Origin of the sequence: Fodinibacter luteus, assembly GCF_039541575.1 — a bacterium.
GTDB lineage: Bacteria > Actinomycetota > Actinomycetes > Actinomycetales > Dermatophilaceae > Fodinibacter > Fodinibacter luteus.
The window spans coordinates 1-57,671 of the sequence record NZ_BAABGM010000004.1 but is presented as its reverse complement, the minus strand read 5'-3'; the positions used below and the strand labels follow the sequence as shown (position 1 = coordinate 57,671).

Below are 57,671 nucleotides of genomic sequence, written 5' to 3'. Positions count from 1 at the left end.
CGAACCTAGCGGGCGCCACAGCCGGGGGCGGTGGCGTATGACCGCGCCCACACCGTGATCCGGCTCACGGGGGCCGGCGACGCGGCCCGGGGGCCGGCGACGCGGCCCGGGGGCCGGCGACGCGGCCCGGGGCCGGCGACGCGGCCCGGGGGCGCGGCATACAGTGCCGGGGTGGCCCCCATGACGCTCTCCCGCCGTCGGGTGGTGCTCGGCGGGGCGGGGGTGCTCGCGTACGGCGCGACGGCTCACTGGAGCATCACCCAGCGCATCATGCGTGCCGAGGTGCCGCTGTACAGCGAGACCGTCGTGCTCGCCGGCGGGGGCAGCCGGCTGCTCGTGCCGGTCGGGCAGCTCGACGTCGTCGTGCCGGGCACGCGGGTCGTCGCCGGCCGGCCGCAGACGGGCCGGCTCCTCGAGGACGAGCAGGAGTGGCTCGGCACGTGCGCCCCGTGGGTGCGCCGGGGGCTCGACGCACCGGACGGGCTGCTCCGCTCGGCACTGCTCGACCTGCGGGCGCTGTCGGTGGGGCTGCCGGTCTCCGTGGCGGGGTGGAGCGACCGCTGGCGCTACGCCTGGCCGCGCGACGTGTCGTTCGTCGCCTCCGCGCTCGCCCGGGCCGGCCACCCCGAGCACGCGGCCCGCCAGCTCGCGTTCCTCCAGGGGGTCCAGCGACCCGACGGCTGGTTCGAGGCGCGCTACGACATCACGAGCCGCCGCCCGCCGGACGACCGGGTGGCCCAGCTCGACGGCTCCGGGTGGGCCCTGTGGGCCGCGAGCCAGCTCGCCACCCACGCCCCCGACCGTGCGGTCGAGCTGCTCGCCCCGGTGCGTCGCCTGCTCGTGCGCTCGAGCCGGCGGCTGCTCGCCTCGCTCGACGCCCAGACCGCCCTGCCCCCCGCGTCCTCGGACTACTGGGAGCTCGTCGAGCGCACCCTCACCCTCGGGACCGCCGCCGCGGTGCTCGCCGGGCTGCGCAGTGCCGCGCAGGCGCTGCCGTTCGTCGGGGAGATGGCCCTGGCCGACCGCACCCGGGCCGCCTCCGACGTCCTCGCCCGGCAGGTCCGCCACCACTTCGGGCGGCACGGCTACCCCCGCCTGCTCGGGGGCTCGGCGGCGGACGCGGCCGTCACCTTCCTCGTGGCTCCGATCGGGCCGACCGAGCCCGACGTCGAGGTGCTCAGCGCGATCGACCGCGCCCAGACCTCGATGCTGCGCCCGGCCGGAGGCCTCGCCCCCGGGGCGTCGTGGAAGAACGACGGCGTGAGCTGGACCCCGGAGACGGCACTGTTCGCCGCGGCGTGGGCGGCGACCGGGCACCGGTCGCGGGCGCAAGCGCTCCTGGGTTGGCTCGGAGAGCACCGCACCGAGGCCGGGTCGTTCCCGGAGAAGGTGCTGCACGACGGCCGGCCGGCCGCGGTCGCACCGCTCGCGTGGACGGCCTCCCTCGTCGTCATCGCCCAGCACGAGCTGACGCGCGGGTGAGGGCTCGCGGCCGCGCCCACGTCCTCGCCCTGCTCGTGCTCGCCCTGGCGCTCGCGCTCGCCGGGGCCGTCGCAGCCCCGGTGCCCGGCGCGGTCGCGGCGTCGGCCGCCGCCTCGACCGCGGCCGACGAGTCGCCGCTCGTCGTCGTCGGCGCCCCCGGGCTCGCCTGGTCCGACCTCGACCGTGACGACCTTCCCGCCCTCGGGCGTCTGGCGGGCGAGGGTGCCGTCGGCTCGCTCACCGTCCGCGCCGTGCGCAGCCGGGCGTGCGCGGTCGACGGCTGGCTCACCCTGTCGGCGGGGCGCCGCGCGGCCGACCGCCCCGGGCCGTGCCGCGAGCCCGCACCCGTGGGCGCCGGCGCCGTGCCGCGGTGGGGGGAGTACCTCGCCGCGGCAACGACCGACTCCTACGACGCACGGCCGGGGACCCTCGGCGCGGCCGTGACGGCATCCGGGGGGTGCATCGAGACCGTCGGCCCCGGCGCCGCGATCGCCGGCGCCGACCGGGGCGGCACGGTGACGCAGCACCACGCGGATGCCGTGCCGCCCACCTTCTCCTGCCCCGTCGTGCTCGTCGACGCCGGCGTGCTCCCGGCCGAGGACGGGCCGCTGCGGCGGGCCGCCGTGGCGCGCCTCGACGGCATCGTCGACCGGGTGCTCTCGACCGCCCCGGGAGCCGACGTCGTCGTGGCCGGGGTGGGTGACGGGGACTCGCCCGTGCGTCCCCGCGCGGTGCTCGCCGGCGGTCCGTCGTTCGGCGCCGGCCTGCTCGGCTCGGCGTCGACGCGACAGCCCGGCGTCGCCCAGCTGCAGGACCTCACGGCCACCGCCCTCGCCCGGGTCGGCGCCGGCACCGAGGGGGTGACGGGGCGGGTGCTCACCGTCGATCCCGCCGGTGGGCGCGCCGCCGAGCGCGTCGCCCAGCGGGTCGCCGAGCGCGTCGGCTTCGAGACGCGCGCTGCCACCCTGCGGTCGGTGAGCCCGCAGGTCACCGGCTGGCTCGCTGCGGCGTACGTCCTGTGGGCCGGGGTCGTCGCGGGGCTGTGGTGGCGCCGCGGTGCCGGGACCGCGCTGCCCGGCCCGGTGCTCGCCGCGGGGGTCGCGGTGGCGGCGGTGCCCGTCGGCACCTTCGTCGCCAACCTCGTCCCGTGGTGGCGGAGTCCGGCTCCCGAGGCCGGCCTCGTCGTCGTCCTCGTGGCGGTGGTCGTCGCCCTCAGCACCGCTGCGATGTGGGCGGAGCGCCACCGTCCGCTCGGGGCGCTGCGGCTCGTTGCCGTCGTGACGCTCCTCGTGCTCGCCGGCGACGTGCTTCTCGGGTCGCGCCTGCAGCTCGGGTCGGTGTTCGGCCAGAACCCCGTCGTCGGCGGGCGGTTCTACGGGCTCGGCAACACGAGCTTCGCCCTCTACGGCCTCGCGGTGCTCGTCGTCGTCGGGTGGACCTGCGCCGCGGCGTCGCGGTCACGCTCGCGGTCGGCGTCGGCGGCGCTCGGGCTGGGTGTGCTCGCCACCTTCCTCGCGATCGAGGCCCTGCCGAGGTTCGGCGCCGACTTCGGGGGCCCTCCGGGGCTGCTGCTCGGTGGCCTCGTCGTCGTCGCGGCGGCGCTGGGGGTGCGGCTCACGCCCCGCCGGGTGCTCTCGGCCGTCGCCGGGGCGGCGTTGCTCGTCACGCTCGTCGCGTGGCTGGACTGGCGGCGCCCGGCCGACGCGCGCAGCCACCTCGGCGAGTTCGTCGAGACCGTCGCGTCGGGGGAGGTGGGGGCGGTGCTCGGGCGCAAGCTCGCCCAGAACGTCGCGAACCTCGGGTCGCCACCGTTGCTGGCCATCGCGCTCACCACGGTCGTGCTCGTCCTCGTGGCGTGGCGCACCGGGTGGCGCCCGGTGCCCCACGGGGCGGTCGTGCTCCGAGGCGCGGCCGTGCTCGCCCTCGTGGGTTTCGCCGTCAACGACTCGGGGCTCGTCATCCCGGCGTTCGTCGCCGTCGTGCTCGCACCCCTGCTCGTCGCCGCGGGGCCGACTGAGCGGGGTGGGCCTGAGTGAGCCCCGGCGGCGCCGGGGTGTCCGGTCCGCGGTGACTCGGCAGTGCTGCGCTGGGGTGCAGCAGTGCCGAGGGCGACGGCGAGGCACTTGGCCGGGGGGCGCCTGAGCCGCACTGGGCGGCAGTGGGCCTGAGTGGTCGCCGGTGGCGGCTGGGGGGTTCGTCCCGTGGTGAGTCGGCAGTGCCGCGCTGGGGTGCAGCAGTGCCGAGGGCGATGGTGAGACCTCTCCCCGGGGGCCGCCTGAGCCGCAGTGGGCCTCAGTGGGCGGCGGTGGTCGCCGGCTCGACGAGCTCGACGAGGATGCCCCCGGCGTCCTTGGGGTGGATGAAGTTGACCCGTGAGTCGCTCGTGCCGCGCCGGGGCGCGTCGTAGAGCAGGCGCATCCCTCGCTCACGCAGCGTCGCGCTCACGGCGTCGAGGTCGGCGACCCGGTAGGCGAGCTGCTGGATGCCGGGGCCGCTGCGGTCGAGGAACTTCGCGATCGTCGACTCGGGCGACAGCGGTGCGAGCAGCTGGATGCACGAACCGGAGTCACCGACGGCCATCATCGCCTCGCGCACGCCCTGCTCCTCGTTCGTCTCCTCGTGGAGCATCCGCATCCCGTACGTGCCCTCGTAGAAGGCGATGGCCGCGTCGAGGTCGGGCACGGCGACGCCGACGTGGTCGATCGCGGTGAACAGGTCGGTGGGCAGGGCAGTCATGCGCCCAGCCTAGGGAGCACCATCCGGGTGAGGAAGGAGCCGTTGATCACACCGACGACGGCCAGCGCCCCGGGTGGTGAGGGTCACCGCCGTGCGGGGGTGGCAGCGGCCCCCGCCCTCGCTAGAGTCGAGGACGATCCTCACGACCCCGACACCGGAGGCTTCCGCATGTCCACCGACCCGACCGTCATCGTCGCCGGCGCCCGCACCCCGATGGGGCGGATGAGCGGCTCCCTCAAGGGCTTCAGCGGCTCCGACCTCGGTGGCTTCGCCATCAAGGGCGCCCTCGAGAAGGCCGGCGTGGCCCCCGAGGACGTCGACTACGTCATCATGGGCCAGGTCCTCACGGCCGGCGAGGGCCAGATCCCCGCTCGCCAGGCCGCCGCGAAGGCCGGCATCCCGATGACCGTCCCGGCCCTCACGGTCAACAAGGTGTGCCTGTCCGGCATCGACGCCATCGCCCTCGCCGACCAGCTGATCCGCGCCGGCGAGTTCGACGTCGTCGTCGCCGGCGGCCAGGAGTCGATGACCAACGCGCCGCACCTGCTCGAGAAGAGCCGCGACGGGTTCAAGTACGGCGACGTCACGATGCACGACCACATGGCGCAGGACGGCCTGTGGGACGCCTTCACCGACCAGGCGATGGGCCTGCTCACCGAGGCGGCCAACACCGGGGACATCGCCTTCACCCGTGAGGAGCAGGACGAGTTCTCGGCCCGCAGCCACCAGCTCGCCGCCCGCGCCTCGAAGGACGGCCTCTTCGACGACGAGGTCGTCACCGTGACGATCCCCCAGCGCAAGGGCGACCCGATCGAGTTCCGCACCGACGAGGGCATCCGCGCCGACACGACGGCCGACTCGCTGGGCCGCCTGCGCCCGGCCTTCGCCAAGGACGGCACGATCACCGCCGGCTCCGCCTCGCAGATCTCCGACGGTGCCTGTGCGGTCGTCGTCATGAAGAAGTCGCGTGCGGAGGAGCTCGGCCTCGACTGGCTGGCCGAGATCGGCGCCCACGGCGTCGTCGCCGGCCCCGACTCCACGCTGCAGAGCCAGCCGGCGCGAGCCATCGCCAAGGCCTGCGAGCGCGAGGGCATCACCCCCGCCGACCTCGACCTCGTCGAGATCAACGAGGCCTTTGCGGCCGTCGGCCTCGCCTCCGCCAAGGAGCTCGGCATCGAGCACGACAAGGTCAACGTCAACGGCGGGGCCATCGCGCTGGGCCACCCCATCGGGATGTCCGGGGCCCGCATCACCCTGCACCTCGCCCACGAGCTCAAGCGGCGCGGCGGCGGCGTCGGCGCCGCGGCCCTGTGCGGCGGCGGCGGGCAGGGCGACGCGCTCGTCGTCAAGGTCCCGGCCCAGGGCTGATCCGGGCTCACCCGATCGGGCCGCGCACCGTCGACGTCCCCTCCCTTGTCGCCCAGGCGAGGGAGGGGCGTCCGCGTGCGGTCGCCCGGCTCATCTCGCTCGTCGAGGACGCCCACCCCGCCCTGCGCGAGGTGATGGCGGCGCTCGCCGCGGATGCCGGTCGCGCCCACGTCGTCGGCGTCACCGGCGCGCCGGGCGTCGGCAAGTCGACGACGACGAACGCCCTCGTCGCCGAGTACCGGCGGCAGGGCCGTCGGGTCGGGGTGCTCGCCGTCGACCCGTCGTCGCCGTTCTCCGGCGGGGCGCTGCTCGGCGACCGGATCCGGATGTCCGAGCACGCCGCCGACCCGGACGTGTTCATCCGCTCCATGGCGTCGAGGGGCCACCTCGGCGGTCTGTCGTGGGCCGCCCCGCAGGCGCTGCGGGTGCTGGACGCCGCCGGATGCGACGTCGTGCTCGTCGAGACCGTCGGGGTCGGGCAGTCCGAGGTCGAGGTCGCGGCGACCGCCGACACGACGCTCGTCCTCCTCGCACCCGGGATGGGGGACGGCATCCAGGCCGCGAAGGCCGGCATCCTCGAGGTGGCCGACGTCCTCGTCGTCAACAAGGCCGACCGCGACGGCGCCGACCGCACGGTGCGCGACCTGCGCCATGCGGTGCAGCTCGGCGACCGCTCCGAGCCCGGTGCCTGGCGGCCGCGGGTGGTGCGGACGGTCGCGACCGGCGGGGACGGCGTCGACGATGTCGTGTCGGCCGTCGAGGAGCACCGCCGCTGGCTGGGACCCGACGGGCTGCGGGCCCGGAGGGTGCACCGGGCCGCCCACGAGGTGGAGGGCCTCGCCCTCGCCACCCTGCGGGCGCGGGTCGGCGGGGTGGGTGGTGACGCCCGCCTCGAGGCGCTCGCCGCGGACGTCGTCGCAGGGCGCACCGACCCGTACGCCGCCGCCGACCGGCTCGTCGAGTCGCTCACCTGAGCCGTGACCGGCGGGGCCGTCGGGCACGATGTCCGGGTGCCCTCGACCGCCGACCTCGCGCCGACGTGGGCGGCGGTGCGCTACCGCCGCAGCCAGTCGGTCGCGCTCGTCCTCGTCGCCGCCCTCGTCACGACGTGTGCCGTCTTCGCCCCGCTCTTCGTCCGGGTCCTCGAGCAGGGGCTCCTCCAGGCCCGCCTCGTCGAGCGGGACGCCGCCGACACGACGGTGCTCGTCCGGGCCTCGCGCACGAGCGAGGAGCCGACGACCACCTCCGGTGAGCTGGCGTCCGTCCTGCCCGCCGCGGCGCGGCCGTGGTTCGGGGAGCCGGTGGGGATGACGACGGCCGACACCCGCGTGCAGCCGCGCGACGGGCTGCAGACCTCTCCGCTGCGGCTCGTCGCCCGCGACGCGGTGTGCGAGCACGTCGAGCTGACGAGTGGCCGCTGCCCGCAGGCCGCCGGCGAGGTGCTCGTGTCCGGTGCGGACTCACAGGCCTGGGGGTGGAGGGAAGGGCGCCGCTTCGACGTCGACGACCCGTCGGCCGGCGGCACCGCGGCCGGGCCCGACGCGCCGGCGCCCCCGGTGCCGCTCACCGTCGTCGGGGTCTACGAGACGCTCGACGACCCGGGGTACTGGCTGCGCACCCGGGTCGACGGCAAGTCCGGGTTCCCCCTCGCGCAGGGCGACTCCATCGTCCCGGCCGTCGACGACTTCCTCGTCGACGAGGACACCTTCGCCACCGGGTGGGCCGAGGCCACCGTGTCGGTGGAGTACCCCCTCGACCGGTCCCGCGTCACGCTCACGACCGTCCCGCGCATCAGCGAGTCCCTCGAGGGCCTCGACCGGGTCCGGGAGGGTGTCACCGTCACGACGCCGCTGCCCGACCTCGTCTCGTCGATCGCCTCCGGCCGCGAGGTCGTGCGCACCCTCGTCCCCCTCCTCCTCGCGCAGCTCGCCCTCCTCGCCGTGACCGTGCTGGCGCTCGTGGCCCACGCGGCCGTCGAGCAGCGCCGCCCCGAGATCGCGCTCGCGCGCCTGCGCGGTCGCAGCCGCGAGGGGGGCAGCCGGATCGTGCTCGCCGAGCTCGCCCTCACCGTGCTGCTCGGCGTGCCGGTCGGGGTCGCCCTCGCGCTGCTCGTCGCCGAGCTGCTGCGGCGCACGGTGCTGCCGGCCGGGGTGCCCCTCGAGCTGCGGTGGCCGGTGCTCGCCGCCGTCGCGGTCGCGGTCGTGGGTTCGCTGCTCGCCGTGCACCTCGCGGCCCGCCCGGTGCTGCGCGAACCGGTCGCCGCCCTCCTGCGTCGGGTGCCCCCGGCGACGGGCGGGGGCCTCGGCGTGCTCGACGTCGTCGTCGTCGTCCTCGCCGTGCTCGGCGTCGTCGGCCTCCTCACCGGCGACGTCGAGGGCCCGACCGCCCTGCTCACCCCGGTGCTGCTCGCGCTCGCGGTGGGCCTGCTCGGGGCGGCGGTCGTGCGGCGCCTCGCGGCCCGCTCGGGGCGGCGGTCGCTGTCCCGGGGGCGCCTGGCGGCCGGGCTCGCTGCGCTCTCCCTCGCCCGCCGGCCGTCGCTGCGGCACGTGCTCGTCGTCGTCACGACGGCCACGGCGCTCGCCACCTTCGCCGCGAACGCCGTCGTCGTCGGGGCCGAGAACCGGAGCGCCCGGGCCGAGCTCGAGACCGGCGCGCCCGCCGTGCTCGAGACCGACGCGCCGTCGCCGGCCGCGCTCGCCGCCGCCGTCGACGCGCTCCCGGACGCCCACCGCGAGGCCGCGACGCCGGTCGTCGTCATCCGCCCGCGTGACCCCTCGGCCGTGCCGAGCCTGCTCGCCCGCCCGGCCGAGCTGGCCGGGGTCGCGTACGCCGCCCCCACGGCCGGCCTGGACGCGCTGACTCCGGCGGTCGTGCCGAGCGTCCGGCTCGACGACGGCGAGCTGACCGGGACGCTCACGTGGGAGCTGACGCAGTTCCGTGACGGGACGGAGCCGGTCGGTCGGGCACCGAGGTCGCCGACCGGCATCCCGGGTGGCGACCTGTCGGTCGAGCCCACGCCGGTCGAGGTCGGGATCACCGTCACGACGCCCGACGGGACGGTGCTCGACCGCGACCTCGCGAGCATCGAGCAGACCGAGACCGGGACGGCGCGGGTGCGTGCCCCCGTGCTCTGCCCGGACGGATGCCGGCTCGCCGGGCTGTGGGTCAGGGGCACCGACCCGTGGGCCGAACGGGTCGCGGGTCGCGTCGTGCTCTCCGGGCTCGCGCTCGACGGCCGGCCGCTCGACCTCGGGGGCGCCGACCACTGGCTTCCCGCCGAGGCGGGCCCGGGGGAGGGGACCCAGGAGGTCTCCGGGTCCGGGTCCGAGCTCGTCGTCGACATCGACAACACCGGCCGGCGGGTGTTCTCGCCGCGGGCCGACGTGCCGAGCCCGGCGCCCGTCCTCCTCGCCGGTCGACCTCCGGCCGACGCGACGGGCGACGACTTCACCCTCGTCGGGCTCGGCGGCCGGCCGGTGCCCTCGCGCGCCGTCGCCCGGGTCGACGCGCTCCCCGCGGTGACCGGTCGCGGGGCGCTGTCCGACCTCGACGCCCAGCTTCGGGTCGGTGGCGGGGCCCCGCCCGGGTCGTCGGCGCAGGTCTGGCTCGGGACCGCCGACCCGGACGTCGTCGCGGCCGTCCACCGAGAGCTGGCCGCACGCGGCATCCCCGTGACGTCGACGACGACGGCGACCCGGGCGCAGGAGGCCTACGACCGCTCGGCGACCGGCTGGGGCCTGCTCCTCGGCGTCTTCACCGGGGTCCTCGCCCTCGTCGTCGCCGGCCTCGTCGTCGGCCTCGTCGCGGTGACGTCGTGGCGGGGCGTCGCCCGGGACCTCGCCGGGCTCCTCGTCGCGGGGACCCCGGTCGAGGTGCTGCGCGCGAGCGTGCGGCGCGAGCAGCTGCTCACCGTGCTCGCCGGGGTCGTGCTCGGCACGGCGTGCGGGGTGGCGGGAGCGGTGCTCGCGATGCCGCTCGTGCCGCTCTTCGACCGGCCCGCCGCCGTGCCGGTTCCCGACCTCGCCCCCGCATGGCCGGCCATCGCGGCGACCGCCCTCGGGGCGCTCGTCGTCGTCGGCGGGGCGGCCCTGTTCGCGGCGCGCGGCGTCGTCGCCCGGGCCGTTCCCGAGCGCCTGCGGGAGTCGCTGTGAGCGGCGGGGTCCGGGTCGTGACCCGCGGTCTCGTGCACATCTACCGCGCCGAGGGGCACGACGTCGCCGCCCTGTCCGGCATCGACCTCGTCGTCGCCCCTGGCGAGCGAGTCGCCCTCCTCGGTCCGTCGGGTGCGGGCAAGTCGACGCTCCTCGCGCTCTTCGGGGGCCTCATGCGACCGAGCGCCGGTCGCATCCTCGTCGGCGAGCACGAGATGAGCCGGCTCACCGAGGCCGAGCTCGACGCGGTCCGGGGCGCCGAGGTCGGCATGGTGCTGCAGGGCGCCGCCCGCAACCTGCTGCCCTACCTGTCGGCCCGGGGCAACGTCGAGTTCGCGCAGCGGGCGGCCCGGCGTCGCGGGCGCGAGGTGCCGGACGCCGACACGGTGCTCGACCTCGTCGGCTTCCCGCCCGAGGCCGCCGACGCCCCGCTCGCCGGGCTCACCCCCGGGCGGCTGCAGCTGCTCGCGGTCGCCGTGGCGGTGTCCTGCCGCCCCGGCCTGCTCCTCGGCGACGAGCCGACGAGCCAGCTCGACCACGGGGCCCGCGACGTCGTCCTCGACGCCCTCGCCCAGGTCAACGCCCGGTGGGGGACGACGGTCGTCGTCGTCACCCACGACCCCGACGTCGCCGCCGCCATGCCGCGCACCATCACGATCCGCGACGGGCGGGTCGGGGCGGAGGGCAGGGCCGGCGAGGAGTTCGCCGTCGTCTCCGCCGACGGGTCCGTCCCGCTGCCACCGCACGCGCTCGCGGCCCTGCCACCGGGCTCGTTGCTGCGGCTGCACGAGGACGGCGACCGGTGGGTGCTCGTGCTCGAGGAGGGTGACGGCGATGGGTGAGCCGGTCGTGCGGTGTACGGGGGTCGTCGTGCGCTTCGGGGCGACGACCGCACTCGACGGTGTCGACCTCGTCGTGTGGCCCGGGGAGCTCGTCGCGGTGACGGGCCACTCCGGCGCCGGCAAGACGACCCTGCTCGGTGTGCTCGCCGGCCTCGTCAGGCCCGCGGAGGGCGAGGTCGTCGTCGGTGGCGTCCGCGTCACCGGGCTCGCGGCCGCGGTCGGGGCCGGGGTGTCGCTCGTCCCGCAGGGCAACGGGCTCGCCGCCGTGCTCACGGCTCGCGAGAACGTCCTCGTGCCGCTGCTCGCCCGCGGCGTGGATGCCGGGGCCGCCCCGGCGCGCGCCACCGCCGCCCTCGACGCCGTCGGGCTCGGCGAGGTCCACGACCACCTCGTCGAGGAGCTGTCGGGCGGCCAGCAGCAGCGGGTCGCCGTGGCGCGCGGTCTGGCGCTCGCCGGTCCGGTGCTGCTCGCCGACGAGCCGACGTCCGAGCTCGACCACACGAACCGTGAGGTCGTCCTGCGCCTGCTCCGGGCCCGCGCCGACGGCGGAGCCGCGGTCGTCATGGCGACCCACGACCCCGAGGCGGCCGCCGCGGCCGACCGCGTCCTGCACCTCGACGACGGCGTCGCCGTCCCGGGCTGAGCGCCACCCGCCGTCCCGGGCTGAGCGCCGTCCGCCGTCGCCGCCGGGCGGTCGGCCCGGCCCGACGCAGGGCGGTCAGCCCGGCCCGACCGCCGTCGGCTCGGCGAGCGAGGGCTCGACCTCACCCGGGTCGGGCAGCTCCTCGCCCTCGAGCGGGATCGCCGAGGGGACGCCCGCGGTGATGCGGCTGCCGTCCGCCCGCGTGCCACCGGTGCGGGGCCGGTTCCCGAGCGTGCCCGGGATGCGGGGCCCGTGGCCGTCGAGGGCGATGACGACCGGGACGCGCTCGTCGAGGGTGTGCGTCGTGCCGCGGACGTCGACCGGCACGGGGAGCTCGCCGGTCTCGACCTGCAGCTCGAGCGAGGCGGCTGTGAGGGTCACCCGGAACCGGGTGTCGCGCCACGTGATCCGGAAGGTGAGGGAGGTCCAGCCGTCGGGCAGGCGCGGGTCGAAGGACAGCCGCCCGTCGTGGTCGCGCATGCCGCCGAACCCGTTGACGAGCGCCGACCACACCCCGCCGGTGGAGGCGATGTGCAGGCCGTCGACCGTGTTGTCGTGGTGGTTGGCGAGGTCGACGTACAGGGCGTCGAGGAAGTAGCCGTACGCCACCTCGTGGTAGCCGACCTCGGCCGCGACGACGGACTGCACGACAGCGGACAGGGTGGAGTCGCCCGTCGTGATCGGGTCGTAGTACTCGAAGTCCCGGCGCTTCTCCGCGGCCGTGAAGCGGTTGCCCTGGAGGAAGAGCGCGAGCACGACGTCGGCCTGCTTGAGCACCTGGAAGCGGTAGATGACGAGCGGGTGGTAGTGCAGGAGGAGGGGGCGCAGCTCCTCCGGGGTTCGGCTGAGGTCCCACACCTCCCGGTCGAGGAAGAAGTCGTCCTGCGGGTGGATCTCGAGGCCGTCGTCGTAGGGGATGTGCATCCCCTCCGCGCAGGCCGCCCACTCGCGCACCTCGGCGTCGGTGAGGCGCAGCCGCTCCGCCATCCGGGCGAACTCCTGCGGCTCCTGGCGGCGGGTCCACTCCACCCAGTGCACCGCCTGCTCGAGGTTGTAGCGGGCCATGACGTTCGTGAAGAGGTTGTTGTTGACGACCGTCGTGTACTCGTCCGGACCGGTGACCCCGTGGATGTGGAACGACCGCTCGCCGTTGCTGCGCCAGAAGCCGAGGTCGGCGTACAGGCGCGCTGTCTCGACGAGGATGGCGAGGCCGTCGCGCACGAGGAACCCGACGTCCCCGGTGGCGTTGACGTACTGGACGAGCGCGTGGACGACGTCGGCGTCGATGTGCACCTGGGCCGTGCCGGCGGCGTAGTAGGCCGAGGCCTCCTCGCCGTTGATCGTGCGCCAGGGGAACAAAGCCCCACGCTGGCTCAGCTCGCGGGCGCGGTCGCGGGCGGCGGGCAGCATCCGGCTGCGGAAGTGCATGAGGTTGCGGGCGAGCGTGGGCCGCGTGTACGTGAGGAACGGCGCGACGTAGACCTCGGTGTCCCAGAAGTAGTGGCCCTCGTACCCCGAGCCGGTCACCCCCTTCGCGGCGACGCCGTGCCCGTCGGCCCGCCCGCTCGCCTGGGCGAGGGTGAACAGGTTGAAGCGGATGGCCTGCTGGATGGCGTCGCGGGCCGGGTCGTCGGTCTCGACCTCGACGTCGCTCGCGGCCCAGAACGCGTCGTACCAGGCGCGCTGCTCGGCGAGCCAGTGGTCGAGGTCGTAGCGGGCGGCCCGGTCGAGCGTGCGGCGGCACCGGTCGGACAGCTCGCGGACCGGCAGGCCGCGCGAGGTGTGGTAGGCGACCGTCTTCTCGATCCGCAACGTGTGCCCCTCGCGGGCGTCGACGCGGAAGACCATCTTCGTCAGGTCGGGCTCGTCGCCCATGACGAGCTCGTAGGGGTCGGGGGTGCGCAGCACGTGGTCGGCCGCGACGACGACGGTCATCCGCGAGTTGGCGCACTGGTAGCCGAGCATCATCCGGTCGTCCTTGGCCATCTGGATGCGCGGCAGGAGCACCCGGCCCTCGAACGCCCCGGCCTTGCGCGGGTCGGCGTGCACGCCGCCGGCCTGCGCCTGCAGGTGGTACTCGTCCTCGCCGTCCTGGCGGTTGAGCAGCTGCGACGACACGACGAGGGGCGCGTCGCCGGAGAGCATCGTCACCTCGAGGGTGAGCACGACGAGGTGGCGCTGGGTCATCGAGACCATCCGCGTCGAGTCGATCCGCACCCGCTTGCCCGACGGGGTGCGCCACACGACCGAGCGCCGCAGGACCCCGTCGCGGAAGTCCAGGCTGCGCTCGTAGCCCTCGAGGTCGGCGGTGCCGATGACGAGCGGCTCGTCGTCGACGTACAGCTTCATGAGCTTGGCGTCGGGGGCGTTGACGGTCGTCTGCCCGGTGCGGGCGAACCCGTAGGCCGCCTCGGCGTGCCGGATCGGCCAGGTCTCGTGGAGGCCGTTGACGTACGTTCCGTGCTCGAACGCGTGGCGGCCCTCCTCGGGATTGCCGCGCATCCCGATGTAGCCGTTCGCGACGGTGAACAGGGTCTCGGTGACACCGAGGTCGGCACGGTCGAAGTCGCACTCGACGAGCCGCCACGGGTCGACCGGGAACCGGCTGCGGTCGAGCGGGTCGGCCGCACTGCGCTCCCGGGTCACGTGAGCTCCTCGAGGTCGTCGACGACGAGGTGGGCGCCGGCCCGGGAGAGCGTGTCGACCCCGGCCCCCCGGTCGACCCCGATGACGAGCGCGAACCCGCCGGCCGCCCCGGCGCGCACGCCGGACACGGCATCCTCGACGACGACCGACCGCTCGGGGGTGGCGCCGCAGGCCCGCGCCGCGTGGACGAAGGTGTCGGGCGCGGGCTTGCCGGGCAGGCCGAGGTCGGTGGCGACCCGCCCGTCGACGACGCTGACGAAGCGGTCGGCGAGGCCGGCGGCCTCGAGCACCGCCGGAGCGTTCGCCGACGACGACACGACCGCGAGCGGCATCCCGACGTCGTGCAGGTGGTCCAGGAGCGCGACCGAGCCGGGGTAGGGGCGCACCCCGTCGCGGGCCAGGACGGCGTTGAAGGCGTCGTTCTTGCGGTTGCCGAGCCCGCACACGGTGTCCTGCTCGGGCGGGTCGCCGGGGTCGCCCTCGGGCAGCCGGATGCCGCGGGCCGTGAGGAGGTCGCGCACGCCGTCGTAGCGGGGCTTGCCGTCGACGTGCGCGAAGTAGTCGTCGTCGGTGTACGAAGAGGTGTCGGCGTCGGGATCGTCCCAGGTCGCGAGGAAGGCGCCGAACATCTCCGCCCAGGCGCGCATGTGGACCTCGGCGGTCGGCGTGAGGACGCCGTCGAGGTCGAAGAGGACCGCGTCGTAGGTCGACCAGGTCACCGGGCTCGAGCCGCTCATGGGATGAACGCTAGGGACTGCGAGAGCGCTTGCGCAATCCCGCGGGCCCACGACCTCGCTCGGCTACCGTGCTCGGTGTGAGCGAGCCGGTGCGCCTGCCCTTCGACCCCATCGCCCGGGCGAGCGAGCTGTGGCGCGCCCGCTGGGGCGCGGACTCGCGGTCGCTGTCGATGGCCACGGCGACCTCGATCATGCGCGTCCAGCAGCTGCTGCTCGCCCGGTTCGACGCCATCGCCGGGCGGCACGGGCTGACCTTCGCGCGCTACGAGGCCCTCGTCCTGCTCGCCTTCAGCCGCTCCGGGCGGCTGTCCATGTCGCGGATCGGCGAGCGGCTCATGGTGCACCCGACGAGCGCGACGAACATCGTCCAGCGGCTCGTGGCCCAGGGGTTCGTCGAGCGGGTGCCCAACCCCACCGACCGGCGGGGGGCGTTCGCGGTCATCACGGATGCCGGGCGCGAGGCGATGGAGGCGGTCACCGCCGACCTCGAGGCCGTCGACTTCGGGCTCGGGATGCTCGACGACGACGCGCACCGCGCCCTCTTCGAGCTGCTGCGTACGGTGCGCGTCGGCGCCCGCGACTTCGACGCCTGAGGGCACGGCGCGGTCCGCGGGCGACGTGGCGTGGGTCACGCCGGACGGGCCGGGGATTTGTCCGGACGCCGGGCCGTTTGTCATGGTTGAAGGCAGCCCTGACCCCGGACGAGCGTCCGGGACGCCCCCGCACCCCCGAAGGACAGCCCCCCATGACCACGATCGTCACGCGCGTCGCCGGTGCGCTCCTGGCCCTCGCCGGCCTCGTGCTCACCGTGGTCGGCGCCTGGTTCGCGGCCCAGCTGGGAGCCTCGGGGACCGCCGAGTTCACCGCCCGGCCCGGGACGACCGACCCGGTGCTCATCCGCCCCGACGTCCTCAACCGGGTCGACGAGGACGTCGTCGTCACGGCCACCGCGGCGGAGGGCGCCACCGTGTGGATGGCGCTCGCCAACCCCTCGGACGCGGCGGCGGTCGTCGGGGACTCCCGGCACGTCGACGTGACCGGCGTGTCGGTGCGCGACTGGGCCCTGCTCACCCGCACGACCGGCTCCGGCGAGGCCCCCGAGCTCGGGGCGGCCGACCTGTGGCGCCAGCAGGACGACGCCCCCGCGGCGGTGACGCTCACCGTCGAGCAGGACGAGGCGCCCGAGACCCTCGTCGTCGCCACCGAGGGTGGCGAGCTGCGCACCCTGACCATGACCGTCGTCGACAAGACCTGGTTCGTCGAGGCCGTCATCGCGGTGCTCGTCGGGGTCTTCCTCCTGCTCGCCGGCGGCGCCCTGCTCTGGCCACGCGGGGAGCGGGCCGACGTCCCCGACGAGCCGCTGGCCCCCGAGCCGGCCACCGGCCACCGAGACCCCGAGGAGGTCACCCGATGACCCCGTCCCCCCAGCCCCCCGCCCACCCCCTGCCCCGCCGTGCCCTGACCCGCCTCGCCGCGACCGGCATCCTCGCGAGCGCCCTCGTGCTCACCGGCTGCGGCGCCCAGGACGCCCTCGTCGGGCTCCACCCCGCACCCGCCGAGCAGTCGGTCTCGGCGCCGCTCGACACCGATGGCGCCGCCGCCGTCGCCGCCCGGCTGCTCGCCGAGCGCGACGCGCTCGACGCCGACCCGAAGGCGTCGAAGGAGGCCCGGGCCGAGGTGCTCTCGGGCGATGCCCTCACCCTCGCCACGGCCGTGGCCGGTCGAGCAGCCGGGTCCGATGCGACGGAGCTGGCCGCCGCCCCGACGCCCACCGTCGTCGCGCAGTCGCAGGGCCGCGAGTGGCCGCGGGCCATCCTCGCCTCGACCCTCGACGAGGACACGAGCACCCAGCACCTGCACGTGCTGCTGTCCGAGGAGCCGGACGAGCCGTTCCGGGTTGCCGCGAGCGTGCCGATGTTCGGCGGGGCCGAGCTGCCGGCCGTCGCCGCCGAGAACGCGGGCTCCCCGATGATCGAGGTCTCCGACGGCGAGGGCCTGCCCGTGTCGCCGGAGGACGCCGTCGGGGCGTACGCCGCGGCCATCGCCCACCCCAAGCCCAAGGCCAGCGAGCTCGTCTCGGTCGAGGACCCCTTCGCGACCGGGCTCAAGGCGACGGCGGCCGCCCAGACCAAGGCGCTCGGCAAGCTCGGCACGCTGACCCAGACCCACGAGCCGCGCCTCGACGACGCGGTGACCTTCCGCCTCGCCGACGGGGGAGCCGTCGTCTTCGGCCACCTCAAGCGCACGGACACGCTGGCGGTCAAGCCGACGGCGAAGGAGCTCGTCCTCCCCGCGGAGTACGCGAAGCTCACCGGGAAGAAGAAGGTGACGAAGTCGCTCACCCTCAACAGCCTCGAGCCCTTCGTCATGGTCGTCCCCCCAGCGGGCAAGGCCGAGGTCATCGGGGCGAGCGAGCTGCTCGTCTCCGGCACGGGCCGCTGACCCGCGCACCACCCTCCTTTGACAGAATCGGGACCATGAGCGAGACCACTCCCCCTGCGGGCACCCGCGGGGCCGTCGACCTGTCCGCCGTCGCCGGGATGACCGCGCCGACACCCGCGACGACGGGCAGCGGGATGCCGGCCGGCCCGGTGCCCGGTGGTCCGGCGCCCGAGCGCCCCGTCGTCCCCGGCGGGCTCGTCGTCGACGTCGACGCCGCCACCCTGCAGGAGGCGCTCAACCGCACCCTCCAGGTGCCCGGCGTCCTCGTCCTGTGGGGCTCGGCGTACCCCGCGACCCGCGAGCTGCTCGACACCGTCGTGCGGGTCGCCGCCTCCCTCGAGGGCCGCGTCCTCGTCCTGAGCGCCGACCTGTCGGCCTCGCCCGAGCTGCTCCAGGCCTTCCAGCCGCTCCTCGTGCAGGCCTTCGGCCAGCCGAGCGTGCCCGCGGCCTTCGGTCTCCTCCAGGGCCAGCCGGTGCCGCTCTTCCCCGGTGTCCAGCCCGAGCCGGAGGTGCGCGCGGTCGTCGACCAGCTGCTCCAGGCGGCGGTGCAGAACGGCATCACCGGGCGGGTCGAGCTCGAACCGGTCGCCGGGGCGGAGCCCGACGAGCTGCCGCCGCTGCACGAGGCGGCCTTCGAGGCGATCGAGCGCGGCGACCTCACCGCGGCCGCCGCCGCCTACGAGCAGGCCCTCGCCGAGGACCCCAAGGACCACGACGCCGAGCTCGGCCTCGCCCAGGTGCGGCTCATGCAGCGCACCCAGGGCGTCGACCTCGCCGCCGCACGGGCGGCCGCGGCGGCCGACCCGACCGACGTCGCAGCCGCGACGGTCGTCGCCGACCTCGACGTCCTCGGCGGGCACGTCGACGACGCGTTCGCGCGCCTCCTCGACCTCGTCCGCACGACGTCCGGGGACGAGCGCGACCGGGCCCGCACCCACCTGCTCGAGCTGTTCGCGGTCGTCGGCGCCCAGGACGAGCGGGTGCGCAAGGGCCGCACCGCCCTCATGAGCGCCCTCTTCTGACGCTGGTGCCCCCGAAGCTCCTCGACGACCACCTCCGGTTCCGGTTCGTCCCGGCGGACCCCCTCGTGACGGGGGTCGTCCTCCAGTGCGACCGGGTGGTCGCGGGCCCGCGCGAGTTCCGGCGCGACGGCGAGGGCTGGGTCCTCGACCTGCCGCGCCCGCCGCTGTGCCGTCTCGAGTACCGCTTCGCCGTGGGGCGGGGGGACGAGGTCGAGGTCGTGCTCGACCCGACGAACCCGGTCACGGTGCGCACGGCGTTCGGCGAGCGCTCCGTCGCGGAGCTGCCCGGGTACCTCCCGCCGTGGTGGCTCGCCGCCCCCGCGGTGCCCAGCCGGCTCGAACCGCTCACCCTCTCCGGGGAGACCGCCCACGAGGTGCCGGTCACGGTGTGGAGCCCGGACGACCTGCCGGACGACGAGCCCGCCCCGCTCCTGCTCGTCCACGACGGCCCGGAGTACGACCAGCTCGCGTCCCTCACGACGTACAGCGCCGCCCTCGTCGGGGCCGGACAGCTGCCACCGCACCGGGTCGCCCTGGCCCACCCGGTCATCCGCGACTCGTGGTACTCCGGATCGCCGCAGTACCTGCGCACCATCGCGGCGGCCGGCCTCGACGCGCTCGGCGCGCGGTACGCCGTGCGCGGCCCGGTCGTCGTCGTCGGTGCGAGCCTCGGGGGACTCACCGCGCTGCTCCTCGGCCTGCTCGCGGCGCCACGGGTCGGGGGCGTCTACGCCCAGTCCGGCTCGTTCTTCCAGGTGCGGCGCGACGTCTCCGAGAGCGGCTTCCGCTACTTCGGGCGGATCTCACGCCTCGTGCAGGCCGTCCTCGACACCCGGCACGCCGACCACCCGCTCACCGTCGGCATGTCGTGCGGCACCCTCGAGGAGAACCTGGCGAACAACCGCGACATGGCGACCGCGCTGCGCCGTGCCGGGCACGACGTCGTCCTGCGCGAGGTCCCCGACCTGCACAACTACACGGCCTGGCGCGACGCCCTCGACCCGGGCCTCACCGACGTGTTGCGCACGGTCTGGGGCCGGCCCGGCTGAAGGGGCGCGATGACCGGCATCCCGGCGGCGGTGCCCCGACGGTCCGTTCACATCCGGTGGTTGCGGGGGAGGGTGGCGACCGGCAGGGTGGGGTCGCATGGAGACGACGTCGGTGCGGCTGGCGGTGCCCGGCCACGACGCCGACCTCGAGGTGGTGCGGTACGGCTCGTGGGGGCGCCCGGTGCTGCTCTTCCCCTCCGAGGCCGGCTCGGCCCGTGACGCCGAGGGCAACGGCATGCTCGAGGCCGTGCGGTCCCTCGTCGATGCCGGTCGGGTGAGCCTGTTCTGCGTCGACTCGGTCGACGGGTGGACCTGGTCCGCGAACGACGTGCCGACCGAGGAGCGGGCCCGGCGCGGCCAGGCCTACACGGCGTGGCTCTCGCAGGCGGTCCTGCCCTGGGTGCTCGACGAGGTCGGAGGGGGGCAGGAGGTCATCACGGCCGGGGTGTCGCTCGGGGCCTACCACGCCGTGCACCTGACCTTCCAGCGCGCCGACGTCGCCCCGCTGGCCATCGGCCTGTCGGGCAACTACGACTCCACGACGTGGAACGGGTGGGGCGAGCTCGGCGACGCGACGTACTTCGCGAACCCGATGGCCTACGTCGCCAACATGGAGGGCGACCACCTCGACTGGATCCGCTCGCGCGTGTCGGTGGTGCTCGTCGTCGGGCAGGGACCCTTCGAGGTGTCGCCGACGCGATCCCTGCCGGCCACGAGGGAGTTCGCCGAGGTGCTGGCCCGCAAGGGGATCCGCCACGAGCTCGACGTGTGGGGCTTCGACAGCGCCCACGACTGGCCGTGGTGGCAGCGCCAGCTCGCCCACCACCTGCACCGGTTCGTCTGACCCGACCGACGAAGGAGACCGCCATGGCCCCCACGACCGACCACCTCGTCGGGTTGCTCCTCGGCGCCGAGGAGGACTGGCCCACGGCGTTCGAGGCCCTGGCACGGCGCCTCGGAGTGCTCAGGGCACCCGACGGCGGCACGCACACCGTGACGACCGAGCGGCTGACCATCGAGCCGTTCAACCTGCGTGACCGGGCCCGCCACGAGCTCGTCATCGACCGGCTCGCACACTGGTACTACCACCCTCGGGAGTGGCTGAAGAAGGTCGCCCTCATGGACGACGTCTACCTGCTCAACAGCCCGTTCACGTTCCAGTCGATGGAGAAGCACTCGGCGTACTGCGCCCTCATGCGGCTCGGCATGAACGTCCCGGAGACCGTCCTCGTGCCGTACAAGCACCCCGTCGACAACGCACGCTGGGCCTACACCTCGGCGCGCTACAACCGTTCCTTCGACCTCGACGAGGTCGCCGAGCCGCTCGGCTACCCGCTGTACATGAAGCCCTTCGACGGCGGTGGCTGGCGGGGGGTCTCGCAGGTCCGGGACCGGGCCGAGCTGCACCGCTCGTACGACGACTCCGGCGAGATGCTCATGCACCTGCAGGCCTCGGTTCCCGACTACGAGCACTTCGCCCGCTCGCTGACCATCGGGCCGGAGACGATGGTCATGAAGTTCCGCCCCGAGGAGCCGATGCACGAGCGCTACGCCGTCACCCACGGCTTCCTCAGCGAGGAGGTCGGGCGCGAGGCGATCACGATCTCGCAGACCGTCAACGCGTTCTTCCGGTGGGAGTTCAACTCCTGCGAGATGCTCGTCAAGGACGGCGTCGTCCACCCGATCGACTACGCGAACGCGTGCCCCGACGTCGCCGTGACGTCCCTGCACTACTACTTCCCCTGGGCGATGAAGGCGCTGCTGCGGTGGACCGCGTACTGCGTCGTCACCGGGCGCCGGCCGCGCACCCAGGTCGACACCGGGCCCTGGTTCGCCGTCGCCGACGACGACGTCCTCGACTACGAGGGCAAGCTCGCGGCGTACCAGGCGCTCGCCGACGAGTACTTCGAGACCGAGCGATACCGGGCGTTCTGCGAGTCGACGCTGCCCCACGTCGACGAGATGGTGCTCGACTGGATCGACGGGCCCGACTTCCGCACCCTGCTCCAGTCGACGATCCACCAGACCTATCCGCCGCAGGAGTGGGAGCGCTTCGAGGCGCACTTCGGCGGGCTGCTCGGGATGTGGGTGACCGACGAGCGCCGGATCCGCGGTGCGGGGACCGCGACCGGGTGACGGCGGGAGGCTCGCGCGAGCGACGGGGTTGCAGCACGGAGCGTCCACAGGCGTGACGCAGGTGAGCCGCCGTCCCCAGACCCGGCAGCGGGGTGGACCGGGGAACGAGCCGGGGTGTGGGGTGGCGGCATGGACCTCGCCCCGTACGACGACCCCGAGGATGCCGTCGGCGTCGCGTTCCGACTGGCCCGTCGTCGGCTCGGCCTGAGCCAGCGAGAGTTGGCGGAGGCCCTCGGCTGGGATCGCGCGAAGGTCGGCCGGCGGGAGAGCGGTCACGTCGCACCGGCGCTGGGTCGGGTCGACGGTGTCCTGCGGGGCATGGGGTTCCGGCTCGCCGTCGTGGTGTCCCACCCGGAGGACTGGGCCGAGGTCGAGGTGCCGCAGGAGCACGTCGTGGACCGGGCCCACCGGCACCTGCCGGCGCACCTCGACCAGGACGTCCTCGAGCGCCCGCCCCTGCACTGGTGGCTGCGGTACCGCGACAAGCCGAACCCGCTGGCGCCGAACTGGTCCTACACCCGGCGCGGCTGGCGCGCCGACCTGCGCGCCCAGCTCGACCGCGAGAGGGAGGCGGCGGCGGGGGAGGCGGCGGCGGGGGAGGCCGCCTTCGTGACCGGCGACGCCGATCCGGAGGCGCAGGGAGGGTGACAGCCCGCAGCAAGGGGTCGGCCAGGAGGCTCGACAGTGCTGCGCTGGGGATCAGCAGTGTCGATGGGTCGGGTGAGGGCTCGGGCGCAGGCTCGACAGTGCTGCGCTGGGGGTCAGCAGTGTCGATGGGTGGGGTGAGGGGTGGGGCGCGGGCTCGACAGTGCTGCGCTGGGGGTCAGCAGTGTCGAGCCTCGTGAAGACACCCTGACGCACCCATGATCGCACGCGTGGGCAACCCGGTCCCGCGCCCCGAGCTTTCAGCTGCCGAGCGCCGCCGACACGACGTCCCGGGCCTCGGCCTGCACCTGGGCGAGGTGGTCGGCGCCGCGGAAGGACTCCGCGTAGATCTTGTAGACGTCCTCGGTGCCGCTCGGTCGGGCGGCGAACCACGCCGACTCCGTGACGACCTTGAGCCCGCCGATCGCCGCGTCGTTCCCGGGGGCCCGGGTGAGCTTGGCCGTGATCGGCTCACCCGCGAGGGTGTCGGCGGTGACGTCGTCGGGTGACAGGGCGGCGAGCTTGCTCTTCTCGGCCCGGTTCGCGGGGGCGTCGATCCGGGCGTAGGCGGGCTCGCCGTGCCGCTGGACGAGCGAGTGGTAGTGCTCGCTCGGGCTCATCCCGGTGCGCGCGAGGATCTCGGAGGCGAGCAGGGCGAGCAGGATGCCGTCCTTGTCGGTCGTCCACACCGAGCCGTCGCGCCGCAGGAACGACGCACCGGCCGACTCCTCGCCGCCGAACGGGCCCGATCCGTCGAGCAGCCCCGGCACGAACCACTTGAACCCCACGGGCACCTCGACGAGGCGACGGCCGAGGTCGGCGGCGACCCGGTCGATCATCGAGCTCGAGACGAGCGTCTTGCCGATGAACCCGTCCTCGCGCCAGTGCGGCCGGGCGCCGCCGTAGAGGTACTGGATCGCGACCGAGAGGTAGTGGTTGGGGTTCATCAGGCCGGCATCCGGGGTGACGATGCCGTGGCGGTCGGCGTCGGCGTCGTTGCCGGTCGCGACGTCGTAGGTGTCGCGCTGCGCGATGAGGCTCGCCATCGCCGAGGGGGAGGAGCAGTCCATCCGGATCTTGCCGTCCCAGTCGAGGGTCATGAACCGCCACGTCGCGTCGACGAGCGGGTTGACGACGGTGAGGTCGAGACGGTGGCGCTCGGCGATGGCGCCCCAGTAGTCGACGGCCGCCCCGCCGAGCGGGTCGGCGCCGATCCGGACACCGGCCGAGCGCACCGCGTCCAGGTCGAGCACGCTCGGCAGGTCGTCGACGTAGCTGCCGAGGAAGTCGTAGGAGGTGACGGCCGCGCGGGCGCGAGCGAACGGCATCCGTCGCACGTCGGCGAGCCCACCCCGGATGAGCTCGTTGGCCCGGGCCGCGATGACCGACGTCGCGTCGGAGTCGGCCGGCCCGCCGTGCGGCGGGTTGTACTTGAACCCCCCGTCGCTCGGGGGGTTGTGCGAGGGCGTGACGACGATGCCGTCGGCGAGGCCGGTGCCCCCGGGCATGGCGTCGACGCCCGCGACCTTGCCGCGGTTGGCGGTGAGGATGGCGTGCGACACGGCCGGGGTGGGGGTGTAGCGGTCGGCGGCGTCGACGAGCACCGTGACGTCGTTGGCGACGAGCACCTCGAGCGCCGTCGACCAGGCCGGCTCGGACAGCCCGTGGGTGTCGCGCCCGATGAACAGCGGCCCGTCGAAGCCCCGGTCGCGGCGGTACTCGCAGATCGCCTGGGTCGTCGCGAGGATGTGCGCCTCGTTGAAGGAGGTGCGCAGGCTCGAGCCGCGGTGGCCCGACGTACCGAACGCGACCTGCTCGTCGACGTTCTCGGGGTCGGGTTCGCGGGTGTAGTACGCCGTGACGAGGGCGGCGACGTCGACGAGGTCCGAGGGCTGCGCGGGCTGGCCGGCGCGGGGCGCGTTCATGGCCCGATCCTTGCAGAGGGGTCCCACCGGCGACAGGTGGAGCGGGTGCTCGTCGGAGGGCGGGTTCTCGGTCTGCCTCGCGGCCACGGCGACGGCGACGACCGTCGGGTGTCGGCGAGATCACAGGCCCAAGGTCTCCTACGCGCTGTAGGAGTCGATACCCACGGGGGTATCATCGGATTCATGACCACCCCCACCAAGCACCTCGTGGTCCTGGGCGCGGGAACGGCCGGCACGATGGTCGTCAACAAGCTCCGCCGTGAGCTGCCCGCCACGGACTGGACGATCACCGTCGTCGACCGCGACGACATCCACGACTACCAGCCCGGCTACCTGTTCATCCCCTTCGGGATCAACACGCCCGAGCAGATCCGCCGCCGCAAGCGGCCGCTCATCTCGGCCGGCATCGACCTCGTCATGGGGGAGGTCGACCGGGTCGACCCCGCCGCCCGCGCGGTGCACCTGGGCGACGGCCGGGTGCTCGCCTACGACCAGCTCGTCATCGCGACGGGCACGACTCCCCGCCCGGACCAGACCGAGGGGACCCTCGGCCCGCAGTGGCACAAGGAGGTCGGCGAGTTCTACACGTACGACGGCGCGGTGGCCCTGCGCGACCAGCTCGCGACGTTCACCGGCGGCCGGCTCGTCGTCCACATCACCGAGCTGCCGATCAAGTGCCCCGTCGCCCCGCTCGAGTTCACCTTCCTCGCCGACGACTGGCTCACGAGGCGCGGCCTGCGCGAGCGCACCGAGCTCGTGTTCGTGACCCCGCTCGACGGCGCCTTCACCAAGCCCGTCGCGAGCAGGGCGCTCGGGAACATCCTCGAGGACAAGGGAGTCGTCGTCGAGCCGGACTTCATGGTCGAGCGCATCGACCAGGAGCGCAAGGTGCTCGTGTCCTACGACGAGCGCGAGGTGGCCTACGACCAGCTCGTGACGATCCCGCTCAACATGGGCGCCGACTTCGTGGCCCGCTCGGGCCTGGGCGACGAGCTCAACTACGTCCCCGTCGACAAGCACACGATGCAGTCCACCGCCCACCCGGACATCTGGGCCCTCGGCGACGCCGGCAACCTGCCGACCTCCAAGGCCGGCTCGGTCGCCCACTTCTCGGTCGAGGTCTTCGTCGAGAACTTCCTCGACCACGTGCACGGCCGGCCGATGACCCGCTCCTTCGACGGGCACGCCAACTGCTTCGTGGAGTCCGGGCACGGCAAGGCCCTCCTCCTCGACTTCAACTACGACACCGAGCCCCTGACCGGTCACTTCCCCTTCCCCAAGGTCGGCCCCATGACGCTGCTCGGTGAGTCCCGCGCCAACCACCTCGGCAAGCTCGCGTTCCGCCACGTCTACTGGAACGCCCTGCTCCCGGGCCGTCCCCTCGGCCTGAAGGCCGAGATGTCGATGGCCGGCAAGAACCCCGCCTGAGACGCCGACACGAACCCCGCCTGACACCCAGAGGAGACACACGCACATGACCACCACCACGATCGCCGGGCACGCCGTCGACGTCAACGAGGAGGGGTTCCTCACCGACCCCGCGCAGTGGAGCGAGGAGCTCGCGCCCGAGCTCGCCGCGCTCATCGGCCTCGAGCTCACCGACGCGCACTGGACCCTCATCCGCTTCCTGCGCGACGACTACGCCGCCCAGGGCGAGACCGCCACGCTGCGCCGGGTCTCGACGCAGACGGGGACGCCCGTCAAGGCGCTCTTCGGCCTCTTCCCGGGCAAGCCGGCGAAGAAGATGGCCTACGTCTCCGGCCTGCCCAAGCCCAAGGGCTGCGTCTGACGCCGCGCGCCGGCATCCCACCCCCACCGGTCCACGTCCAGCGCGAAGGAGCGCACCCATGACCACCACCGAGGCCGCACCGGCCATCGTCCCCTCGTTCGACACCCCCGGCAGCGAGGGTCGCAAGCTCGCCATCATCTGCTCCAAGGGCAACCTCGACATGGCCTACCCGGGCCTCATCCTCGCGAACGCCGCCGTCGGCGAAGGTGTCGAGACGCACATGTTCTTCACCTTCTGGGGCTTCGACATCATCACCAAGCAGACGATGGGCGACCTGCAGTTCTCCTTCGTCGGCAACACCGCGATGCACCCTCCGGGCCACAGCGGAATGGGCGTGCACCACATGCTCGGCGCCCTTCCCGGGGCGACGAAGGCCGCGACGAAGATGATGAAGAAGCAGATCGCGGAGCTCGACGTCCCCGAGGTCCCCGAGTTCCTCGAGATGCTCACCGGCTCCGGCGTTCACATGTGGGCGTGCCGCATGTCCGCGGACATGAACCACCTGACCGAGGACGACCTCTACGACGGGGTCGAGGCGATCATCTCGGCGAGCGACTTCATCGAGCTCACCGAGGGTGCCCAGCTGCTGTTCATCTGACCCACTGCCCTGGGTCGGGCCGGACGGCACGGGCACGGGCCCGGCGGGACTCCTCTCCCGCCGGGCCCTCCTCGTGCCTCAGCCCTCGGCGACGGGCGCGAGGTAGACGGTCGCGAGCCGCGCGAGGCGCACCGTGACAGAGAAGGGCTGGTCGTGCCACGGCGTCGGCTCCGCCTCGTGGACGACACCGGCCGTGCTCGGGCTGCTCGCCTCGTCGAAGCCGCTCGTGTCGAGGACGACCTCCCAGCGCCCGCCGCGGGGCACGCCGATGCGCACCCACGCCTTGTCGTCCCCGCTGTAGTTGACCGCCGTCGCCACGACGTCGCCCTGCTGGTCGGCGCGGGCGAAGCGCAGGTACGACAGCACGTTGCCGGTGTTGTCGTCGGCGTCGAGCCACCGGAACCCGGCCGGCTGCGAGTCGAGCGCCCAGAGCGCGGGGTGCGCGCGGTAGAGGGAGTTGAGCTCCTTGACGAGGTTGTGCACCCGGTAGTGGGCCGCGTGGTCGAGCAGCCACCAGTCGAGCGAGCGTCCGTCGGCCCACTCGCCCGGCTGCGCGAACTCGCACCCCATGAAGAGCAGCTGCTTGCCGGGGTGGGACCACATGTACGCGAGGAAGGCCCGCACCGTCGCGAGCTGCTCGTCGCGGGTGCCGGGCATCTTGTTGAGCAGCGACCCCTTGCCGTGGACGACCTCGTCGTGGCTGATCGGCAGGAGGTAGTTCTCGCTGAAGGCGTACATGAGCGAGAAGGTCAGCAGGTTGTGGTGGTACTGCCGGTGGATCGGCTCCTCGTGCACGTAGCGCAGGGTGTCGTTCATCCAGCCCATGTTCCACTTGAGCCCGAAGCCCAGGCCGCCGAAGGACGTCGGCTTCGTGACGCCGGGCCACGACGTCGACTCCTCGGCGATCGTCACGATGCCTGGCACGCGCTTGTAGGCCGTCGCGTTGGCCTCCTGGAGCAGGCCGATCGCCTCGAGGTTCTCGCGGCCGCCGTGGACGTTCGGGATCCACTCGCCGTCCTTGCGCGAGTAGTCGAGGTAGAGCATCGAGGCGACGGCGTCGACCCGCAGGCCGTCGACGTGGAACTCCTCGAGCCAGTACAGGGCGTTGGCGACGAGGAAGTTGCGCACCTCGAGCCGGCCGAAGTCGAACACGTGCGTGCCCCAGTCGGGCTGGTCGCCGCGCCGCGGGTCGGGGTGCTCGTAGAGGGCGAGGCCGTCGAAGCGGGCGAGCGCGAACGCGTCGCGGGGGAAGTGCCCGGGGACCCAGTCGAGGATGACCCCGATGCCGGCCCGGTGGAGGGCGTCGACGAGGTACTTGAAGTCGTCCGGGGTGCCGAAGCGCGCGGTGGGGGCGTAGTAGCCGGTCACCTGGTAGCCCCACGACGGGCCGTAGGGGTGCTCCATGACGGGCAGCAGCTCGACGTGGGTGAAGCCGAGGTCGCTGACGTAGTTGACGAGGTGCTCGGCGAGCTCGCGGTAGCCCAGCCCCTGGCGCCACGACCCGAGGTGCACCTCGTAGACGCTCATCGGCCCGTCGTGCGCGGTGCCGAGCGCGCGCTGCTCCATCCAGGCGGCGTCCTGCCACGCATGGGTGGACTCGTCGACGACCGAGCCGGTGTTCGGCGGGGTCTCCGTGCGCCGCGCCATCGGGTCGGCCTTCGTGCGCACGACGTCGTCGGCCCCGCGGATCTCGAACTTGTAGACGTGGCCGACCCCGACGGCCGGCACGAACAGCTCCCAGACCCCCGAGGCGCCGAGGAGGCGCATCGGGTGCACCCGCCCGTCCCAGTCGTTGAAGTCGCCGATGACGCGCACGGCCTTGGCCCGCGGCGCCCACACGGCGAACGAGACCCCCTGGACCGACCCCATCGGCCCGTCGTACTCGCGCACCCGGGCCCCGAGGACGGTCCACAGCTGCTCGTGCCGGCCCTCGTTGACGAGGTGCAGGTCGACCTGGCCGAGGGTCGGCGCGAAGCGGTACGGGTCGTCCTGGAGGTGCTCGATGCCGTCGGCCCACGCGACGAGCAGCCGGTAGTCCATCGTGCGGGTCGCGTCGGTGCGCACCGCGGTCCACACCCCCTCGGCCTCGTGGGCGAGCTCGAGCTCCGCGCCGTCCTCGAAGCGCACGCGCACGGAGCGGGCGAGCGGCTTGAGCACGCGGATGCGCAGCCCCCCGGGCTCGAGGTGCTGGCCGAGCAGGTCGTGCGGCTGCTGGTGGCGTCCTTGGACGAGCGCGGTGATCGCGCCGCCGACCTCGGGGCTGGGGGTGGGGGTCACGACGGGTCTCCTTGCGTGGTCGGGTCCTGCGCGAAGTGGGTGGTGAGCCGGCGCACGGCACCGAGCGGGATGGGGAGCCACCCCGGCCGGTTGCGGGCCTCGTAGACGACCTCGTACACGGCCTTGTCGAGCTCGAAGGCGGCGAGCAGCGCCGTGCGCGCGCGCGGGTCCTCGCCGGCGCGGGCGGCGTAGCCGTCGAGGAACGCGTCCTGGGCCGCGCGTACCCACGAGCGGGCCGACCGCCCGTGCACCTGCTCGAGGGTGCCCCCGACGTAGTCGAAGCTGCGCAGCATCCCCGCGACGTCACGCAGGCACTGGTCGGGCAGCGAGCGCTCCGCGAGGGGGCGCAGCGGCTCACCCTCGAAGTCGAGGAGCACCCACCCCCGGTCGGGGGAGTGCAGCACCTGGCCGAGGTGGTAGTCGCCGTGGATGCGCTGCAGGGGCGGCCACGGCGCCGCGGCGGCCACGCGCAGCACGGCGTCGACCGACCCGCGGACCTCCTCGAGCTCGGGCGCCTCGGCGACGGCGGCGTCGAACCGGTCGCGCATCCCGGCGACGATCGCGCCGGCCTGCTGCGGGCTCGTCGGCTCGGTGCCGAGCACCTCGGCGAGCGTGCGGTGCACCTCGGCGGTGGCGTCGCCGAGCGCCCGGGCCGGTGCCACGAAGTCGGTGCCCGCCTCCGCGGCGCGCAGCGCGACCCGCCAGGCGTCCTCGACGCCCGGCAGGAACTCCTGGGCGAGGGCCAGGTGCCCGGATGCCGGGTGGTCGCCGTCCGCTCCCGGGTGCGGCCAGTGCCCGGTCACCGCGCCGACGACGGCCGGGACGCGGCTCGACCCCGCGTCGACGAGCGCGCCCTGGAGGACGACGTCGGGGTTGGCCCCCGGTGAGAGCATCCGGAAGACCTTGACGATGAGGGGGACGTGGTGGCCGTCCGGGAGGTCGCAGTCGAGGATGACCGAGGTGTTCGACTGCTCACCGGAGAGCACCCGCGCGGTGCGCACCCGGACCTCGCGGCCCCAGCTCTGCTGCGGCACCCCGGCGACCGACTCCTCGGGGGTGTCCGAGGAGGACGACGACTGCGCCCGCACCCGGCCCTGGACGAGCTCGAGGAGCTGCGCGGCGTAGACCGGGTCGTGGGGCGCGTCGTAGACCCAGCGGTGGCCGAGCGCGGAGTGCTCCATCGTGCCGACGAGGGCGTGGTCGGCACTGCCGAGCGGCTCGCCCCGGTAGGTCAGGGGCACCTGGTAGACGACCGGGTCGGCGCCGGCCTCGTCCGCGACGACGAGCGTCTCGACGCCCACCTCGCCCTGGGGGTCGTCGAGGCGCCACGCCGCGAGGAGGCGCAGCCGGGGCTGGCGTCCATTGGCGGCGTACCAGCGCTGCGAGCCCATCCACGAGGAGACGAGCTCGAGCTTGCCCGGGCGCAGCGTGGCGGTGCCGATGACCTCAGCCACGGGGCTCACCTCGGCGGGGCGCGAGCGCGAGCCAGTAGAAGTCGCGCGAGCCCAGCGTGAGCGTGATCGTGCCGTCGGGGGCGATGTCCGGGAAGCCGCTGCCCCCGAACAGGTCACGGCTCTCCCAGTCCCACAGCTCCTCGGGCAGCGTGACGGTGCTCGCCTGGGGGCGCGACGAGAGGTTGTTGACGCACAGCACGGCCAGCGCCGAGCGGTCCTCGGTGTCGCGGTCGCGCCGGTCGACCCGCACGAAGGGCAGCACCCGGTCGTTCGTCGACCCGCACACCTCGAAGTCGCCGACCCCGAAGACGGGGTGCTCGCGGCGCACGGCGAGCATGCCGCGCACCCAGTGCAGGCGCGAGGACCCGCTCGCCATCTGGGCCTCGACGTTGACGTGGTTGTGGTGGTAGACGAGCGACTGGACGACCGGCAGGTAGAGCTTGCCCGGGTCGGCGGTCGAGAACCCGGCGTTGCGGTCCGGGGTCCACTGCATCGGCGTGCGGACGGCATCCCGGTCGTGGAGCCAGATGTTGTCGCCCATCCCGATCTCGTCGCCGTAGTACAGGCACGGCGAGCCGGGCAGGGAGAGCAGGAGGGCGTGGATGAGCTCGAACTCCGGGCGGCTGTTGTCGAGGAGGGGGGCGAGGCGACGGCGGATGCCGACGTTGGCCCGCATCCGGGGGTCGGGCGCGTACCAGCCGTACATCGCGGCCCGCTGCTCGGGCGTGACCATCTCGAGGGTCAGCTCGTCGTGGTTGCGGAGGAACGTCCCCCACTGCGTGCCCGGGGGGATCGGCGGCGTGTCGGCGAGCACGTCGACGATCGGGGCCGCCCGCTCCTCGCGCAGCGAGTAGTAGAGCATCGGCATGACCGGGAAGTGGAAGCACATCTGGCACTCCGGCGCCTCCTCGGTGCCGAAGTAGTCGACGACGTCCCGCGGGGGCTGGTTGGCCTCGGCGAGCAGGATGCGACCCGGGTACTCCCGGTCGACCATGGCCCGCAGGGACGCGAGGAACTCGTGGGTCCGCGGGTGGTTCTCGCCGTTGTGACCCTCCTCCTCGTACAGGTAGGGCACGGCGTCGAGGCGGAAGCCGTCGATGCCCATGTCCATCCAGAAGCGCACGACGTCGAACATCGCCTCGTGGACGGCCGGGTTCTCGAAGTTGAGGTCGGGCTGGTGGCTGAAGAAGCGGTGCCAGAAGAACTGCCGCCGGATCGGGTCGAAGGTCCAGTTCGAGGTCTCGGTGTCGACGAAGATGATCCGGGCGTCGGTGTACCGGTCGTCGGTGTCGGACCACACGTAGAAGTCGCCGAACGGGCCCTCGGGGTCGCTGCGCGAGGCCTGGAACCACGGGTGCTGGTCGCTCGTGTGGTTCATGACGAAGTCGGTGATGATGCGGATGCCGCGTGCGTGCGCCTGGGTGATGAGCTCGCGGAACTCGGGCAGGGTGCCGAACTCGGGCAGCACCTGGGTGTAGTCGGAGATGTCGTAGCCGCCGTCGCGCAGCGGGCTCGCGTAGAAGGGCGGCAGCCACAGGCAGTCGACGCCGAGCCACTGGAGGTAGTCGAGGCGGTTGACGATGCCGGCGAAGTCGCCCTCGCCCGAGCCGGTGCTGTCGCCGAAGGCCCGCACGAGCACCTCGTAGAACACGGCGGTGCGGAACCACTCCGGGTCGTGCCGCAGGCCGGGTTGGTTGGCGCCGAGCCCGGGGGTGGAGTGCCCCATCCCGGCGATGGCGGTCACCAGGGCTTCCTCACGGCCACGACGTGGACGGGTTCGACCTCGGGGCCGAGGCGGACGTACACGTCGCGCTGCCAGACCCAGGTCGAGCCGGTGACGTGGTCGAGGGCCTCGAACGAGTCGCCGGCCTCGAGGCCGAGGGCGGCCATGTCGAGGCGCAGCGTCGTGGCCCGCGTCGAGTGCGGGTCGAGGTTCGCGACGACGACGACGACGTCGTCGGTGCCGTCGGGCAGGACGCGCCGCTTGGAGAAGGCGAGGAAGTTCTCGTCGTCGACGTGGTGGAAGCGGATGTCGCGCAGCCGGTGCAGCGCGGGGTGCGCCCGGCGGATGTCGTTGACCATCGTGAGCCAGCCGGCGAGCGACCGGCCCTCCTTGGCGCCCCCGGGCTCGTAGTCCTCCCAGCGGCGGTTCTTGTACTCGTACTTCTCGTTGTCGATCTGCTCCTCGGCGCCCGGACGCGCGACGTGCTCCATGAGCTCGTAGCCGGCGTAGATCCCGTAGGTCGGCACGAGGGTCGCGGCGAGGACGGCACGCAGCTTCCACGCGGCGGGGCCGCCGAACTGCATGTACGGGGTGAGGATGTCGTGCGTCGTCGGCCAGAACGACGGCCGCATGTACGCGGCGGCCTCGCCGGAGAGCTCGGTGAGGTACTCGCGCAGCTCGTGGGCGCTGTTGCGCCACGCGTAGTACGTGTAGCTCTGCTGGAAGCCGACCTTGCCGAGGGTGTGCATCATCGCGGGCTTCGTGAAGGCCTCGGCGAGCCAGATGACCTCGGGGTGGTCCTTCGCGACGTCCTGGATGAGCCACTGCCAGAACTCGACGGGCTTGGTGTGGGGGTTGTCGACCCGGAAGATCTTCACCCCGTGGTCGATCCACACCTGGACGACCCGGCGCACCTCGGCGTAGATGCCCGCGGGGTCGTTGTCGAAGTTCACCGGGTAGATGTCCTGGTACTTCTTCGGCGGGTTCTCGGCATAGGCGATGGTGCCGTCGGCCCGGGTCGTGAACCACTCCGGGTGGCTCCGCACCCAGGGGTGGTCGGGGGAGCACTGGAGCGCGAGGTCCATCGCGACCTCGAGGCCGAGCCGCTCGGCCTCGGCGACGAACGCGTCGAAGTCGGCGAAGGTGCCGAGCTCGGGGTGGATGGCGTCGTGGCCCCCGTCGGGGGAGCCGATGGCGTACGGGCTGCCCGGGTCCTCGGGGCGGGAGTCCAGGGTGTTGTTCGGCCCCTTCTTCGCCGCCTGGCCGATGGGGTGGATCGGCGTGAGGTAGACGACGTCGAAGCCCATCGCGGCGACGGCCGGCAACCGCTGCGCTGCCGTGCGCAGGGTCCCCGAGGACCAGCGGTGCTCCTTGTCGTCGTACGTCGCTCCCTCGCTGCGCGGGAAGATCTCGTACCAGGCGCCGGACAGGGCCAGCTCGCGCTCGACGAGGAGCGCGAGCTCGGCCGAGGGGGTGACCCAGTCGCGCAGCGGGCGGGTCGCGAGCTCGGCCTCGACCGAGGTGTCGGTGCCCGCCTTGAGGCGGACCGCCGCAGGCCGGGTCGCGTCGCGCAGGCCGTGGATCGCGTCGTCGAGCACCGCGACCTGGGCGGGCGTGCGGGCGACCTCGTCGCGCGCCCGCTCGAGGACGCGGGCACCCTCCTCGAGCATGAGCTCGGTGTCGACGTCGGCCTGGACCTTGATCGTCGCGTCGTGCTCCCACGTGCCGTAGGGGTCGGACCACCCCTCGACTCGGTAGGACCACCACCCGGTGCGGTCGGCGGCGACCTCGGCCTCCCAGGTGTTCAGGCCCGGGTTCGTGCAGACCATGGGCCGCACGTGCTCGACCCCGTCGGGGTCGGTGAGCACGACGGAGGCGTTGACGGCGTCGTGCCCCTCGCGCAGGACGGTGGCGACGACGGTGAAGACCTCGTCGACGACGCACTTCGCCGGTCGGGCGCCGCCGTCGACGCACGGCCTGACGTCGAGGACGGGGATGCGGCCGATCGGGTGCTGGGGGGCAGTGGTTCGAGGGGCGGCAGTCACGGATCGAACCTACCGGCCGGGAGGGCCGCACGACACGTCCACGGGGCGACGCGATCCCACGGTGCAAGATCCTGACGGGTCGCTGAAAGATCCGGATGTAAGCGTTTAAGCAATGCCCTACGATGGCCCCTCGTGAAGGCCATCCGCCGCTTCAGCGTCCGACCCGTCCTGCCCGCCCCGATCGCCGCCCTCGGCGAGCTGGCGATGAACCTGAGGTGGAGCTGGCACCCCCCGCTGCGCGACCTCTTCGCGTCCATCGACGCGGCGCGCTGGGACGCCGTCGGCCACGACCCGGTCGCCATGCTCTCGGCCGTCTCGCCCGAGGAGCTCGAGCGACTGGCCGCCGACCCGGCCTTCGTCGACGCGGTCTCCCGCGCCAAGGAGGCCCTCGACCGCTACCTCGGGGAGGACCGCTGGTACCAGCAGTGGGGCCGCGAGGAGGCCGACGGCGTGCCGTCGGCGATCGCCTACTTCAGCGCCGAGTTCGGCATCACCGCGGCGCTCCCGCAGTACTCCGGCGGCCTCGGCATCCTCGCCGGCGACCACCTCAAGGCGGCGTCCGACATCGGGGTGCCGATCATCGGCGTCGGGCTGTTCTACAAGACCGGCTACTTCCGCCAGAGCCTGAACCGCGACGGCTGGCAGCAGGAGGACTACCCCGTCCTCGACCCCGACGGGCTGGCCATGTCGCTCGTGCGCGAGGAGGACGGCACCCCCGGGCTCGTGACCATCGCCCTGCCCGGCGCCCGCCAGCTGCACGCGCACGTCTGGCGCGTCCAGGTGGGCCGCGTGCCCCTGCTCCTCCTCGACACCGACGTGCGCGAGAACGACGACGCCGGCCGCTCGGTCACCGAGCGCCTCTACGGCGGCGGGGGTGAGCTGCGCCTGCAGCAGGAGATGCTCCTCGGCATGGGTGGGGTCCGTGCGCTGCGGCTGTGGTCGCGGGTCAGTGGCACGCCGACGCCCGACGTCTACCACGCGAACGAGGGGCACGCCGGCTTCCTCGGCATCGAGCGGATCAGCGAGCTCGTGCGCGCCGAGGGCATGACCTTCGACGCGGCCCTCGAGGCGGTGCGCTCCGCGACCGTCTTCACGACCCACACCCCGGTGCCGGCCGGCATCGACCGGTTCGACGCCTCGCTCATCGAGCTGTACTTCGGCGGGGCCCAGGCCCTCGAGGGGGTGCCGGTGGAACGCCTGCTCGCGCTCGGCGCCGAGACCTACGAGGGTGGCTCGTCCGGCATGTTCAACATGGCCGTCATGGGCCTGCGCCTCGCGCAGCGCGCGAACGGCGTCTCCCAGCTGCACGGCGTCGTGAGCCGCGAGATGTTCGACGGCCTGTGGCCCGGATTCGACGACGACGAGGTGCCGATCACCTCGATCACGAACGGCGTCCACGGCCCGACGTGGGTCGACCGCACCGTCTTCGAGCTCGCCCGCACCCACGCCGACGTCCACCAGCTCGACACCCAGGAGTCCTGGGAGTCCTTCGCGACCGTCCCTCGCGACGCCGTGTGGGCGGCCAAGCGCGCGATGCGCTCCCAGCTCGTCGCCGAGGCCCGCCGCCGCACCCGGCAGTCGTGGCTCGAGCGCGGCGCGTCGCCGGCCGAGCTCGCGTGGACCGACAAGGTGCTCGACCCCGACGTGCTCACCATCGGCTTCGCCCGCCGCGTGCCGACCTACAAGCGGCTCACGCTCATGCTGCGCGACCCCGACCGGCTCAGGAAGCTGCTCCTCGACCCCGACCGCCCGGTCCAGCTCGTCATCGCCGGCAAGGCGCACCCGGCCGACGAGACGGGCAAGCAGCTCATCCAGCAGCTCGTCCGGTTCGCCGACGACCCGGAGGTGCGCCGCCGCATCGTCTTCCTCCCGAACTACGACATCGCGATGGCGCTGCACCTCTACCCGGGCTGCGACGTCTGGCTCAACAACCCGCTGCGCCCGTTCGAGGCCTGCGGCACCTCCGGCATGAAGGCGGCGCTCAACGGCGCGCTCAACCTGTCCATCCTCGACGGCTGGTGGGACGAGTGGTTCGACGGCAAGAACGGCTGGGCGATCCCGACCGCTGACGGCGTCGAGGACCCCGAGCGACGCGACGACATCGAGGCCAACGCGCTCTACGACCTCGTCGAGAGCCAGGTCGCACCGCGCTTCTACGACGTCGACGAGCAGGGCCTGCCGCAGAACTGGCTGTCGATGATGATGCACACCGTGACCACCCTCGGCCCGAAGGTGCGGGCCAGCCGGATGGTGCGCGACTACACCCAGCAGCTCTACGTCCCGGCCGCCCGCTCCGGCTGGGCGAAGGCGGACGGCGGCTACGCGGGGGCCAGGGACCTCGCGCAGTACAAGGCGCGCGCCCGGGCCGCGTGGGGCGACGTGCACGTCGACCACGTCGAGTCCTCCGGCGTCGGCGACACCCCCGAGCTCGGCGAGACGCTGCACGTCACGACCTACGTCTCGCTCGGTGACCTCACGCCCGACGACGTCGAGGTGCAGGTCGTCCACGGGCGGACCAACCACCACGGCGACGAGCTGCACGACGTCGCCTCGGTGCCGCTCGCCCACGTCGAGGCCTACGAGCACGGCCGCCACCAGTTCGCCGGCGACCTCGTGCTGCGCTCCTCCGGCGCGTTCGGCTACACGGTGCGCGTGCTGCCCCGCCACGACGGGCTCGCCCGGCCGAGCGAGCTCGGGCTGGTCGCCAACGCCTGACGCGGCGGCCCTAGGGTGGGCGCCATGACCCGTTTCGCGTGGGCCGCCTGGGGGCTCCTCGTCGTCGTGCTCGACCTCCCGCTCCTCGGCTGGGACGTCCTGCCCGACGTCGTCGGGTACGCGTGGCTCGTCATCGGCCTCGCCGGGGCCGCGCAGGTCCACCCGGCGTTCGTCCGGGCGCGTGCCGCGGCGGCGGCCGGCATCCCGGTCGCCCTCGTCACCGGCACGCCGCTCTTCGTCGACCAGGCCGGAGTCGTGTGGGGAGCGGTGTTCGTCGAGGTGCTCGTGACGGTCCTCCTCCTCCACCAGCTCGCCACCGGCATCCGCGACCTCGCTCCCGTCGACGGCGACAGCGACACGCGGCGGTGGAGCGGCGGCATCCGGGTCGGCGCCCCCGTCGCCGGCCTCGTGCGCCTCGTCGGTCTCGTCGGCCTGTCGACGCCGCTCGGGCCCCTCTACGCCCTGGGCTACCTCGGCCTCGTCGTCGTCGGGATCGTCACGGTCGTCCTCGTGCACCGGGTGCAGCGGGCCGGCTGGCTCGCCGGTGCGACTCAGCCCAGCGCGGATGCCGCGTAGACCCGCACGCTCGTCGCGTCGACGAGGACGGGGCCGGGGCTGACGGGCTCCCCGCCGTGCTGCGGCCGCTCCCACACGCTGTCCCACAGCAGCCGGTAGGCCGTGACACCGGGCGGGGCGGGCAGCGTGACCTCGACGGCGCCGGTACCCCCGTTGACGACGAGGAGGGCGGAGTCCCAGCCCATCCATGCCCCGGCGACGTACAGCTGCACGACCCGGTGCCCGTCGGCCCACCGCCCGCCCATGGGGTCGCCGTCCGCGGCGTACCACTCCATGTCGCGGGTGCCGTCGTCGGTGACCTGCCTCCCGAGGGCCCACACCCGTTGCCGCAGCACCGGCAGGGCCTGGCGCACCCCGATGAGGTGGCTCGTCGTCGCGAGGAGGTCGAGCTGCCAGGGGTCGAGGTCCCAGTCGACCCACGTCGTCGGGTTGTCCTGGCAGTACGGGTTGTTGTTGCCGCCCTGGGTGCGCCCGAGCTCGTCGCCGGCGTTGAGCATGGGCACGCCGGTGGACAGCAGGAGGGTGCCGAGCAGGTTGCGCATGGCGAGCCGCCGCCCGGCGAGCACCTCGGGGTCGTCGGTCGGCCCCTCGACACCGTGGTTCCACGAGCCGTTCCCGTGGCTGCCGTCGCGGTTGTGCTCGCCGTTGGCCTCGTTGTGCTTGTGGTCGTAGGCGACGAGGTCGGCGAGGGTGAACCCGTCGTGGGCGGCGACGAAGTTGACCGACGCCGTCGGGCCGCGGTCGCGGTGGCCGAACAGGTCCCGCGACCCGGCCAGCCGGGTCGCGAGCTCCTGGAGGCCGTGGCCGGGGCGGTGGTGCCGCAGGGCGCGCACGTCCCCGACCCAGAACCGGCGCACCGCGTCGCGGTACCGGTCGTTCCACTCCATGAAGGGCGGGGGGAACTGGCCGGTGCGCCAGCCGTGGATCCCGACGTCCCACGGCTCCGCGATGAGCTTGACGCCCGAGAGCACCGGGTCGGCGCGCAGGGCCACGAGGAACGGGTGGTCGGGGTCGAAGTCGTCACCCCGCCCGCGCCCGAGCGCCACCGCGAGGTCGAACCGGAAGCCGTCGACGTGGTACTCCTGCACCCAGTGCCGCAGCGAGTGGAGCACCATCCGGCACACGACGGGGTGGCGCAGGTCGAGGGTGTTGCCGCACCCCGTGACGTCGATCTCGCGGCCCCGCTCGTCGAGCCGGTAGTAGGCGCGCTGGTCCAGCCCCCGCCACGACAGGGTGGCGCCGGTGCGGTCCTGCTCCGCCGTGTGGTTGTAGACGACGTCGAGGATGACCTCGATGCCCGCCCGGTGCAGCAGCTTGACCATGCCCTTGACCTCGTCGACGACGCCCTGCGGCTCGCTCGCCGCGGCGTAGGGCGCGTGCGGTGCGAAGAAGGCGAGGGTGTTGTAGCCCCAGTGGTTGGTCAGCCCACGGCGCACGAGGTGCGGCTCGTGGGTGAAGGCGTGGACGGGCAGCAGCTCGACGGCCGTCACCCCGAGGGAGGTGAGGTGGGCGATGGATGCCGGGTGCGCGAGGCCGGCGTACGTGCCGCGCAGCCCCGGGGGGACGTCGGGGTGGAGCACGGTCTGGTTGCGCACGTGCATCTCGTAGATGACGCTCTCGCTGCGCGACCGGTTCGGTGGGACGTCGTCCTCCCAGTCGAAGCGGTCGTCGACGACGACGCACCGGGGCACGTGGCCCCGGCTGTCGAGGTCCGAGCGCAGCTCGCCGTCGCCGTGCCAGCTCTTGTTGACGACGTGCCCGTGGACCTCCGGCCCCCACCGGACCTCGCCCTCGACCGCCCGGGCGTAGGGGTCGAGGAGGAGCTTGGCCGGGTTGTGCCGCAGGCCCTGGTCGGGGTCCCAGGTCCCGTGGACGCGCACGCCGTACCGCTGCCCGGCACGCACGCCCGGGACGAAGGCGAACCACCACCCGTGGGCGCGCTCGCGCAGCGGCACCCGGCGCTCGCTCGTGCCGTCGTCGTCCCCCGGGTCGAAGAGGCACAGCTCGACGGTGTCGGCGTGCCCCGCGTAGACCGCGACGTCGGCGCCACCGTCGACGAGCGTCACCCCGGGGCGAGGGGCCAGGTCGCGGGTCAGGGGGCCCGGCGAGACGGTCGTGGGGTGGGACCAGGGCGGCATGGAGGGGAGCCTAGTGACTGGCTACGGTGGACCCATGACCGATCCCACGTCGCTGCCCAACTTCCCGCCACCCGCGAACGAGCACCCGCTGCGGGGCCGCGTCCTCGACGTGCTCGTCGACCTCGGGGTCGCGCCGAACCTCGACAACGACGGCGACGTGGCGTTCACCGTCAACGAGCAGCGCCTCTTCGTGCGCTGCACCGAGGGCGAGGTCGAGATCGCCCGGGTCTTCGGCCAGTGGCAGATCCAGGACGACCTGCTCGGCGACCGGCTCAGGCTGCACGAGACGTGCAACGAGCTCAACCTCAACATGAACTGCCTCAAGACCGGCATCGCGGGGTCGACGCTCGTCGTCACGGGCGAGCACCTCGTGACCCCCGGCGCCGACCTGTCCTCGCTCATCCAGGTCTCGATCCAGGTCATCCTCTCGGGCGTGCACATCTGGCACCAGCGCGTGCTCGGCCTCGATCCCGACCCCGAGGGCGGCCCGACCGGCGGTGACGCGTCATGACCGACCTCGTCCGGCTCGAGGTCGCCGACGGCGTCGGCACGATCCGCATCGACCGCCCCCCGATGAACGCCCTGAACGCCGAGATCCAGCACGGCCTCGTCGACGCCTGCCGCGAGGCCGGCGAGCGCAAGGACGTCGCCGCGGTCGTCGTCTGGGGTGGCGAGAAGGTCTTCGCCGCCGGCGCCGACATCAAGGAGATGGAGACGATGTCGTACACCGACATGGTCGACCACTCCGCCCTGCTCCAGGACTTCACGCGCGCCCTGGCCCGGTTGCCGAAGCCGACGGTCGCGGCCATCACCGGCTACGCCCTCGGCGGCGGCTGCGAGGTCGCCCTCGCCTGCGACTTCCGGGTCGCGGCCGACGACGCCCGCCTCGGCCAGCCCGAGATCCTCCTCGGCATCATCCCCGGCGCGGGAGGCACCCAGCGGCTCGCCCGGCTCGTCGGGCCCTCGCGAGCCAAGGACATCGTCTTCTCGGGCCGGTTCGTCGGCGCCGAGGAGGCCCTCGCCATCGGCCTCGTCGACCGCGTCGTCCCGGCCGCCGAGGTCTACGACACCGCGCGCACGATGATGGCCCGCTACGCGGGCGGCCCGGCCTATGCCCTCCGGGCGGCCAAGGAGGCGATCGACCGCGGTCTCGAGGTCGACCTCGACAGTGGCCTCGAGATCGAGCGGATGCTGTTCGCCGGGCTCTTCGCGACGAGGGACCGCGCGACCGGCATGCGCAGCTTCGTCGAGAAGGGCCCGGGAAAGGCGACCTTCGAAGGCGCCTGACCCCGGTCCCGGTCCTGGTCCCTGGTCCAGGGGCAGTCGCGCCCTCCGGTCGCACGTCGCGGCGTGCGGTCGTGCGTCGGTGCAGCTCACGGGCGGAGCAGGGGCTCGCCCCCGGAGGTCCGCTCGGTGAGCCGGGCCCGCTTCGCGGCGGTCGTCGCGGCGTGCTCGGGCCGGGCCACCTGCCCGAGGTCCTCGAGGAGGTGCTCGATGCGCGCCGGCACCTGCAGGGTGTCCCGGCCGTAGTGGGCCACCTCGTCGAGGGCCAGGTCGAGCAGCCCGGCGAAGGTGGTCGGCCGGTCGACGACCCGCACCACCCCGGCCGGGTCGACGAGGTACGCCGACCGGTCCGGCCGGATCGACGCGACCCGCAGGATGCGGTGCAGCTCGTCGAGCACCTGGACGGCGGTCGTCGGGTCGTTGATGCCGGGGGAGAGGGCGCGCTCGGCGATGTCGACGAGCTGTCGGATGCCGAACTCGGGGTCCTGCTCGAGGGTCCGGTCCTTCTCGAGCCCGAAGGCGGCCCGGACCCGGTCGAGCACCGGGTCGCCTCCCTGCGCGCCGTGGACCCGCGCGAGCTCCTGTCCGGTGTGCCGGACCTCGCCCGGCCGGGTCAGGAGCTCGACGACCACGCCGGCCTTCGCGGCCTGCTCGACGAGGTCGGTGTAGCGCACCCGGCTCACGATCCCGTGGCGCTCGCCCGTCGTGACGACGACGGACGGGCCGGGGTGGCGGTCCCACGACGGAGGGTCGGTGGCGCCGGCCCACTCGGCCTCGTTGCCGTCCTCGAGGACGGCGAGCGTGGCGGCCGCGATGCGGTCGACGACCTGGCCGACCTGGATGGAGGTGGTGATGTGGTGGATGAAGGCGAAGAACATCGCGACGCTCGCGAGCACGAGCCCGAAGGCGACCGTCACCGACAGCTCGGGGACGAACGGGGACTCCCCGCCACGGACGTCGCGCAGCACCATGAAGGCGAAGACGAACGACGCGGTGAAGACCCCGAGCGTGACCTGGGTGACCCGGCTCGCGAGGAACCCACCGAGCAGCCGTGGGCTGAACTGGCTGCTCGCGAGCTGGAGGACGACCATCGTGATCGAGAAGACGAGCCCGGTCACCGACACCATCGCACTGGCGATGGTGCTCAGCAGGCTGCGCGCGGAGTCGGCGTTGCCGCCGAACAGGTACGGGGCGTCGTCGACGAGCCACGCGTCGACGAGGGGCAGGACGACCCCGGCCGCGACGGCGAGCAGGCAGATCGCCGACGGGAGTACCCAGAAGGGCCGCCACAGCCGTTGCCACCAGGTGACGACGTGCGGGTCGCCGACCGGGCCGACGGTGCGCCGCACGCCCCCGCCGCCGTCGTCGCTGCCCACGAGAGTGATCCTCCCAGACGGGGCACGGGGAAGTGGGAGCCGACCCACGCCCGGGAGCGCACGGATGCTCGTGTAGCCACTCGGGCACCGGTGGGGTGGCGGGCATCACGCCTCGACGATGGTGGACAAGCGCTCAGCGGCTGAGAGAATCGACGGCACGCCCCGAGCCCTGGCCCGGGCCCCCCGCCACCAACGAAGGAAGACGAAGCACGCATGAACATCGTCGTCTGCGTCAAGTACGTGCCGGACGCCCAGTCCGACCGCACGTTCCGCGAGTCCGACCGGACCGTCGACCGCGAGGCCGTCGACGGGCTGCTGTCCGAGCTCGACGAGTACGCCGTGGAGGAGGCCCTCAAGATCGTCGAGGCTGCCGGCGAGGGTGAGGTCACGGTCCTGACCGTCGGCCCGGACGCCGCCGCCGACGCGGTCAAGAAGGCCCTCCAGATGGGCGCCCACAAGGGCGTGCACGTCACCGACGAGGCGATCCACGGGTCCGACGCCGTCGCCACCTCGCTCGTGCTCGCGGAGGCGGTCACCAAGGCCACCGGCGGCGCACCCGAGCTCGTCCTCACGGGGATGTCCTCCACCGACGGCGTCATGGGCGTCGTGCCCGCGATGCTCGCCGAGCGCCTCGGCCTGCCCCAGGTCACCTACGCCGCCGAGCTCACCGTCGGCGACGGCCGGGTCACGATCCGCCGCGACGGGGACACGGCATCCGAGACGGTCGAGGCCGCCCTGCCCGCCGTCGTGTCCGTCACCGACCAGATCAACGAGCCGCGCTACCCCTCGTTCAAGGGGATCATGGCGGCGAAGAAGAAGCCCGTCGAGCAGTGGGGGTTGGCCGACCTCGGCATCGACCCCTCGCAGGTCGGCCTCGACGCCGCGTGGACCTCGGTCGTGTCGTTCGCGAAGCGCCCCCCGCGCGCGCAGGGCGAGATCGTCACCGACGAGGGCGAGGGCGGCACGAAGCTCGCCGAGTTCCTCGTCGCCCAGAAGTTCCTCTGACCCGGCCGCGCCCAGACAGGTAGGACACCACCCATGGCTGAAGTACTCGTTCTCGTCGACCACGCCGACGGACGCCTGCGCAAGGCGACCGCCGAGCTGCTCACCATCGCCCGCCGCCTCGGCGAGCCCTCCGCCGTGCACGTCGGCCCGGGCGCCGACCGCGCCCAGGTCACCCTCGCCAAGTACGGCGCGCACAAGGTGTACGTCGTCGACGACCCGGATGCCGCGGCGTTCCTCGTCGCGCCGCAGGCCGAGATCCTCGCCGCACTCGTCGAGAAGGTGCAGCCCGCGGCCGTGCTCATCCCGAGCAACGCCTCCGGCAAGGAGATCGCCGCGCGCCTGGCGATCAAGACCGGCTCGGGCCTGATCACCGACGCCGTCGACGTCCGCCCGGGGCAGGACGGCATCGAGACGACCCAGTCCGTCTTCGCCGGGTCGTACACCGTGACCGCCACGGTCACGACCGGCACCCCGATCATCGCCGTCAAGCCGAACTCCGTTCCCCTCGAGGCATCCCCGGCGCCGGGCGCCGTCGAGGCGTTCGAGGTCACCGTGAGCGACGCCGCGAAGGCCGCCCGGGTCACCGACTCGCAGCCCAAGCAGGCCACCGGCCGGCCCGAGCTGACGGAGGCCGCGATCGTCGTCGCCGGCGGACGTGGCACGAGTGGCGACTTCGCCCCCGTCGAGGAGTTCGCCGACTCCCTCGGCGCCGCGGTCGGCGCGAGCCGGGCGGCGGTCGACGCCGGCTGGTACCCGCACAGCAGCCAGATCGGCCAGACCGGCAAGCAGGTCTCGCCGCAGCTGTACGTCGCGGCCGGCATCTCGGGTGCCATCCAGCACCGCGCGGGCATGCAGACGTCGAAGACGATCGTGGCCGTCAACAAGGACGAGGAGGCGCCGATCTTCGAGCTCGTCGACTTCGGCGTCGTCGGCGACCTCTTCACCGTGCTCCCGCAGGCCACGACCGAGGTCAGGCGCCGCAAGGGCTGACCCGCGGGGGAGGGAGGCGGGGCCGCCGCCGCGCGAACGTAGACTGGACGGTCGTGACCCACTACCTCGACCACGCGGCGACGACCCCGATGCTGCCCGCGGCGCTCGAGGCGCTCGTCGAGCAGTCCGCGCGGGTCGGCAACCCGTCGTCGCTGCACACCTCCGGCCGGGCCGCCCGAGCCGTCGTCGAGGAGGCTCGTGAGCGGATCGGCGCGGCCCTCGGGGCCCGGCCGTCCGAGGTCGTCTTCACCTCCGGCGGCACCGAGTCCGACAACCTCGCCGTCAAGGGCGCCTGGCTCGCCCGCCGCGCCCTGGACCCCGCGCTCGACGGCGTCGTCGCGAGCGGCATCGAGCACCACGCGGTGCTCGACCCCGTCGAGTACCTCGCCGGGTCGCGGGGGGTGCGGGTCACCTGGCTCGAGCCCGACCGGTGCGGCCACATCGGCGTCGACGCGCTCCGCGAGGCCCTCGCGCCCGGCGGGGTCGCCGTCGCGAGCGTCATGTGGGCGAACAACGAGGTCGGCACGGTCCAGCCGGTCGCCGAGCTCGCCGCCGTGGCCCGCGAGCACGGCGTGCCGTTCCACACCGACGCCGTCCAGGCCGTCGCGCACCTCCCGGTCCGCTTCGACGAGAGCGGTGCCGACCTGATGACGGTGAGCGCGCACAAGATCGGTGGGCCGGTCGGGGTCGGGGCCCTCATCGCCCGGCGCGACGCGCCGATCGTCCCGATCGCCCACGGCGGGGGGCAGGAGCGGCAGGTGCGCAGCGGCACCCTCGACGCGGCCGGCATCCTCGCGTTCGCCGTCGCCCTCGAGGAGACCGTCGCGGGCCGTGACGTCGAGGCCAAGCGCGTCCTCGCCCTGCGTGACCGGCTCATCGAGGGCGCCCTCGGGCTCGGGCTCGGCATCACGGTGAGCGGCTGCTGGGCGCCCGGCGACGCCACCCGTCGCCTGCCCGGCAACGCCCACCTCCTCGTGCCCGGCTGCGAGGGCGACTCGCTCCTCTACCTCCTCGACGCCGCCGGCGTCGAGTGCAGCACGGGCTCGGCGTGCCAGGCCGGCGTGCCCCAGCCGAGCCACGTCCTGCTCGCCATGGGGCACACCGAGGCGCAGGCCCGCGGGGCGCTGCGCCTGTCGTTCGGCCGCACGTCGACCGAGGCCGACGTCGACGCCTTCCTGGGCGCGCTGCCCGGCGTCGTCGAGCGCGCCCGACGGGCGGGAGGGCTGTCCTGATGCGGGTCGTCGCCGCCATGTCCGGCGGGGTCGACTCGGCCGTCGCCGCGGCCCGCCTGCTCGACGCCGGCCACGACGTCGTCGGGGTGCACCTCGCGCTGTCACGGTCCGCCGCGACGCTGCGCGAGTCGGCGCGGGGGTGCTGCACGATCGAGGATGCCGGTGACGCGCGGCGCGTCGCCGACCGGCTCGGCATCCCGTTCTACGTGTGGGACCTCGCGAGCCGCTTCGAGCGCGACGTCGTCGAGGACTTCGTCGCCGAGTACGCAGCCGGGCGCACCCCCAACCCGTGCCTGCGGTGCAACGAGCGGATCAAGTTCGCCGGGCTGCTCGACAAGGCGGTGGCCCTCGGCTTCGACGCCGTCGCGACGGGGCACTACGCACGGGTCGTCGAGGGGCCGCTCGGGCGCGAGCTGCACCGGGCGGTCGACCCGGCCAAGGACCAGTCCTACGTCCTCGGGGTCCTCGACGCCGACCAGCTCGCCCGGTCCTTCTTCCCGCTCGGCGACTCGACGAAGGCGCAGGTGCGCGCCGAGGCGGCCGAGCGGGGGTTCTCGGTCGCGCGCAAGCCGGACAGCCACGACATCTGCTTCATCCCCGACGGCGACACCCGGGCGTGGCTCACCCGGCGGCTCGGCGAACGTCCTGGCGAGCTCGTCGACGCCACCTCGGGCGAGGTCGTCGGCCGCCACGCTGGCACGCACGGGTTCACGGTCGGCCAGCGGCGTGGCCTCGGGCTCGACCGGTCGGCCCTCGACGGCCACCCGAGGTACGTCGTCGGCATCGACGCCCCGGCGGGCCGGGTGCTCATCGGCACGGCCGACCTGCTCGGCGTCGACGTCCTCGAGGGCGACCACGTGCGCTGGTGCGGGGCGGCGCCGGCAGGCACGGTGCGGCTGGGCGCCCAGGTGCGCGCCCACGGCGAGGAGGTGCCCGCCACCGTCGAGGTCGTCGGGGACGCGGCGTCGACGCCGCCCACCGTGCGGGTGCGCCTCGACCACCGGCTGCGCGGCGTGGCGCCCGGGCAGGCGGTCGTCCTGTACGACGGCACCCGGGTCGTCGGGTCGGCGACGATCAGCGGCACCGCGCGCACGGCATCCCGCCAGGCGGCCGCCGGGAATAGTTGAGCACTAAACTACTGTTGGACCCGGCGGCCTCCCGCACCCGAGGATGGAGGCCCCGAAGGAGCTGATGACCATGCCGGCCGTGACCGTCGACGACATCCTGACCCTGCCGCGCGTGACCGAGCCCCACGTCGGCGCCGTCACCCGCCCCGTACGCTCGGTGACGACGGCGCCGTCCGGCCTCGAGGGCGAGGGGTTCCCCGTGCGTCGCGCCTTCGCCGGCGTCGACCTCGCGGCGCTCGACCCGTTCATCCACATGGACCAGATGGGCGAGGTCGAGTACGCGCCGGGTGAGCCGAAGGGCACCGCCTGGCACCCCCACCGCGGCTTCGAGACCGTGACGTACATCATCGACGGCACGTTCGTGCACCGTGACTCCCACGGTGGCGGCGGCACGATCACGAACGGCGACACCCAGTGGATGACCGCCGGGTCGGGGCTGCTGCACATCGAGGTGCCGCCGGAGGAGCTCGTCGTGAGCGGCGGGCTCTTCCACGGCCTCCAGCTGTGGGTCAACCTGCCGCGCGCACAGAAGATGTCTCCCCCGCGCTACCAGGACATCCGCGGCGGGGACGTCGCCCTCCTGTCCAGCCCCGACGGCGGCGCGCTCGTGCGGGTCATCGCCGGGGAGCTCGACGGCCACCCGGGTCCCGGCATCACCCACACGCCGATCACCGTGCTCCACGCGACGGTCGCGCCGGGCGCCCGGGTCCGCCTGCCGTGGAACACCGACTACAACGCGCTCGTCTACGTGCTCAACGGGCGCGGCAGCGTCGGAGCCGACCGGCGCCCGATCCGGATGGGCCAGCTCGCGGTGCTCGGCGCCGGCGACGTCATCGAGGTCGGCGCGGACGAGAGCCAGGAGAGCCGCAGCCCGAGCCTGGACCTCTACGTGCTCGGCGGCCGGCCGATCCGCGAGCCCGTCGCGGCGTACGGCCCGTTCGTCATGAACACCCGCGCCGAGCTCGTCCAGGCCTTCGAGGACTTCCAGGCCGGTCGCCTCGGCACGATCCCGTCCGAGCCGCACCCCGGGCACGACGTCCTCTGACCCCGGGCCCGAGGGCCGGGGTCAGGCACGCCTCAGACGGCCGTGCGCCGCCCGCCCCGGGTCGCGGTGGCGTCCTCGCCGCGCGCGGCGAGGGCGAGGGCACGCACCCGGTCGAAGTCCTCGTCGGTGTAGACCCCGTTGACCCCCGACACCGCCGCGAGGCGCATGCCGTGCCTCAGGCCGAGCTGGTAGATCTCCTTGACCTTCTCCCACTCGATGGCCCGCCCGACGGTGAACGTCTCGTAGCGCCCCTCGAGGGCGAGGGCGACGGTCTCGGCGAGGCACGCGTACGCGACCCCGGGGGGCAGCCCGATGTCGCGCATGCGCACCTCGCCGGGCAGCTCGATCTCGCCCGACTCGACGACGATGACGTCGGGGCGCTTCGCGACGTCCTCGGCGGACAGGTCGAGCGGCCGGGCGACGTCGGTGATGACGCAGCCGGGCTTGACGGCCATGATGTCGAGGACCCGCTTGCCGGCGCCGGACGTCGCGGTGACGATGACGTCCATGTCGCCGAGGTGCTTGCCGGGCGTCGCCGCCGCGTGCACGACGGCGCGGGGGTGCTCGCGCTCGATGTCCTTCTTGAGCGCGAGCAGCTTGGCCGTCTCCGGGGACACGAGCCAGAGCTCGTCGCTGGCGAGCGCGAGCAGCCGGGCGCAGACCGAGCCGATGGCGCCGGTCGCGCCGACGACCATGGTCCGACCGCGGATGATGCCGTCGTCGCCGCGCTCGAGCAGGCCGAGCCGGTCGACGGCCTCGTGGGCGGCCCACAGGGCGCCCGAGGCGCTGTAGCTGTTGCCCGTCGTGATCGGCAGCGACGCCTTGCGGGCGACGGTGACCCCGGCATCCCCGACGACCTTCGTGAAGGCGCCGAGCCCCATGACCTGGGCGCCGAGCCTGCGGGCGACCTCCGCGGCGGCGAGCAGCTTGTCGTAGGTGAACTCCGGGTCGTGGGCGAGCAGCTCCTTGGGGGTGCCGCCCACCGTGATGAGCCAGCCCTCGGCCTCGGCCCCGGTCGGCGAGGTGACGCCCGTGACGTGGCTGTAGACGAACGGCGGGAGGTAGGCCATGACCTTCTCCACGGCATCCATGACGACCGGCGGCGACACCCGCGCCACGGTGCCGAGGGGCTCGACGTTGCGGAAGAACTTCTGCGAGAGCGGGTGGATGACGAAGGCGAACCGGCTCTTGCGGCGCGGCCCGTTGGGCTGGAGCACCCGCGGCTCGAGCCCGGCCGCCACGATCATCTCGAGGAGGTCGTCGTCGCGCAGGCGCTCGGGCGCCCCACCGGGGGCGCGCACGGCGGCGCGCATCATCGCCTCGAGGCTGGCGACGTCGACGGTGACGTCGAAGGGCTGCGGCGTGCTGTCGAGGACGAGGTCGACGTCGCGCGAGGCGAGGTCGGCGAGCTGGTCGTCGGTGACGGCCGAGGTGATGACGGTCTTGCCGTGCAGGTCGGCGAAACCGAAGGCCACGAGCTCGTGGTAGGCCGCGACGACGACGTCGCTGTCCTGGGCGCGGCGGCGCAGCCACGAGCGGTTGACGAGCTCTGCCGGCAGTAGCACCTCGTCCTGGACGGCGGTGCGCACCTGGCGCAGCGGCCACGTCGACACCTCGGCGGCCATCCCGAGCAGGGGGGCGGCACCGAGGCGGTGCGAGAGCCCGACGCTGAGCACGGGGTCGTCGAAGTGGAGGTTGTCGGTGTACTCGCGCAGCACGCCGACGGCGCGGCCGTGGTCGGAGCCGAGGACGACGGTCCGCGCGTTCGTGAAGTACCCGGGCATCTCGAACTGCACGCGGCGCACCGCCCACTCCTGGAGCACCTCGCGCAGCCGGTGCCCGTCGGTCGCCACGCCGTCGGGAGCCGACCGCACCATCGCGGTCGTCGCCTCTATCGGCTCGGTGTCGAGCAGGCCGGTGGCGACCGCCTCGGCGGCGCCGTTGACGGCGACCTGGTCGGCGATCGCCGACCAGCGGCGCACGAGGGTCTGCGCGGTGTGCAGGTCGCCGTCGGTGCCGAGTCGCACGAGCCGGTAGGGCCGGCCGAGGAAGTCGACCTCGACGTCGTGGTCGCGCGCCGACGACCCCAGGCTGATCTCGACGACCAGCAGCGCGCGCTCGGCGCGCTTCCTCCTCTTTGCAGCCATGACGGTCCTCCGGCCTCTCAGGTCATCGCGTGGGCGTCGTACTCGGGGTGGGCCCGCATGAAGTCGAGGAGCCGCTCGGCGTAGCTCTCGAAGGGCGGGCAGGTCAGACCGGATGCCGTGAGGTCGGTCGTCGTGTGGTCGGTGGCGTACGTCGTCGGTGACGCGAAGTAGTCGAGCGCCTCGGCGGGCAGCCCGAGCAGGGCCTCGGCGCCGGGGACCCGGTCGACGAGGGTGTGCACGGGCCCGAGCGGGAGCGGCACCCAGACGACCCGCTTGCCGAGCGTGCGGGCGAAGGTCGTGACGACCTCGCGCACGGTCGGGGGGTCGGGGTCGACGAGGGCGTAGGTGCGGCCCTCGGACTGCTCGAGCACCGACAGCTCGTCCATCGCGCCGACGACGAAGTCGCGGGGGACGAGGCACACCCGCACCCGGTCGGCGTCGCCGAGCGCCGGGACGAGGGCGACCGGTGGCTGGCGGCGCAGGAAGGTGGCGAGGAAGTAGGGCCCGTCGTACTTCTGGGTCTCACCCGTCGCCGAGTCGCCGACGACGATGCCCGGACGGTAGACGGTCGCGGGCAGGCCGTCGGCCATCGCGGCGCGCACGAGCACCTCGGCGTCGTACTTCGTCTGCTCGTAGTGGTTGCGGAAGACCTGGCCCTCCTCGAGGGCGTCCTCCTTGAACAGGCCCTCGTGGCGGCCGCTCACGTAGCACGTGCTGACGTACTGGAACCGGCGCAGGCCCGGCTGCTCGCGGCTGAAGGCGACGAGGTTGGCCGTGCCGTCGACGTTGACGCGGCGGGCCACGGCGGGGGGCACGGCGAGGTCGTAGACCGCGGCGAGGTGCCACACCTCGGTGACGTCGTCGAGCCGGGCCCGCTCCTCGGGGTCCAGGCCCAGCCCGGATGCCGTGATGTCGCCGAGCGTGAGCCGGACCCGCCCCGTCGTGTCGGGGTCGGTGACCTCGAGCTCCTTGACGCGGGAGCGGGCGAGCGTCGCGTGCTGCGGCTGGACGAGGCACACGGCCTCGGTGTCCGGGCGGCGCGCGAGGAGCCGGGGCAGCAGGGCGGACCCGAGGAACCCCGGGAAACCGGTCATGAGCAGCTGGGGCACGGGGATCGCCTTCTCACTCGGTCCTGCGAACTGCGCACGGGAGGGTCCCGGCGACGTCACCGGCGCGGACCTGGTCCCACCTTATCCACATGCCCCGCCGGCGGGTCGTGAGGGTCTTCGAGAACACATCCCTCCCGGGCGGTGACCCGGGCACGATGCGGTCGCGACGCTCACCCCGCCAGGAGCACCCGCGCCAGGACGCGCACGGCGGCGTCGGCCTGCGTCTCGGGCAGGCCGGCGTAGCAGAGCACGAGGCCACGCACCGGCGCCTCGACGGCGTAGGCCGAGAGCGGGCTCGCGGCGAGGCCGTGCCGGGCCAGCCCGGTGACGACGTCGAGGTCGTCGACGTCGTCGGGGAGGCGGAGCACGACGTGCAGCCCCGCCTCGACCCCCGCGAGCTGCGCACCGGGGAGGTGGCGGGCCACGGCCGCGACGAGCGCGGCGCGGCGCGCGGCGTACGTGCGGGTGACCCGGGCGTGGTGCGCGGCGAGGGCGCCGGACGCGACGAACTCGGCGAGGGCGAGCCCGGTCGCCTCGTTGACGACGAGCCCTCGGGCCTCGAGCTCGAGCCGCAGCCGCTCGCGCAGCCGGCGGGGTGGGGCGAGCCAGGCGACCCGCAGCGACGGTGCGACGAGCTTGGACGCCGTGCCGACGTAGACGACGTGGTCGCCCGCGCCGGGGAGCGAGCGCAGGGCGGGCAGGGGAGAGACGTCGTACCGGAACTCGCCGTCGTAGTCGTCCTCGAGCACGAGGCCTCCGGTGGCCCGCGCCCACTCGAGCAGCTGGACGCGGCGCGTGACCGGCATCCGGGCGCCGAGCGGGTACTGGTGCGACGGGGTGACGTACGCGGCGGCCGCGTCGGTCGGCAGCGCCGCCGGGTCGAGGCCGTCGTCGTCGACGGGCACGGCGGCGACCCGTGCACCCTCGGTCGTGAAGGCGGTCCACGCCTCGGCGTAGCCGGGGTCCTCGAGCGCCACGACGGCGCCGACGAGGCCGAGGGCGGCGGGCAGGGCGCGCAGCGACGCGCCGACACCGGGCACGACGAGGAGGTCGTCGGGCGCCACCGCCACGCCGCGGCTGCGCCGCAGGTGCTCGGCGAGCACCCGGCGCAGCCGCTCGTGCGGCGGGCCGGCACCCGCGTCGTTGCCCGGGACGACCGAGCCCGCGACCCGCCAGGCCCGTCGCCAGGCCGCGGCGTCGACGAGGGTGGTGTCGGGTCGGCCCGGCCGCAGGTCCCAGCGGGGCACGGCGCCGGCCGGTGGGGCGGTGGCGCTGTGCCGGCCGTCCGGGGTGTGCACGTGGGTCAGCGCACCGCCGGCGGCGGCCCGGTCGGCGCCCGGGGCGACGACCGCGCCCGAGCCGGCCCGGCTCACGACGAAGCCGGCCGCCGAGAGCTCGTCGTAGGCGGCGACGACCGGGCCCCGCGAGATCCCGAGCGCCGCCGCGAGCGTGCGGGTCGAGGGCAGGGTGTCGCCCGGGCGCAGCCGGTCGGCCCGCAGCTCGGCGACGACGGCGTCCGCGACCCGGTGCCGCAGCGGCCCCGGGCCGTCGGGGACGGTGAGGGCGAGCTCGACCGGGCGGGCGGTGCGCGGCATCCGGCCACGATACTGGTCCTGCGGAAGTCGTCGTCACTGGATCTCGGCGTGGGCCACTTGGTTGGGGTGCAATCGTCCTCGGACGAGCGGATGCCGGCCCCGTCGGGACGGCGGGAGAGGATGACGTCGTGAGCGGGCTTCAGATGCGACCGGGGTGCGAGTGCTGCGACGTCGACCTGCCCGCCGACGAGGTCGGCGCGGTCGTCTGCTCGTTCGAGTGCACGTTCTGCGCCGGGTGCGCCGAGCACCTCGGGCGGTCCTGCCCGAACTGCGGGGGCACCCTCATGCCTCGTCCCACCCGGGTCGGCGAGGCCCTCGTGCGCCACCCCGGGTCGACGACCCGGGTCGTCTCGGCGGGGGACTGCCCCGGGCCGGGCTACGCCGGCCGCGCCCGGCCCACCACCGACCTGCCGCCCGAGCGGCTGCACCGGCTCGCCGAGCGCGCCCGCGCCGACCGCGCCGAGCTGGACGCCCTCCTCGACGAGGTCCTGTCCGGCACCCTGTCGACGGTCGTCGACGGCCGTCCCTGGGTCGTCCCCATGCTCTTCGCCCGCGACGGCGACCGCATCCTGCTCCACGGCTCCACCGGGGCCGGGGCGCTGCGCCACGTCGCCGCCGGGGCCCCCGCCGCCCTGTGCGTCACCGTCGTCGACGGCCTCGTCGTCGCGCACACGACCTTCGAGTCCTCCGCCAACTACCGCTCGGCCGTCGTCCACGGCGAGCTCACGCCGCTCACCGGTGACGAGCGCACCGCCGCCCTCGAGCTCATCTCGGAGCGGCTCGTCCCCGGCCGCACCGGCGAGGTGCGTCCGATGTCCGCCAAGGAGGTCGCGGCGACCCTCGCGATGTCCCTGCCGATCGCCGCCGGCCGGTGGGTGCTCAAGGTGCGTTCCGGCGGCGCCGCGGTGCCCGACGAGGAGACGACCGCGTGGTCGGGCGTCGTGTCCCTGCGCGTCGTCGCCGGCCACCCCGAGCCCGCCCCGTGGTCGGTCGAGGCGGGGACCCCGGTCCCGGCATCCGTCACCGCCCTCGCCGAGCGGTGGGCCCCGTGAGCGGCGCGACCGTGCGGGCGACCGGCATCGGCTCGTGGCCCGGCACGAGCGTGCGCGAGGCCGTGCGCACCGTGCGCGACCTCCTCGTCGACGGTGAGGGCGTCGGCTTGCCGCACCTTCCCGAGACCCCTGCCCGCGGGCCCGGAGCCGACATCATCGGGCGAGCCGCCGGGCTGCTCGTCGACCTGCCCGTCGACCTCCAGCCGAGCGGGTGGCGCCTCGTCGACCGGCCGGGGCGCGACGCCGCGCGCACCCGGGCCCTGCACCGCGAGGACCTCGACGAGCTCGTGGAGGCGTACGACGGGTACACCGGGTCTCTCAAGGTGCAGGTCGCCGGCCCGTGGACCCTCGCCGCCTCGCTGCGCCTCACCCGCGGCGAACGGCTCGTCTCGGACCCGGGCGCCACCGCCGACCTCGTCGCCTCGCTCGCCGACGGCGTCGCGGGGTACGTCCGCGACGTGCGCCGGCTCGTGCCGGGGGCCGACGTCGTGCTCCAGGTCGACGAGCCGTCCCTCATCGCGGTGCTCGAGGGCTCGCTCCCGACGTCGTCGGGCTACGGACGGGTGCGGTCGGTCGACCCGCAGGCCGTCGTGCGCGGCCTCGCGAGCGTGCTCGCCGCCCACGACGGTGCCACGGTCGTGCACTGCTGCCACCCCTCGGCGCCGCTGCCCCTGCTGCGCGCGACCGGGGCCGGGGCGCTCTCCGTCGATGTCACGGCTGCGACGCCGGCCCGCTGGGAGTCGCTGGCCGCCACGCTCGAGGCCGGCACCGGGCTCGTCGCCGGCTGCCTGGCGACCGAGGGCTCGGGAACGGACCTTCCCGGCGGGCCGGGTGGTCCGAGCGGTCAAGGCGGTCAAGGTGGTCCGAGCGGGCCGGGCGGTCCGGGCGGTCAAGGGGGTCCGGGCGGGCCGGGGGCCGATGTGCGGGCGCGCGCGCTGGTCCTCGAGGGCTTCGAACGGGCCGGCCTCGGAGCCGGCGACCTCGTGGACCTCGTCGTCTCGCCCACCTGCGGCCTCGCCGCGCTCACACCCGAAGGGGCTCGCGACGTTGTGCGGGCGGCGCTCGACACCGCGCGCCGGCTCGCCGAGGAGGTCCCGTCGTGAAGATCCAGCCGCGCGTCCCGTGGCAGGTGAAGTACATCGCCCTCGTGCTCATCTGGGGGTCGAGCTTCCTGCTCATGAAGGTGGGCCTCGAGGCGATGTCCGCCGTGCAGATCTCCGCCCTGCGGATCCTGTCCGGCGCGGTCGTGCTCCTCGGCCTGCTCCTCGCCGGTGGCGGCCGCCTGCCCACGGGGGCGAGGGTCTGGGGCCACCTGTTCGTCTGCGGCTTCTTCCTCGGCGCGCTGCCGTTCACGCTGTTCGCCCTCTCCGAGACGCGGATCAGCTCGGCGCTCGCCGGCATCGGCAACGCCGCCACACCCATCGCCACCGTCCTCGCGACGCTCGCGATCCTGCCGGGGGAGCGGGCGACCGGGCGGCGGCTCGTCGCCGTCGGGGTCGGCTTCGCGGGGGTCGTCACGATCATGCAGCCGTGGACCGCCACGGACCGGCCTGACCTCGTCGGCTTCTCGATGGCGCTCGCGGGTGGGGCGAGCTACGGCATCGGGTGGACGTACAACCGGCGATTCCTCAGCGGGGTCGACCTCGGTGGCCTCTCGCAGCCGGCGGCCACCCTGGCCACGGCGCTCGTCCTCATGGTGCCGCTCGTGCTGGGGTGGGCGCTCGTCCAGCCCGAGGGGCTCGCCGCGATCTGGGCCTACGACCTCGAGGGTGCCGGGGCGTGGCCGTGGCTGCCGCTCGCCGCGACGCTCGTGCTCGGGCTCGTCGGCACCGGCTTCGCCTACATGCTGCAGTTCGACGTCGTCCGCGGCGCCGGCCCGGTCGTCGGGTCGACGATCACCTACCTCATCCCCGTCGTGTCGGTGCTCCTCGGCGTGCTCGTGCTCGACGAGCACCTCGGGCCGTGGCAGGTCGTGGGGTTCGTCGTCGTCCTCGCGGCCGCCGCCGTCATCAACCGGCGCCCGCGCCCCGCCGAGCCGGTCGTGCCTGACCGCGAGGAGGCCCGTGCCACCCGCGACCCGGTTCCTCGGGCCAGCCGATAGACCCCCACCTCACCTGAGAAGGGTTCTCGGCGCCCGATGCGGGTCGCCCCGGTGGAGTGACCGTGAGCCACCCCGGGCACCGTGTGGCCCGTTCGCTCGGCTCGGCCGCGTCCGGTCGGCGTCGGTGGTGTTCACTCGGCGTCGGAGTGGTCCCTTGCATCGACGGGTGCCCAGGCACGACGGCCCAGCACGGCGACGACCAGCGTGGCCAGTCCCAGGCCGATGGTGGCCAGGAGCCCTGCGAGCACCTCGCGCGGCGGGCCACCGGCATCGCCCGCACCCGCGGTGCCCGGCCCCGCGGACGCCGCGACGACACCCGGGCCGTCATCACGGCCTGGGCCACGGCGACCCCGCCGACGACGAGCAGCCTCGTCCACCCGTCCCGCCTCCCTGCCAGCAGGGCCCGGGCGGACCGCCACGCCCACCACAACAGGCCCACCGCGACGAGGACGAAGGGTGCTCCGAGCACGGCGAGGTAGCCGTGCACGCCCTCGTCCTCGGCCGGGAGGAACGCGAGGTCGAGCCACAGGCCGACGGCGAGCGCGAGCAGCCCGGACCAGACGGCGAGCAGGGCCAGGCCGGCCCGGACCCACGGGCGGGCGAGCCGGTCGGCGGGCGGGTCCGCGCCGGCGTCAGGTGACGGCATCCCCGGTGACGGTGACGGCATCCGTGCGGTGTCGGACGGCATCCGTGCCGCGTCGGACGGCATCCCCGGTGACGGTGACGGCATCCGTGCGGTGTCGGACGGCATCCTCGGTGACGGTGACGGTGACGGTGACGGTGGGGCGCTCATCCCTCGGTGGGCCGGTGCACCTCGCGACGCAGGATCTTGCCGCTCGGGCCCTTCGGCAGCTCCGGCACGACCCAAACCGTGCGCGGGTACTTGTAGGCGGCGATCCGCTCCTTGGCGAACTCGATGATGTCCTCCGGGGTCGCCGTCGATCCCTCACGCAGCGCGACCGCGGCGCCGACCTGCTCGCCGAGCAGCTCGTCCGGCATCCCCACGACCGCGACCTCGAGGACGTCGGGGTGGGCGTAGATGCACTCCTCGACCTCGCGCGGGTACACGTTCATGCCGCCGCGCAGGATCATGTCCTTCTTGCGGTCGACGATCGTGAAGTAGCCCTCGGCGTCCATCGTCGCGAGGTCACCGGTGCGGAACCACCCGTCCGGGATGGCCTCCGCGGTCGCCTCGGGCTTGTTCCAGTAGCCCTTCATGACGTTGTCGCCGCGGATCGCGATCTCGCCGACCTCCCCGACGGGCACCTCGTTGCCGTCGAGGTCGACGCACTTCATCTCGCAGCCGGGGATCGCGACGCCGATCGTGCCCGGCTTGCGCTCCATCGTGGGCATGTTGAACGACGCCACGGGCGAGGTCTCCGACAGGCCGTAGCCCTCGAGGATCATGCAGCCGAACTTCTCCTCGAAGGAGCGCATGACCTCGAGCGGCATCGCCGAGCCGCCCGAGGCGCAGGTGCGCAGCGACGAGGCATCCATGCCGTCCGAGCTCGGGTGGTTGAGGATGGCCGCGTACATCGTCGGCACGCCCTGCATGATCGTGACGCGCTCCTTCTCGATGACCTCGATGGCCGCGGCCGGGTCGAAGCGGGGGATGAGGGCGAGCTTGGCGCCGGCGACAGTGGCGGCGTTGAGCCCGACGACGAGCCCGAAGACGTGGAAGAGGGGAAGGCAGCCCATGACGACGTCGTCGGGAGTGATCTGCTGGATCACCTGAGCCGAGCGCATCGCGTTGAGGTGGACGTTGGAGTGGGTGAGCTCGGCGCCCTTCGGCCGGCCGGTCGTGCCCGAGGTGTAGAGGAGGACCGCCGTGTCGTCGTCGGCGCGATCGTGGGGCTCGACGATCGGCTCGCCACCCTCGAACGTCCCGGGCGCCGGTCCCATCGGCCCGCACTCGACGATCCGAGTGCCGCTGTTCTCGGCGCCCTTGGTGGCCTCGGGCACGAAGTCCGGCCACACGAACGCGATCTTCGCGCCCGAGTCGGTGAAGAAGTAGTCGATCTCCCCGGCCTTGAGCAGCGGGTTCATCGGCACGACGATGCCGCCGGCGAGGAGGATGCCCCAGTACACGACCGGGAAGGCCGGGACGTTCGGGAGGATGATCGCGACCCGGTCGCCGGGCTCGACCCCGTGGGCGCGCAGGGCACCGGCCAGCTTGGCCGCCATGCCGTGGAGCTGGGCGTAGGTCACCCCCTGACCGTTGATCCGGAGGGCGTCCTGGTCGGGGTACTTCGCGGCGGTGTTCGTGAGGTTCGTCGCGAGGTTGGTCATCGGGGCTCCTTGGTCCGGCGGGGAGGGCTGCCCCATCCTCACCCGTGGGCGGTCGCGGCGCCACACCTTCTGCTGTAACGGTGGACGCGGTCGGGGCGCGAGGAGTCGGTGCTGGGGCTGTGGATGACGGTGGGGGCCTGTCGGTGGACATGTGTACGGTTGTTGCATGGACCAGCCGGT

Annotated in this window: 45 protein-coding genes; 31 read left to right on the top strand and 14 right to left on the bottom strand. The window is 74.0% G+C overall.

All coding sequences use genetic code 11. The annotated features are described in order from the left end of the window. Positions 1-171 precede the first annotated feature (171 nt). Both ABD899_RS04585 and ABD899_RS04580 read left to right on the top strand, forming a co-directional pair. Positions 172-1,482 (top strand): glycoside hydrolase family 15 protein, encoded by a 1,311-nt coding sequence (locus tag ABD899_RS04585; RefSeq protein WP_345202832.1) that lies wholly within the window; start codon positions 172-174, stop codon positions 1,480-1,482. Beyond that, the gene (locus ABD899_RS04580; RefSeq protein WP_345202830.1) at positions 1,479-3,518 is read left to right on the top strand and encodes a hypothetical protein; all 2,040 of its coding nucleotides are present in this window, start codon (positions 1,479-1,481) and stop codon (positions 3,516-3,518) included. The genes ABD899_RS04585 and ABD899_RS04580 overlap by 4 nt, the downstream gene beginning before the upstream one ends. A 256-nt stretch (positions 3,519-3,774) precedes the next feature. On the opposite strand, the gene mce is transcribed toward ABD899_RS04580, so the two are convergent. Then, the gene (gene mce / locus ABD899_RS04575) at positions 3,775-4,218 is read right to left on the bottom strand and encodes a methylmalonyl-CoA epimerase (protein WP_345202827.1); all 444 of its coding nucleotides are present in this window, start codon (positions 4,216-4,218) and stop codon (positions 3,775-3,777) included. Between the two features lie 168 nt (positions 4,219-4,386). Between mce and ABD899_RS04570 the strand changes: the two genes are divergently transcribed. Genes ABD899_RS04570 through ABD899_RS04550 form a run of 5 tightly spaced genes read left to right on the top strand, consistent with a single transcriptional unit; the run spans position 4,387 to position 11,222 of the window. After that, entirely contained in the window at positions 4,387-5,586 is a 1,200-nt protein-coding gene (locus ABD899_RS04570; protein WP_345202825.1) for an acetyl-CoA C-acetyltransferase, read from the top strand. A gap of 14 nt (positions 5,587-5,600) precedes the next feature. Then, entirely contained in the window at positions 5,601-6,560 is a 960-nt protein-coding gene (meaB, locus tag ABD899_RS04565; protein WP_345203004.1) for a methylmalonyl Co-A mutase-associated GTPase MeaB, read from the top strand. A 36-nt stretch (positions 6,561-6,596) separates the two neighbouring features. Further along, a complete protein-coding gene (locus tag ABD899_RS04560) occupies positions 6,597-9,737 on the top strand; it encodes an FtsX-like permease family protein (protein ID WP_345202823.1) in 3,141 nt (1,046 codons plus the stop codon). Further along, positions 9,734-10,579 (top strand): ABC transporter ATP-binding protein, encoded by an 846-nt coding sequence (locus ABD899_RS04555; protein ID WP_345202820.1) that lies wholly within the window; start codon positions 9,734-9,736, stop codon positions 10,577-10,579. Before ABD899_RS04560 ends, ABD899_RS04555 begins: the two co-directional genes overlap by 4 nt. After that, on the top strand, positions 10,572-11,222 hold the full coding sequence (locus tag ABD899_RS04550; protein WP_345202818.1) for an ABC transporter ATP-binding protein: 651 nt from the start codon (positions 10,572-10,574) through the stop codon (positions 11,220-11,222). The genes ABD899_RS04555 and ABD899_RS04550 overlap by 8 nt, the downstream gene beginning before the upstream one ends. 75 nt (positions 11,223-11,297) lie before the next feature. On the opposite strand, the gene ABD899_RS04545 is transcribed toward ABD899_RS04550, so the two are convergent. Then, positions 11,298-13,868 (bottom strand): glycoside hydrolase family 65 protein, encoded by a 2,571-nt coding sequence (locus tag ABD899_RS04545; RefSeq protein WP_345202816.1) that lies wholly within the window; start codon positions 13,866-13,868, stop codon positions 11,298-11,300. Then, on the bottom strand, positions 13,865-14,605 hold the full coding sequence (locus tag ABD899_RS04540) for an HAD family hydrolase (RefSeq protein WP_345202814.1): 741 nt from the start codon (positions 14,603-14,605) through the stop codon (positions 13,865-13,867). The genes ABD899_RS04545 and ABD899_RS04540 overlap by 4 nt, the downstream gene beginning before the upstream one ends. Positions 14,606-14,682: 77 nt before the next feature. Between ABD899_RS04540 and ABD899_RS04535 the strand changes: the two genes are divergently transcribed. The 8 genes from ABD899_RS04535 (at position 14,683) to ABD899_RS04500 (ending at position 21,902) form a co-directional block, all read left to right on the top strand. Then, entirely contained in the window at positions 14,683-15,198 is a 516-nt protein-coding gene (locus tag ABD899_RS04535; RefSeq protein ID WP_345202811.1) for a MarR family winged helix-turn-helix transcriptional regulator, read from the top strand. Positions 15,199-15,350: 152 nt separating this feature from the next. Further along, positions 15,351-16,019 carry a hypothetical protein gene (locus ABD899_RS04530; RefSeq protein WP_345202810.1) on the top strand — a complete coding sequence of 223 codons (669 nt, stop codon included), beginning with the start codon at positions 15,351-15,353 and terminating at the stop codon, positions 16,017-16,019. Continuing rightward, the gene (locus ABD899_RS04525; protein WP_345202807.1) at positions 16,016-17,047 is read left to right on the top strand and encodes a DUF8094 domain-containing protein; all 1,032 of its coding nucleotides are present in this window, start codon (positions 16,016-16,018) and stop codon (positions 17,045-17,047) included. The genes ABD899_RS04530 and ABD899_RS04525 overlap by 4 nt, the downstream gene beginning before the upstream one ends. A 35-nt stretch (positions 17,048-17,082) precedes the next feature. Continuing rightward, entirely contained in the window at positions 17,083-18,069 is a 987-nt protein-coding gene (locus ABD899_RS04520; protein ID WP_345202805.1) for a co-chaperone YbbN, read from the top strand. Between the two features lie 5 nt (positions 18,070-18,074). Next, on the top strand, positions 18,075-19,118 hold the full coding sequence (locus tag ABD899_RS04515) for an alpha/beta hydrolase-fold protein (protein WP_345202802.1): 1,044 nt from the start codon (positions 18,075-18,077) through the stop codon (positions 19,116-19,118). A 97-nt stretch (positions 19,119-19,215) separates the two neighbouring features. Then, a complete protein-coding gene (locus ABD899_RS04510) occupies positions 19,216-19,962 on the top strand; it encodes an esterase family protein (protein ID WP_345202799.1) in 747 nt (248 codons plus the stop codon). Positions 19,963-19,985: 23 nt separating this feature from the next. Continuing rightward, the gene (locus ABD899_RS04505; RefSeq protein ID WP_345202797.1) at positions 19,986-21,254 is read left to right on the top strand and encodes an ATP-grasp domain-containing protein; all 1,269 of its coding nucleotides are present in this window, start codon (positions 19,986-19,988) and stop codon (positions 21,252-21,254) included. A gap of 129 nt (positions 21,255-21,383) precedes the next feature. After that, complete coding sequence (locus tag ABD899_RS04500; protein ID WP_345202795.1) at positions 21,384-21,902, top strand: helix-turn-helix domain-containing protein; 519 nt, start codon at positions 21,384-21,386, stop codon at positions 21,900-21,902. 257 nt (positions 21,903-22,159) lie between these two features. On the opposite strand, the gene pgm is transcribed toward ABD899_RS04500, so the two are convergent. Further along, on the bottom strand, positions 22,160-23,824 hold the full coding sequence (gene pgm / locus ABD899_RS04495) for a phosphoglucomutase (alpha-D-glucose-1,6-bisphosphate-dependent) (protein WP_345202793.1): 1,665 nt from the start codon (positions 23,822-23,824) through the stop codon (positions 22,160-22,162). A 183-nt stretch (positions 23,825-24,007) separates the two neighbouring features. Between pgm and sqr the strand changes: the two genes are divergently transcribed. Genes sqr through ABD899_RS04480 form a run of 3 tightly spaced genes read left to right on the top strand, consistent with a single transcriptional unit; the run spans position 24,008 to position 26,211 of the window. Continuing rightward, on the top strand, positions 24,008-25,252 hold the full coding sequence (gene sqr, locus ABD899_RS04490; RefSeq protein ID WP_345202790.1) for a type III sulfide quinone reductase, selenoprotein subtype: 1,245 nt from the start codon (positions 24,008-24,010) through the stop codon (positions 25,250-25,252). A gap of 46 nt (positions 25,253-25,298) precedes the next feature. Beyond that, positions 25,299-25,613, top strand: coding sequence for a TusE/DsrC/DsvC family sulfur relay protein (locus ABD899_RS04485; protein WP_345202788.1), 315 nt, complete (start codon positions 25,299-25,301; stop codon positions 25,611-25,613). A 58-nt stretch (positions 25,614-25,671) separates the two neighbouring features. Further along, positions 25,672-26,211, top strand: coding sequence for a DsrE/DsrF/DrsH-like family protein (locus ABD899_RS04480; protein WP_345202786.1), 540 nt, complete (start codon positions 25,672-25,674; stop codon positions 26,209-26,211). A gap of 78 nt (positions 26,212-26,289) precedes the next feature. Here ABD899_RS04480 and glgB read toward each other — a convergent pair whose 3' ends face one another. Genes glgB through ABD899_RS04460 form a run of 4 tightly spaced genes read right to left on the bottom strand, consistent with a single transcriptional unit; the run spans position 26,290 to position 33,710 of the window. After that, positions 26,290-28,488: a 1,4-alpha-glucan branching protein GlgB gene (gene glgB / locus ABD899_RS04475; protein WP_345202783.1), complete on the bottom strand. Its 2,199-nt coding sequence runs from the start codon at positions 28,486-28,488 to the stop codon at positions 26,290-26,292. Then, a complete protein-coding gene (locus ABD899_RS04470) occupies positions 28,485-29,942 on the bottom strand; it encodes a maltokinase N-terminal cap-like domain-containing protein (RefSeq protein ID WP_345202781.1) in 1,458 nt (485 codons plus the stop codon). The genes glgB and ABD899_RS04470 overlap by 4 nt, the downstream gene beginning before the upstream one ends. After that, positions 29,935-31,668: a maltose alpha-D-glucosyltransferase gene (gene treS / locus ABD899_RS04465; RefSeq protein ID WP_345203002.1), complete on the bottom strand. Its 1,734-nt coding sequence runs from the start codon at positions 31,666-31,668 to the stop codon at positions 29,935-29,937. Before treS ends, ABD899_RS04470 begins: the two co-directional genes overlap by 8 nt. Positions 31,669-31,682: 14 nt before the next feature. Beyond that, positions 31,683-33,710: an alpha-1,4-glucan--maltose-1-phosphate maltosyltransferase gene (locus tag ABD899_RS04460; RefSeq protein WP_345202778.1), complete on the bottom strand. Its 2,028-nt coding sequence runs from the start codon at positions 33,708-33,710 to the stop codon at positions 31,683-31,685. Positions 33,711-33,842: 132 nt separating this feature from the next. Here ABD899_RS04460 and glgP point away from each other — a divergent pair, with 132 nt between their 5' ends. Both glgP and ABD899_RS04450 read left to right on the top strand, forming a co-directional pair. After that, positions 33,843-36,425 (top strand): alpha-glucan family phosphorylase, encoded by a 2,583-nt coding sequence (glgP, locus tag ABD899_RS04455; protein WP_345202775.1) that lies wholly within the window; start codon positions 33,843-33,845, stop codon positions 36,423-36,425. A 24-nt stretch (positions 36,426-36,449) separates the two neighbouring features. Further along, complete coding sequence (locus ABD899_RS04450; RefSeq protein ID WP_345202774.1) at positions 36,450-37,001, top strand: hypothetical protein; 552 nt, start codon at positions 36,450-36,452, stop codon at positions 36,999-37,001. Here ABD899_RS04450 and glgX read toward each other — a convergent pair. Further along, positions 36,977-39,139 (bottom strand): glycogen debranching protein GlgX, encoded by a 2,163-nt coding sequence (glgX, locus tag ABD899_RS04445; RefSeq protein ID WP_345202771.1) that lies wholly within the window; start codon positions 39,137-39,139, stop codon positions 36,977-36,979. The two genes, ABD899_RS04450 and glgX, sit on opposite strands and share 25 nt — an antisense overlap. A gap of 34 nt (positions 39,140-39,173) precedes the next feature. Here glgX and ABD899_RS04440 point away from each other — a divergent pair, with 34 nt between their 5' ends. Together ABD899_RS04440 and ABD899_RS04435 are read left to right on the top strand one after the other, a co-directional pair. Then, positions 39,174-39,650, top strand: a complete 477-nt coding sequence (locus ABD899_RS04440; RefSeq protein ID WP_345202768.1) for a T3SS (YopN, CesT) and YbjN peptide-binding chaperone 1 — start codon at positions 39,174-39,176, stop codon at positions 39,648-39,650. Continuing rightward, on the top strand, positions 39,647-40,426 hold the full coding sequence (locus ABD899_RS04435; RefSeq protein ID WP_345202766.1) for an enoyl-CoA hydratase/isomerase family protein: 780 nt from the start codon (positions 39,647-39,649) through the stop codon (positions 40,424-40,426). The genes ABD899_RS04440 and ABD899_RS04435 overlap by 4 nt, the downstream gene beginning before the upstream one ends. 86 nt (positions 40,427-40,512) lie before the next feature. Here ABD899_RS04435 and ABD899_RS04430 read toward each other — a convergent pair whose 3' ends face one another. Then, a complete protein-coding gene (locus ABD899_RS04430) occupies positions 40,513-41,799 on the bottom strand; it encodes a DUF2254 domain-containing protein (protein ID WP_345202763.1) in 1,287 nt (428 codons plus the stop codon). Between the two features lie 213 nt (positions 41,800-42,012). Between ABD899_RS04430 and ABD899_RS04425 the strand changes: the two genes are divergently transcribed. From ABD899_RS04425 to ABD899_RS04405, 5 genes are all read left to right on the top strand, one after another. Then, entirely contained in the window at positions 42,013-42,804 is a 792-nt protein-coding gene (locus ABD899_RS04425; protein ID WP_345202760.1) for an electron transfer flavoprotein subunit beta/FixA family protein, read from the top strand. 33 nt (positions 42,805-42,837) lie between these two features. Further along, positions 42,838-43,794, top strand: coding sequence for an electron transfer flavoprotein subunit alpha/FixB family protein (locus tag ABD899_RS04420; protein ID WP_345202757.1), 957 nt, complete (start codon positions 42,838-42,840; stop codon positions 43,792-43,794). Between the two features lie 53 nt (positions 43,795-43,847). Continuing rightward, the gene (locus tag ABD899_RS04415; protein WP_345202753.1) at positions 43,848-45,026 is read left to right on the top strand and encodes a cysteine desulfurase family protein; all 1,179 of its coding nucleotides are present in this window, start codon (positions 43,848-43,850) and stop codon (positions 45,024-45,026) included. Then, a complete protein-coding gene (gene mnmA / locus ABD899_RS04410) occupies positions 45,026-46,153 on the top strand; it encodes a tRNA 2-thiouridine(34) synthase MnmA (protein WP_345202751.1) in 1,128 nt (375 codons plus the stop codon). Before ABD899_RS04415 ends, mnmA begins: the two co-directional genes overlap by 1 nt. Before the next feature lie 70 nt (positions 46,154-46,223). Continuing rightward, positions 46,224-47,198 carry a pirin family protein gene (locus ABD899_RS04405; RefSeq protein WP_345202748.1) on the top strand — a complete coding sequence of 325 codons (975 nt, stop codon included), beginning with the start codon at positions 46,224-46,226 and terminating at the stop codon, positions 47,196-47,198. Between the two features lie 32 nt (positions 47,199-47,230). Here ABD899_RS04405 and ABD899_RS04400 read toward each other — a convergent pair whose 3' ends face one another. The 3 genes from ABD899_RS04400 to pdxR form a co-directional block, all read right to left on the bottom strand. Then, positions 47,231-49,345: a dehydrogenase gene (locus ABD899_RS04400; RefSeq protein ID WP_345202746.1), complete on the bottom strand. Its 2,115-nt coding sequence runs from the start codon at positions 49,343-49,345 to the stop codon at positions 47,231-47,233. Positions 49,346-49,362: 17 nt separating this feature from the next. Next, positions 49,363-50,454, bottom strand: a complete 1,092-nt coding sequence (locus ABD899_RS04395) for an SDR family oxidoreductase (RefSeq protein WP_345202744.1) — start codon at positions 50,452-50,454, stop codon at positions 49,363-49,365. Between the two features lie 170 nt (positions 50,455-50,624). Further along, positions 50,625-52,049 carry a MocR-like pyridoxine biosynthesis transcription factor PdxR gene (gene pdxR, locus ABD899_RS04390; RefSeq protein WP_345202742.1) on the bottom strand — a complete coding sequence of 475 codons (1,425 nt, stop codon included), beginning with the start codon at positions 52,047-52,049 and terminating at the stop codon, positions 50,625-50,627. A 128-nt stretch (positions 52,050-52,177) separates the two neighbouring features. On the opposite strand from pdxR, the gene ABD899_RS04385 reads away from it, so the two are divergent. The 4 genes from ABD899_RS04385 to ABD899_RS04370 all read left to right on the top strand — a co-directional run bounded on the left by ABD899_RS04385 (position 52,178) and on the right by ABD899_RS04370 (position 55,842). After that, entirely contained in the window at positions 52,178-53,101 is a 924-nt protein-coding gene (locus tag ABD899_RS04385; protein WP_345202739.1) for a DUF1272 domain-containing protein, read from the top strand. After that, positions 53,098-54,204 carry a uroporphyrinogen decarboxylase/cobalamine-independent methonine synthase family protein gene (locus ABD899_RS04380; protein WP_345202737.1) on the top strand — a complete coding sequence of 369 codons (1,107 nt, stop codon included), beginning with the start codon at positions 53,098-53,100 and terminating at the stop codon, positions 54,202-54,204. The genes ABD899_RS04385 and ABD899_RS04380 overlap by 4 nt, the downstream gene beginning before the upstream one ends. Then, positions 54,201-55,202: a DMT family transporter gene (locus ABD899_RS04375; protein WP_345202734.1), complete on the top strand. Its 1,002-nt coding sequence runs from the start codon at positions 54,201-54,203 to the stop codon at positions 55,200-55,202. The genes ABD899_RS04380 and ABD899_RS04375 overlap by 4 nt, the downstream gene beginning before the upstream one ends. Positions 55,203-55,683: 481 nt before the next feature. Beyond that, positions 55,684-55,842 (top strand): hypothetical protein, encoded by a 159-nt coding sequence (locus ABD899_RS04370; RefSeq protein WP_345202731.1) that lies wholly within the window; start codon positions 55,684-55,686, stop codon positions 55,840-55,842. A gap of 149 nt (positions 55,843-55,991) precedes the next feature. Here ABD899_RS04370 and ABD899_RS04365 read toward each other — a convergent pair whose 3' ends face one another. Next, positions 55,992-57,491, bottom strand: a complete 1,500-nt coding sequence (locus ABD899_RS04365) for a long-chain-fatty-acid--CoA ligase (protein WP_345202729.1) — start codon at positions 57,489-57,491, stop codon at positions 55,992-55,994. Between the last annotated feature and the right edge of the window lie 180 nt (positions 57,492-57,671).

Excerpts from the sequence above, each read along its gene's own strand:
- mce (WP_345202827.1), bottom strand. The coding sequence starts at position 4,218 with ATGACTGCCCTGCCCACCGACCTGTTCACCGCGATCGACCACGTCGGC.
- ABD899_RS04570 (WP_345202825.1), top strand. The coding sequence starts at position 4,387 with ATGTCCACCGACCCGACCGTCATCGTCGCCGGCGCCCGCACCCCGATG.
- ABD899_RS04550 (WP_345202818.1), top strand. The coding sequence starts at position 10,572 with ATGGGTGAGCCGGTCGTGCGGTGTACGGGGGTCGTCGTGCGCTTCGGG.
- ABD899_RS04540 (WP_345202814.1), bottom strand. The coding sequence starts at position 14,605 with ATGAGCGGCTCGAGCCCGGTGACCTGGTCGACCTACGACGCGGTCCTC.
- ABD899_RS04530 (WP_345202810.1), top strand. The coding sequence starts at position 15,351 with ATGACCACGATCGTCACGCGCGTCGCCGGTGCGCTCCTGGCCCTCGCC.
- ABD899_RS04525 (WP_345202807.1), top strand. The coding sequence starts at position 16,016 with ATGACCCCGTCCCCCCAGCCCCCCGCCCACCCCCTGCCCCGCCGTGCC.
- ABD899_RS04520 (WP_345202805.1), top strand. The coding sequence starts at position 17,083 with ATGAGCGAGACCACTCCCCCTGCGGGCACCCGCGGGGCCGTCGACCTG.
- ABD899_RS04510 (WP_345202799.1), top strand. The coding sequence starts at position 19,216 with ATGGAGACGACGTCGGTGCGGCTGGCGGTGCCCGGCCACGACGCCGAC.
- ABD899_RS04505 (WP_345202797.1), top strand. The coding sequence starts at position 19,986 with ATGGCCCCCACGACCGACCACCTCGTCGGGTTGCTCCTCGGCGCCGAG.
- ABD899_RS04500 (WP_345202795.1), top strand. The coding sequence starts at position 21,384 with ATGGACCTCGCCCCGTACGACGACCCCGAGGATGCCGTCGGCGTCGCG.
- pgm (WP_345202793.1), bottom strand. The coding sequence starts at position 23,824 with ATGAACGCGCCCCGCGCCGGCCAGCCCGCGCAGCCCTCGGACCTCGTC.
- sqr (WP_345202790.1), top strand. The coding sequence starts at position 24,008 with ATGACCACCCCCACCAAGCACCTCGTGGTCCTGGGCGCGGGAACGGCC.
- ABD899_RS04485 (WP_345202788.1), top strand. The coding sequence starts at position 25,299 with ATGACCACCACCACGATCGCCGGGCACGCCGTCGACGTCAACGAGGAG.
- ABD899_RS04480 (WP_345202786.1), top strand. The coding sequence starts at position 25,672 with ATGACCACCACCGAGGCCGCACCGGCCATCGTCCCCTCGTTCGACACC.
- treS (WP_345203002.1), bottom strand. The coding sequence starts at position 31,668 with ATGGGGCACTCCACCCCCGGGCTCGGCGCCAACCAACCCGGCCTGCGG.
- ABD899_RS04450 (WP_345202774.1), top strand. The coding sequence starts at position 36,450 with ATGACCCGTTTCGCGTGGGCCGCCTGGGGGCTCCTCGTCGTCGTGCTC.
- glgX (WP_345202771.1), bottom strand. The coding sequence starts at position 39,139 with ATGCCGCCCTGGTCCCACCCCACGACCGTCTCGCCGGGCCCCCTGACC.
- ABD899_RS04440 (WP_345202768.1), top strand. The coding sequence starts at position 39,174 with ATGACCGATCCCACGTCGCTGCCCAACTTCCCGCCACCCGCGAACGAG.
- ABD899_RS04435 (WP_345202766.1), top strand. The coding sequence starts at position 39,647 with ATGACCGACCTCGTCCGGCTCGAGGTCGCCGACGGCGTCGGCACGATC.
- ABD899_RS04425 (WP_345202760.1), top strand. The coding sequence starts at position 42,013 with ATGAACATCGTCGTCTGCGTCAAGTACGTGCCGGACGCCCAGTCCGAC.
- ABD899_RS04420 (WP_345202757.1), top strand. The coding sequence starts at position 42,838 with ATGGCTGAAGTACTCGTTCTCGTCGACCACGCCGACGGACGCCTGCGC.
- mnmA (WP_345202751.1), top strand. The coding sequence starts at position 45,026 with ATGCGGGTCGTCGCCGCCATGTCCGGCGGGGTCGACTCGGCCGTCGCC.
- ABD899_RS04405 (WP_345202748.1), top strand. The coding sequence starts at position 46,224 with ATGCCGGCCGTGACCGTCGACGACATCCTGACCCTGCCGCGCGTGACC.
- ABD899_RS04400 (WP_345202746.1), bottom strand. The coding sequence starts at position 49,345 with ATGGCTGCAAAGAGGAGGAAGCGCGCCGAGCGCGCGCTGCTGGTCGTC.
- pdxR (WP_345202742.1), bottom strand. The coding sequence starts at position 52,049 with ATGCCGCGCACCGCCCGCCCGGTCGAGCTCGCCCTCACCGTCCCCGAC.
- ABD899_RS04365 (WP_345202729.1), bottom strand. The coding sequence starts at position 57,491 with ATGACCAACCTCGCGACGAACCTCACGAACACCGCCGCGAAGTACCCC.